Below are 57671 nucleotides of genomic sequence, written 5' to 3'. Positions count from 1 at the left end.
ATTTAATTTCCGATGATGATTTAAAACCACTACATAAATTTGAAGAGTTTCATAGAATGGTTCAATTATGTAAAGAAAGAGAAGAATTAGCAAAGAAATCGGAACAAGCAGACGTGAAATATAAATACAGCAAACAAACTGAAAATCTACTAATAACACTGCATGGGGATCAAGAAAATATACAAATAATAGAACCATATTGGAACTCTGTAATGGAACAAGGTTTTATGCTAGCATTGCCTCAATCTTCCCAAATTCAATTTTCAGATGGATATGTTTGGGATAATATCGAAAGAGGAAGAGAAGAGTTAAAAGGACATTACAATAAGATTAAAGTGAATAAAACATTTGGGAATATTATTATTGGTGGCTTTTCTGCTGGGGCAAGAGTAGCGTTACATTCCATGTTACAAGGTGAAATAGAAGTGAACGGTTTTATTTTTGTGGCACCGTGGCTTCCAGAAATGGAAGAATGGGAAGAGATGATTGGAATATTGCATGATAAAAGCATAAAAGGATATATAATATGTGGGGATCAAGATGAAGATTGTTTTGAAGGTACACAGCAATTTGTAACGTTATTAAAGGATAAAAATATAGAACATAAGTATAAAGTTGTGCCTAACTTAAATCATGATTATCCTCATAATTTTGATGAGTTATTAAAAGAAGCTATTGAATATATAGGAAGCAAAAACAATTGATTGGTAGTAAGAAAAGGAGATGCATCATATGTGATGCATCTCCTTTTCGTTATTATAAATTAAAAGCATCTGCCAATAGGCGATAAGAGTTTAATTTATGTTCAAATTGATGAGTAATCGTGACAATCATAAATTCGTCAGTATTATACGCTTTGCTTAAGTTTAATATTTTTTCTTTCACAGAAGACGGATCACCGACAATCATACGTTGACGATTTTCTTTTATGCGGAATAGATCATAAGCACTATACGAATAATTTTGAGCAGTTTCAATAGAAGGAGTACCAGTAGTCCGTTTTCCTTGTTCTAATAGTAAAATCGATAAATCAAGGCTTGATGCAATCTTCTCCGCTTCTTCATTTGTTTCTCCGCAAATAACAAAAATAGATACGATTGATTTTGGTTTATCACCTAAATAGGAAGGTTGGAATTGTTCTTGGTAAGCCTTCATTACTTCAGGGCCACCGTATCCGTTAATGAACTGTGCAAATGCAAAAGAAGCGCCTTGCTTTGCGGCAATCATTGCACTTTCTCCGCTAGAACCGAGCATCCACATTTCAGGAGATGTTGGGATAACTGGAGTAGCCTTTAAGTTTGCATAATGATGGTTTTCTGGTACTTGATCATGTAAGTACATAGCAACATCTGCAATTTGTTCTGGATATTGATCAAGTGAGACCATTTTACCTTCTTGAAGTGCGCGAGTTGCTATCGGCATACCACCAGGCGCTCTCCCGACACCAAGGTCGATGCGGCCCTTATAAAGTGCTTCTAAAACGCGGAAATTCTCGGCAACTTTATATGGACTATAATGTGGCAGCATAACACCACCAGAACCAACTCTAATACGGTCAGTTTTCGCGGCAATATGTGAAATGAGTATTTCTGGACTTGAACCAGCTAAGCTAACTGAATTATGGTGCTCGGATACCCAAAAACGTGTGAATCCGAGTTTCTCAACTTCTTGTGCAAGCGTAACTGTATGCGAAATAGCTTGGGCTGCTGTGCTACCATCTGAAATAGGTGATTGGTCTAATACACTTAATTTGATCATAGAATATACCTCTCAATCTTAATGTACATCCTATTATATATTTACTTACGAAAAATGCGTAATGAAATGCTCAAAAGGAAAAGTGAATAATTTTTTATCCGCTTTTAATGAGAAAACCCTCGTTCATAATGATTCATTTCGACTAAGTTTAATATATATTCGTAGTTATCAATTTCTAAATGTATTTGCTTGCGTTCTTCTTCAGTTAGTTTAACGCTAGTGAGTTTTTTACATAACTGCTGTTTCTTTAATTCTAAATGTTTTTTTGTAGCCTGATAATCGTAAGTACGTTTCATGTGTATCCACCCTTTCCATACAGTTACTATCTGTATGTTTATCATATGAAGCATGTGGAAGGGGGAGAGCTGCACCTTATGTATTTTTAGTGAATTTTCAAATTGTGGTGGTGTTATGTTTAAGTGAATTTATGAATAAAATGCACTAAACCACTAATTTGTATTTCATGAAGTAAGGGGTGGGATTGTGCAGAAAGATATAATGTTTAACAATGAGATGGATGAAACGTTAAAAGTTATAAATAAGGGATTAAAGAAGACGACACGTCCGAAACAAATCATTGTAGTAGGGGCTGGTATGGCTGGATTAGTTTCGGCATCTTTATTAAAAGCAGCAGGGCATGAAGTGAAGGTTTTTGAAGCGAACAACCGTGTAGGTGGCCGCATAGAGACAGTTAGGATGGAAGATACCGGATTATATTTAGATGTTGGAGCGATGAGAATTCCGTATTCGCATACATTAACGATGGCATATATAAGAAAGTTTGGGCTACAGGTGAGCCCTTTTATTAATAGGAATGAGACAGATATTATATACGTAAATGGTCGGGAAACGACATTAAAACAATACGAAAAAGATCCAAGTATTTTAAGATATCCTGTGGAAATGAATGAAGTTGGGAAAACGTCTGAGGAACTATTAATGTTAGCGGTACAGCCCATTATAAATTTTATAAAAAAGAACCCAGAGAAAAATTGGGATATTGTAGTAAAGGATTTTGGGAAATATTCTACAGGTCAATTTTTAAAATATCATCCTTATCAATATAATACGTATTTTTCGCCAGTAACGATTGAGATGATAGGTGTTCTATTAGATTTAGAAGGTTTTTTAGAAAGGTCATTCGTTGAGACGTTACGTTTTTTATATATTATGCAAGAGGAGAGCGGATTTTGCGAAATAATAGGTGGGAATGATAGATTACCAAAGTCTTTTTTACCACAATTAGAAGGAAATATTATATATAATCAAAAATTAATGAAGCTTCATCAACAAGCCAATAGTGTAACAGCCTATTACCGGAACGAGGAAACTTTTGAATATAGTAGTATTACAGGGGATTTAGTTATTGTTACAATTCCTTTTTCAACAATGCGATTTGTAGAAGTAGATCCATTTGATTCGATATCTCATGCGAAGTGGAAAACAATTCGCGAATTGCATTATATGCCAGCTACAAAAATAGGAATTCAATTTAAAAGTCGTTTTTGGGAGGAACAAGGGCAATTAGGTGGGAGAATTATAACAGATCTTCCTATACGTTATGCGTATTATCCAAGCCATGGAATCGGAGAGAAAGGGCCTGCTATGATGTTAGGAAGCTATACATGGTCTTATGATGCGTTGTTATGGGATGGGTTATCAAAGGGGGATCGTATCTATTACACACTACAAAATTTAGCAACAATATTAGGTGGTCAAGTATATGATGAGTTCATGTCTGGAATATCAAAGAGTTGGACATTAGATCCATATGCGCTTGGAGGGTTTGCACTATTTCAAGCTGGCCAAGAATCAGAATTACAGCCAGTCATTGTAAAACCTGAGGGGAGAATATATTTTGCTGGTGATCATACAACGCTGTATCACGGATGGATTCAAGGTGCGATTGAATCTGGAGTTCGTGTAGCGATGGAAGTGAATGATCAAAAAGTTTAAAATTCAGAAATTTCTTTACTGTATAACTTGAGATGGATATTATTATATATAAAAGAATTATAGGGAGTGTTTACAGTGAATCCGTTATTATTCGATTTTCCTTCTGAATTTTATACTGACAGGCTTTTTATTCGAATGCCAAAACCAGGTGATGGTAAAGTTGTATATGACGCAATTCAAGCTTCAATACAAGAATTAAAACCTTGGATGGTCTTTGCACAAAAAGAGCAAACAGAGGAAGAAATAGAAGAGAGTATTAGAAAATCGCATATTCAATTTTTGCAGCGTGAGGATTTGAGATTACTAGTTTTTTCGAACGAAACAGGTGAATTTATTGCATCTGCCGGATTACATCGTATTAATTGGGATATACCTCAATTTGAAATCGGGTATTGGATTGATTCAAGGTTTAGTGGAAAGGGCTATATGGTAGAGGCTGCAAAAGGTATAACAGATTATGCTTTCACTGAATTGAAAGCAAACCGCGTAGAAATTCGTTGTGATTCTCTAAATAAGAAGAGTAGAGCGATACCAGAGAAATTAGGCTTTAAATTAGAGGGTACTTTAGAAAGCGCGAGTGTTACGGTGGATGGAAATGGATTAAGGGATATGTGTGTATTTGCAATGACGAGAAATACATATGAAAAAGAAGAGCTGTAAAGAAACAGCTCTTCTTTTTGTTTATTATGGTACAGGATGTCCATTAGAGCTTTCGAAAATTGTAAACCATTGTTGGCGGTCTAAGTTAACTTTTGTAGCAAGAGCGGCTGTTTTCACACGATCTAATTTACCAGAGCCAACGATTGGCATCATGTTAGCTGGATGAGCGAGTAACCATGCATACATAACAGTATCGATGCTAGTAACACCTAGTTCAGTAGCAACTTTTTGTAAAGTTTCACGTACACGTATGGCACGTTCTGATTGACCAGTAAAGATTTCACCACCAGCAAGAGGTGACCAAATCATTGGATTAATTCGTTTTTCTTGGCATAAATCAATCGTACCTTTTTCAAAATGCTCAAGCTGCATCGCAGATACTTCAATTTGATTTGTAATGAGCGGGAAATCTAAATACGAACTTAACATATTAAATTGTGAAGGTAAAAAGTTAGATACACCGAAGTGACGAACCTTTCCTTCTTGCTTTAAGCGTGAGAACGCTTCTGCCACTTCATTTGGGTCCGTGAATGGATCAGGACGATGAATGAGCAATACATCAATATAATCTGTATGTAAGTTTTGTAATGAATCCTCCGCGCTTTTTATTATATGTTCAGCACTCGTATTGTAGTGAGCAACATATCGCTCTGGAAATTTAGGGGATGGGGGAGCGATTCCACATTTAGTGATGATTTGCATATTTTCGCGTAAGGAAGGCTTTAGTTGTAACGCTTCTCCAAACAATCCTTCACATGTATATCCGCCATAAATATCAGCGTGATCGAAAGTAGTAATCCCCAAATCCATACAGTCTTCAATAAAAGAAAGTAACTCTTGCTTTGTCATATTCCATTCTGCTAAACGCCAGAACCCTTGAATAATACGAGAAAATTCTAGTGTTTCGGCCATTTGAACTCGTTCCATTATAAGTACCCCCTTGATGAATGATAATATTTTTGAAAAGGCTTTCTTGCTACATATTATTATATAGTTACCCGGTTGTACATACAATAAATATGTTTTGCTACAAAAACGTTTTTCTCTATATGCTATAATGTAGAAACATATAGCTATAAGGAGATGTAAGGAATGATTCCAGTAACAATACTAACTGGTTTTCTTGGATCAGGGAAAACGACATTATTAAATCGAATTTTATCAGAGGATCACGGCAAGAAATTAGCAGTGATTGTAAATGAAATAGGGCAAATTGGTATCGATAATCAATTAATTATGAACGTTGAAGAAGAAATTATGGAAATGACAAACGGTTGTTTATGCTGTACTGTGCGTGAAGATTTACTTGTTGCTTTAAAACAATTACTGGATGTGAAAGCAGAAGGGAAAATGGACTTTGATGGATTAGTAATTGAAACAACAGGTCTTGCAAATCCAGGTCCGATTATTCAAACTTTCTTTTTAGATCCAGTTATTCAATTTGCATACCAAATTAACGGTGTTGTAACAGTTGTAGATAGCTATCATATACATAAACATTTTGAAAAGGGACTAGAAGCAAAAGAACAAATTGCCTTTGCTGATGTTGTGTTAGTAAATAAATTAGATTTAATTGAAGAAAATGAGAAAGAAAGTCTCGTACATGAACTGCAAGGAATTAATCCAACTGCAAAATTAATCGAGACGACTAACTGTGAGGTAGATATTCCATCGTTATTACAAATTCAAACGTTTAAAACGAAAGATACGCTGCAAATTTACCCTCATACAGAACATAACCATCTAGAAGGTGTAAAATCGTTTGTACTACGTGAAGAACGTCCGTTAGATTTACAAAAATTGAATGAATGGATGTCAGCTGTCGTTCAGGAACTAGGGGAGCATTTATATCGCTACAAAGGAATTTTATCTATTGATGGGGTAGATAAACGTATTGTTTTCCAAGGTGTGCATACGTTATTTGCTGCTTCGTATGATAGAGAGTGGCAAGAGGGCGAAGAGCGAGTAAGTGAAGTAGTTTTCATCGGAAGAGATATTAATAAAGAATGGTTCCAAGAACATTTTGAAGAATGTGTGAAATAAGTCTGCGTAAATCGCAGGCTTATTTTTTATGAGCATTTTAATGAGATAATACTAGATTACAAAAATGAAGTAATAAGGGAACGAAACTAAAAATAGAAAACATAACATTGATAAATGCATAATAAAAAGCCTGTTTTCACAGACTTGTATTTTCATCTATTAGTAATTCCATTACAACACCTACAACTGGGCCTTCGTCATCAATATCACCATTTAAACGGAAGCCAAATGATTCATATAGTCCCATTGCGAGTTTGTTGTCAGGATGTAAACTTAAATAAATTATTTTACATTCAAATTTTTCTTGTAAGAATTGAATGAGTATGCGAAGGAAACGTTTTGCGTATCCTTTTCCTTGAAATTGTTGGTCAATCATAAAACGATCTAACCATACACTTTCATGTTTTTGGGAATACCAACCGTACATTGCGTATCCAACGAGTGTTTCTTTGTCATATAAGCCTACTGACGTTCCGTTTTCTTCATATAATGATTCCGCTAAAGAAAACGCATTGCTTTCAATAAACTGCTGCTGGTCTTTTGCTACGTCTAAAGCAGCAACTGAACGCCAATTATTTGCTGTTACTTCACAAATGTGAAGATTCATAGTTCCAACTCACCTTCTAAATTAGTATAGCTTACAAGCTAATATGGATAATTCTACTTGTTATTTCGATCAAGTCAAGGATAAATACATAAAAAGGCAGCTGAATGACATATTCAGCTGCCTAGAAAATATAGTTGATTAGTTTGTTGCTTCTTTTAAAGTATTTACGTTTTCTTCCATTAATGTGAAGTAATCTTTATTGTTCTTTGCATCATCCTCAGAAATAGTAGCAAGGTGATTTAAGCGTAAAATTTTTGTACCTGTTTCTTTTTGAATAACTGATGCTACTTTTGGAGTAGAGAATGTTTCAAATAAAATATATTGTAGACCGTGCTCTTTTACTGTTTTTGTAATGTCAGCAAGCTGTTTTTGAGATGGTTCATCAGATGCTGAAATTCCAGCGATTGGAATTTGTTTCAAACCGTATCGTTGTTCCCAGTAGCCGTAAGCTGCGTGTGAAACTAATATTTCTTTCGTTTTTGCATTTGCAACAACTGCTTTAAATTGATCATCTAAATCAGTGAATTTTGTTTGTAGTGCTGCAAAGTTTTTTTCGAACTCTTTTTTATGTTCAGGCTGTAATTCTACAAGTGCATTTTTAATTTTTTCTGCTTGTTTCATCGCAAGAGTAGGATCTATCCAAACGTGTGGGTCTTTATCGTGATGATGTTCATCTTCTTTATGACCGTCTCCATGATCGTGCTGCTCTTCTTCAGATGAAGCACGAAGTTCGATATCTTTAGATGCATTTACAATTTTTACGTTTTCTTTTTTTAATGATTTTTCCATTTTTTCGGCAAATGGTTCTAATTCTGCGCCGTTATAAACAAATAAATCGGCTTTCGCCACTTGTACAGTCTGCTTTTGACTTGGTTCAAATGTATGAGAATCCGCACCAGGTGGGTAAATTGTTTCTACATTTACATAATCACCACCGATTTTTTTTGCAAAGTCAGCGAGTGGGAAAATGGTTGTATAAACAGAAAGTTTCCCATCTTTTTTCGCTGCACCTTCTTTGTTGTTAGAACATCCAGCAAAGATGAGTGTGAAAATAAGTATAAATGAAAATAGAGCTAATTTTTTAGGCATATAATTCTCCTCTTTTCTTTTTTACAATTATATTTTCTCCAAATATAAGAAGAAAATATCGTTTTAATACAAAACGGAATAATTACGTTTTAGTTTGCGAACCTAGTATAATACATCTTTATGAAAGTTGCAATAAATAATAATCATTACGATTTGATTTTGTAATAAATCTGTCAAAAAGAAAGGTATTAATTTTTATGATTGGTGCATATGTGACAATGTTACTTTCATATATTGGGAGGGAGCAGAAAAAAGGGGATGAGCGCTTGGGTTACTTCATGGAAGCTATCTTATTAATACTTGCGGTTGTTTTGCCATTATCTTTTGTTTTAATTTTTTTAAGAAGACTAATAAGTAATTTAGGGGATGCTACAACAATTACAAAATTGCCAGCGGAAGAAAAAGAAGAGAAAAAAGAGTAAGTAAAGCACTATGCATACGCATAGTGCTTTACTTATGGTAAAATGGGAGAACGGAAACTCCTGTTAGCGACGATTAGCTATAGGAGAGAATAGTAAATAAAGAGGTATACACATATATGAATAAGCGAACAGCGTTAGTACTTGGCGCAAGTGGGTTAGTTGGACAAGAAATAACGCGACTATTACTTGACTCAGATTACTACGATTCGGTTACTATTTTTGTAAGGGAACCATTACAATTACAGCATGAGAAATTGCAACAGAAACAGGTGGATTTTTCAGTATTAGAGGAATACAAAGAATTTTTTGCAGTAGATGATGTTTTTAGTTGCTTAGGAACAACGATAAAAAAAGCGAAGTCGAAGTCGAATTTTAAAAAAGTAGATTATGAATATACATTACGAGCTGCCTGCTTAGCTGAAAAACAAGGCGTGCAAAATTTTCTTGTTATTTCATCAATGGGAGCAAAACCTAAATCATTTTTCTTTTACTCGCAAGTGAAGGGGAAAATGGAAGAGGAGCTGAAAAAGCTAGTTATTGGTGGCATACATATTTTCAGGCCGTCATTATTAGTTGGAAATCGACAAGAATATCGTTTTGGGGAAAGAATGGCTGAGAAATTATCTCGTATTCTTCCGTTTATATTTAAAGGGGCTTTTAAAAAGTATAAACCAATTTCAGCTAAAGATGTGGCGAAAGGAATGTATATAACAGCGCTACGTGAAGAATCGGGTATTCATATTTATAATTCAAATGAAATTACAACGATAGAATAAATAAAACCGAGAAGAATGACTTTTACTGAAAGACAAAGGAAATAGAGTTTTAGGCTTGGATTAACAGTAAATACACGTTGTTTAACACTTATACTAAAATGAAAGAGGAGTGGGGAATCCACTCCTTTTATCACGACAATTTTATTCCACTTTTATCCCTCATACGTCTCAAATAACCTTTTCAAATACGCCTGATTTCCTTTCGTGATATACTGCTCAGTTTCTATTAAACGCGTTGCTAATTCGGACTTCGTTAGACGCATATACTGTCTGTAAACATTCTTTAAATTCCTGTCAGACTTTAATTGTTCAAACTCGTGAAAAGCATGTTTTTCATTTTGTCGATAGGGAAGGTGCTTTTCGATCTCTTTTTGTTTTTTCTTATAACTCTTACTCTTTTCTTTATAATACGCATAGATTTTTTCATGATTTCTTATAGTATTAAAATGAATCCCTTGGCCTTGTTCATCGAGTTCTTTTGTCTTTTTAGATACATTGTGCAAGGTAACTTCTTTGCCCTCCGCAAGAAGGGCGTCTATTGCTTTTTTACCTAGTTCGAAGGAGGTAATCCTTCGTTTTTCGTAATCACACTCTAAACCATTTTTATGGTTTTTTTTATTTTCATTACTTCCAAATTAAAACCTTTTTCCCCGTAAAATCCCTTCGTTTTTTCTGCCCATTCTAGATAGTTTAGTAATTCATGCTTTTGTTCTGGTTCGGGTATTTTAGTGCTACGGGTAAAGAAGGCTTGGATTCCACAGTAGTTATTGTTAGTTTAATTGCAGGGGTTTTAGGAATTGCAGCTTTTGTCATTCGTCAAAACTTCTTAGAAAAACCAATTTTAAACTTTAAGATCTTCCTAAACCCTAAATATACATTATCTATTTTCGTGCTAATTACAACTATCTTTGCAATGTATTCGGTGATGATTTCTGTACCGTTATTTTTGCAGAACATTCAAGGCATGACAGCATTAAAATCAGGATTAATTATGCTTCCAGGTGCGATGATTATGGGATTATTAGCACCAATTAACGGTAAGTTATTTGATTGTTTTGGAATTCGTCCAATTATCCTAATCGGTTTTCCTTTAATGATTGTGGCATCTGTAATTTTAGGGAATCTAGGACTAGAAACCGCTTCGTGGGTTATTTGTTTAACGTATGCTATTCGTTTAATTGGCGTGGGGATGGTTCAAATGTCTCTTCAAACAAATGCACTCAATGCATTAAAGCAAGAAGAAGTATCACATGGTACTGCGATGAACAGTACGTTAGGGCAAACAGTTGGAGCAATAACTTCAAGTCTTATTGTCACGTTGATATCGAATCGTACACAGTTTCATGGTACAGAAATGTTAAAAGAACATAAATCTGAGATGATCGGAATGTCAGCTGATGCGATTCAAAAGCTGAAAAAAACAATTTCAATAGATGCCTTTATTGCTGGGAACAATGACACTTTCTTATAATCAATTGTGGTTGCGGTAATTGGTTTAGGATTGGGATTATGCTTAAAAAGCAAAAAAAGATGGGGGTTTCTAAATAAAATTTGAACTTTAAGATTAGGTTAGATTAGAAATGGATAATTGGTCCTTTGATCTAAAATGTTTTTTTGGGAGAAAATTAATGATATTTTATTATTAGTAAAGTTCTTTCTCTAATATGTTTGCCAAACGTAGATAAAGTATGTTTAATCAATATTTGGAATGAAAACTCTAGATTTTCTATGTAACATAGAAAATTTAGAGTTTTTTATTACCTATAATTACATAAGTCTTATCGTTTTTGCACCAGAACCGATACCCCTACATTTATCTGCCTCTTTGGTAAGGCATCGAATAATCCTTACTTATACCATCGTGATTTCTGATAACTTACATGTAGAGGTATCACTCAATATAACAAAAATGTAATGTTAATGAAATGTAATTCCATCGATACTATAAATGAAATTATATAAAATGAATTACATAAATGAATGAGAGTTAAAGAATTTTTATAATGAAAAAGGAGAAGTATTAATGCGAAATATATTAAATGTAGAAAAAATTGAAAAATATTATGGTAATAAAGATAATGTAACAAAGGCTATAGATAATATTAGTTTTAAGGTAGATGAGGGAGAATTTGTTGGGATAATGGGGCCTTCAGGAAGTGGCAAAACTACATTACTTAACTGTATATCAACTATTGATAATGTTACTACGGGAAAAATAATGATAAATAATAGTGACATTACTCGGTTAAAATCAAAGTCACTAGATAAGTTTAGAAAAAATGAATTAGGGTTTATATTTCAGGACTTTAATTTATTAGATACCCTTACTGCTTATGAAAATATTGCCCTAGCGTTAACAATAAAAGGTGAGAAAAGTTCAAAAATTGATGGGAAAATACAAGCAGTTGCAAAATATTTAGACATTGAACAAGTATTAAGCAAATACCCTTATCAAATGTCAGGCGGACAAAAACAAAGGGTTGGTTCGGCAAGAGCTATCGTAACAGATCCATCTTTAGTACTTGCAGATGAACCAACAGGATCGTTAGATTCTAAATCAGCTAGATTATTACTCGAAAGATTTGAAAGTCTAAATAAGGATTTAAAAGCTACAATACTTATGGTTACTCATGATGCATTTACAGCAAGCTATGCTCGTAGAATTCTTTTTATTAAAGATGGAAAAATATTTATCGAGTTGGTAAGAGGGAATGATTCCAGAAAAGAATTCTTTACTAAAATTATCGAAGTTATAACCCTTCTTGGAGGTGACGATAATAATGTACTCTAAGATTGCTATTGGGAATGTAAAGAAAAGTTTTAAAGATTATGCAATATATTTCTTAACACTAACACTGGCTGTTTGTATATTTTATAGCTTTAACTCAATAGAATCACAAAAGGCACTTATGGAAATTAACGCTTCAGATAGAAAGTATGTGCCTACAGTAATGAACGCTATCTCAAATGTGTCAGTATTTGTATCCGTAATATTAGGTGGTTTAATATTGTATGCAAATAATTTCTTAATTAAAAAACGTAAAAAAGAATTAGGAATATACATGACTTTAGGTATGGGAAGAAGAAACATATCCAGAATATTAGTAACAGAGACATTTCTAGTTGGCGTTATATCTTTAGTGAGTGGACTTATAATAGGTATTGGAGTATCGCAGGGGTTATCTACATTTGCATTAAAGCTATTTGACTTGCCCATCAATAAATATAAATTTGCAATTTCAACAGGTGCTATAGGTAAAAGCGTATTATACTTTGGAATCATGTTTTTACTTGTTATGTTATTTAATGTATATGTTGTTTCTAAATACAAAATAATTGATTTGTTAACAGCAGGTAGAAAAAGCGAAGATGTAAAATTTAGAAATCCTCTTATCTATGTAATCACATTTATTATGTGTGTAGCATCACTTGGATATGCATATGTGACTGTACTAAAAATCGGATTGAATTTTACTAATCCTATGCTCGTGGTATCAATCATTCTTGGCATATTAGGTACATTGCTGTTTTTCTTTAGTTTATCTGGATTTATATTATATGTTGTAAAGAAGAATAAAAAAGTCTATTTTAAAGGTTTAAATATATTTATCATCAAACAAATAAATAGTAAGGTTAATACAAATTTTATATCCATGTCTGTAATCTGTTTAATGTTATTCCTTACAATGGTGGCTTTATCTACAGGAATCAGCTTTAACAGAATGATGGACGCCACAACGAAAGAAATAACACCATTTGATGCCAGTATTACGTTGGAGAATAAGGATGAAAGTTACACTATAGAAGAAGTATTAAATAAAGCTAATTTTAAAATAAGTAATAACGAAAAATATGTATCTTATAATGTATATCGAACAGGGATGGAAGTGGTGGACTTTGTACCAGAAGGTAAAGATTATAATAACGATATAGATTTCATTAAAGTATCTGATTATAATAAAATTTTAAATCTTAAAGGTGAAAAGGAAATCACTTTAAATAACAATGAAATTTTACTTTTATCAAATGAAAGCCGGTTGGCTAATTCGACAAATGAAAGATTAAAAAATAGCAATAAGGTGAATATTAAAGAAAAAGAATATTTGGTAAAAAACGCTAAAGTTATACAAGAGAATCTTTACACTTATGATGTGCGAACTAATTACTTCACAATCGTTATAAATGATGAGTTTTTATCAGGCTACAAAATTACTGAATCCGTACTTAATGTAAATTATTTAGATGGAAATAGAGAAGAATATAATAAAAAATATGATAACGTTGCACGGGGCTTTTATGACGAAAATGGCCCGAAATTAAATATTAATCGTATAGCAGGCAAATCAAAGGATGAAGTTTGTGCAGGAAGTAAGGGATTGAAAACTATCGTACTGTTTATTGGGATATATATAGGTATTGTATTTTTAATAACGAGTATGGCTGTATTAGCTCTTCAACAATTATCAGAAGCCAGTGATAGCATAGATCGATATAAATCTTTGAAGAGAATTGGTTCAAACGGAACAATGATCGACAAAACGATTTTCATTCAAACTTTCGTATACTTTAGTCTTCCAGTTTTTCTTGCCATAATTCATTCTATAGTTGGAATTTATGTAGTCAATTATTATATTAACAGATTTCAACAAACAGACATTATTTTACCAGCATTGATGACGGGCTTAGTATTTCTTGTAGTTTATGTAGTATATTTCTACACGACATATGTCGGTTATAAAAATATTGTAAAAAGTAATACTTGATTTTATAATGCTTATTAGGGCTATTACACTTTGTTTCTCAAGATGTAATAGCCTTATATTCTGTATAGGAGGGAAAAGTCATGAAAAAAATCATTCTGATTGAAGATGATGAAATCATCAGAGAAGAATTACAACATTTTTTTATAAAGTATGGATATGAAGTAAAGGCTCCCACAGATTTTAATCATATTATCAAACATATAGAAAGTGAGAATGTAGACCTTATATTACTAGACATAAATCTTCCTGTGTTCGATGGCTATTATATATGCAGAGAAATACGTAAAACTTCAGATGTTCCAATCATCATGGTTACAAGCAGAGATAGTGATGTAGATGAACTAATAAGTATGAATTTAGGAGCAGATGATTTTATAACAAAGCCTTATAATACAGAAATACTATTAGCAAGAGTAACAAACATTTTAAGAAGGACATCTGGAGATTTAAAGACGAATCATATCTTAATTTATAGAGATTTTAATTTAAATCTCTCAAATGCAACAGTTACTTATCAAGACAAGTCTGTAGAGTTAACTAAAAATGAAGTTAAAATACTCTCATGCTTAATAAATAATCGCGGATATATTGTAAAAAGAGATTCACTCATAGAAACCTTATGGAAATCTGATTATTTTGTGGATGATAGCACCTTAACTGTTAATATAAATAGATTAAGAAAAAAGCTTGAAGAGATAGGTATAGAAAATCCAATTGCAACAAGAAGAAGCTTAGGGTATATAATGCCATGAATATAGGTGAATTTATTAAAGATAAAATGGTAGTAATACTATCTAATGTACTGGTATTTATTATACTAGCAGGTATATTGCTGACTGTGAATGTTCAGTTCATTATAATATTTTTTGTCTTTTGTATTTGGTTTTTTCCATTGATTATATATATGGCTATAGAATTTATAAAATGTAAAAATTATTATAATGAGATTAATGGCATATTAGAAAACTTGGAGAAAAAATACCTACTTCCAGAGGTAGTAAAGGAATCAAACTTTATACATGGGGAAAAGCTTAACGCTATACTGAAAGAAGTAAGTAGAGATATGCATGAAAATGTAAAATATTATAGCGATATGCAATCGGATTATAGGGAATATATAGAAACATGGGTACATGAAATTAAGACGCCGATAGCTTCTACAAAGCTAATAATTGAAAATAATCAAAATGAAGTAACTAATAAAATAGACTCACAATTGGATCGAATCGAAGGGTTTGTAGAACAGGTGCTGTATTATTCTCGAAGCAATAATGCCGGTAAGGACTATATTATAAAACCAATCAACCTTGATGATGTAGTAAGAACTGTAATTAAAAGAAATTATAGAGATTTTATTCATAAGAGAATAAAATTAGATATGAAAAATATTAATGAAATCGTATATAGTGATAAAAAATGGGTTGAATTTATTGTTAATCAAATATTAGGAAATTCCATAAAGTACTCAAATAACAAGGAACAAATGATACGTATATACTCAATTAAGAAAGCTAACTCAGTAATACTAACTATAGAGGATAATGGAGTAGGGATAATAACTAAAGATATAAATAGAGTTTTTGAAAAAGGATTTACTGGAGAGAATGGAAGGAGATTTAGCAAAAGTACAGGAATGGGTTTGTACCTATGCGAAAAACTGTGCTCAAAATTAGGAATGAAAATTGGCATTGAATCTGAAGTGAATAAAGGAACTAGAGTTACATTAATATTTCCGTTGTCAGGTATGGTAACTTTTGAGCCTTGTTTATAAAAGCGATGCTGCCATCTTTCCACGAATTTAGTATGAAACTTATAAATAAATTTAAAACGGTATGAAAAGAGTAGAAATTCTCTTCATACCGTTTGTATTATTTAGCCATTTAACATATTGGTATATTTAATTGTGAATCGGATGGATGTTAATCTGGATTAGTCATTACTATTTTTGATGTCCACTAATACTTAACGTAAGATTTGGTTCGGTTGCTACACAGACCTCGTAAGCGAGAAATTGTACACTATATAAAACAGTAAAATAAATATCCGATCCCTTAGCGTACAAGGAATTGGATATTTTGTGTCTAAATTGTGTCCAAACGTATATTGCAATTAAAGCAAGTATGAATAATTTCAAGTGTTGTTTTATTATGTATTAATTTCAATTTTTTAAGGGCTAATTTAATCAAACTTTATTTTTAAGCTACAACGGTTGCGTTACTTGAAGGGAAATAACCTAAGTTGTTTCTATTTCTCTATTTTATTATTCCACTATAAAGCGCTTTTCTTTAATAAGGTGGCATCTTTTTACATGGATAACACTTTTAAGAGATTGAATTTATTTAGGTGAAAAAAATTGTGAAGTATTGTACTTAAAGTAAAGAGGGCAGTTTTAAAAGAAAGGATATAACATATTTATTGACTTAATGAATGTAGTGATAAATGAGTGATAAAAAACATAAAAAATAGGTGTATCAAGCAAAGTGTTGATACACCTTAAAACTACATTGTTAAACAACATGTGTTGTCGTGTAGTATATCTTATATATCTTTAATTATTTTAGATTCAGTATTACATATTCTTCTCGGTTTTATTTATTAGTTTTAATTTCCCGGGTGCTCGCCCGTATTGATATGGTTCTTTTAATTCAAAGCCAAGTTCATTGGCGGCTATTCTTGGGAAGTATGGATTACGAAGTAACTCGCGTCCGATAAAAATTAAATCTGCTTCGCTATTATTTAAAATTTGCTCCGCTTGTAATCCAGTCGTAATTAATCCAACTGCACCTGTTGCAATGTTAGCATTCTCTTTAATGTGTTTGGCATATTGCACTTGATAACCTGGATATACATCAATATGAGCTGGGACAACTGCACCAGAGCTACAATCGATTAAATCTACCCCTTGTTCTTTCATCCATCCTGTATACTGCACATAATCTTGAACTGTTAACCCGTCAGGATGATAATCATTTGCTGAAATACGAACAAATAACGGTCCGTTCCAAACTTCATTTACAGAGTCAATGATTTCGCGTAAGAAACGATAGCGATTTTCAGGTGAACCCCCGTATTCATCAGTCCGCTTATTTGCAAGCGGAGAAAGAAATTCATTAATAAGATAACCGTGAGCACCATGTAATTCAATAACGTCAAATCCCGCTTGTTTTGAACGTAACGCAGCTTTTTGAAAAGCTAATACGGTGTCTTTAATTTGTTGCTTACTCATTTCCACGGGTATTTTCATTCCATCGTTAAACGGAATTGCTGAAGGAGCTAAAGCGTCCGTTTCTAATTCAGCCTTTCTTCCGGCATGAGCGAGTTGAATGGCAGCTTTTGCGCCGTTATCATGTATAAATGCTGTCGTCTTATGTAAGCCTTCAATTAGATTATCATCCCAAATGCCTAAGTCTTTGTTAGAAATACGTCCTTCAGGTAACACAGCTGTTGCTTCAATCATAACTAAGCCTACTTGGCCAGCAGCCCTGGTTCCATAATGAATGAGATGAAAATTGGTTACTCGGCCATCCTCATTCTCTGATGAATACATACACATAGGCGACATAACGATACGGTTTTTTAGCGTAACGTCCTTAATTGTATAAGGTGAAAAAAGTTGAAGCTCCATCAAATATCCCCCTTGATTGAATTTTCTTACATTGTATCATCCTCTTTTTTGTTTCCCTAATAAAACGCTTATACGAAAAATTTCGTCTATTCGTGTTACAATGGCTAATATGAATTGAATTGGAGGATGACATATGTATCAGGCTTATTATGAAAGTGAATTAGGTTTGCTGGAAATTACAGCGAATACGAAAGGGATTACGTCTGTTATATTTGTTGAAGAAAGAAAAGAAGAACATAAAAATGAACTTGTTGAACAATGTATAAATGAATTAGATGAATACTTTGAAGGAAAAAGAAAAGAGTTTACAGTTCCATTGTCTGCTGAAGGAACACCATTCCAAAAGAATGTATGGGAAGCACTTTACACCGTACCATATGGCGTAAGTGCTTCATATTTAGATATTGCAGATAAGGTTGGGAATACGAAAGCTGTACGAGCGATAGGAGGGGCAAATAGCCGGAATCCAATTTCAATTATCGTTCCATGTCATCGTGTAATAGGAAAGAGTGGAAAACTTGTTGGGTATGCAGGTGGTTTATGGAGGAAAGAGTGGTTATTGAAGCATGAAGGCATATTAAAATGAAGTATGGATGGAAAGAGGGATTGTTTTGAAATGTATAAATTGTGGGCGACCTTGTATTAATGATCAGTTGAATTGTGCAAATTGTCAACGGAACTTGCATAATAAACAAGGTGAAGAAAGCTCGCTAATAGACAAAGAATTAGAAGTATATGTAGGGAGACAATATCCATATTACAAAAGAAAATGGGAGCTTGAGAATAAGCGAATTGCTAGGTGGAGCTGGAATGGTTTGGCTGCTATTTTCAATGTAGGTTGGCTTGGATATCGTAAGTATTATTTACCTGCTGCTTTATTTATACTTTTATTAGTAGCATGTGATGCATTTTCTTATTATATGGGGTTCAACGTAGCGTTGCCAATCATTAATATGGTGCCTCTTACGTTTTTATTACTCATTTTCATTCTATTTGGGATGGGGATTTTTGCAAATGGATTATATTATCAATTTGCAGAAAGGCGTATATATCGAATAAAAGCACGGGGAATTAAAGATGAATCGGTTGAAAATTATCTGATTCATGATAGTGGTGGAACGAGTAAAATGGGAGCAACAATCGTTACTATTTTAGCAGTTGCTAGTATTTTTTTCAGTCATTTCTTTTTTCCGACTGATCGAGATATTATACAAAAAGTACGTACAAGTTCGCTTTATGAATATCCGTTCTTTTCGATTGGTGAATCGTTTGAAAGCTATTTTCAAAATTCAGGGTGGATATATTATCGTGGTTCGGAAGGTATGGAATTAGTAGAATTTCAAGGATACAGCCCAGGGATGCCAAGACAAAAAGTTACAATTCAATTTATTGTTGATTATAAATTGAGTGAAATTGAGCCATATTCCCTTACGATTAACGGTGAATCTAAAAATGAAGAAGAGTTTTTGAAGATAATGGAGGAAATATTTAAAGTTCAAAATCCATTTGATATAGAGGATGGCTTACAAGTAAATGCTATTCAACAAAGCGGAGGGAAAGCAATTTCTGACCGCTTTTTTTCTTTTTATGAAAATAAATATTTAAAATAATCAGAATTTTTTGTATAATAAAATATATTATACAAGTTTTAACTTATACATATAGATTGGGGGAAGGAAGAATGAAGAGAAAGACAACAACAATTGCTGCACTTGCGTTATCGACTAGTGTACTGGTTGCGGGATGTGGGAATGGGGAGAAGGCTTCGACAACGAAGAAAGAATCAAGTAAGGGAATGGCAGATAAACAAGTTTTAAATTTGCTAGAAACAGCTGAAATTCCGTCAATGGATACATCTAAATCAACAGATTCTGTATCTTTCCGTGTATTTGTAAATGCAATGGAAGGATTATATCGTCTAGATAAAGATAATAAACCAACTCCAGGTATGGCCAAAGACGTGAAGATTAGTGAAGATAAAAAGACATATACATTTGAATTACGTGATGCAAAATGGTCAAATGGTGATCCAGTTCGAGCACAAGATTTTGTATATGCATGGCAACGTACATTAGATAAAGCAATAGCAGCAGAATATGCATTTATTTTATTTGATGTGAAAAATGCACAGAAAGTAAATAAAGGAGAAGTACCGTCGGATCAATTAGGTGTTAAAGCGAAGGATGATAAAACGTTGGTAGTAGAATTAGAGCAACCAGCACCTTATTTCCTTGAGCTTACTTCGTTCCCTACATTCTTCCCATTAAATGAAAAGTATGTAAAAGGACAAGGGGATAAATACGGATTAGAAGCAGATAAATTATTGTACAATGGACCATTTACAATGAGTGAATGGAAACATGAACAAAGTTACCAGTTAAAGAAAAACCCAAATTATTGGGATAAAGATGCTGTAAAATTACAAGAAATTAATGTGGGTATAGTAAAAGAGACAAGTACTGGGGTAAATTTATATGATAGTGATCAAGCAGACCGTGTCATTTTAAGTTCTGAGTTTGTAGACAAATATAAAAAGAATAAACCAGATGAATTTAAAACGAAGCTAGACCCACGTATGTATTTCCTACGTTTTAATCAAAAAAATGCAACGTTTAAAAATCAAAAGGTTCGTGAGGCGATTGATTTAGCGTACGATAAAAAAGGAATTGCGGATGTAATTTTGAATGATGGATCATTGCCAGCGTATTTCTTAGTACCTGAAAAGTTTACGACAGGACCAGATGGAAAAGACTTCCGTACTGTAAATAAAAATTTCCGTGACAGTAAAGATAATGCTGCGAAAGCAAAAAAACTGTGGGAAGAAGCGAAGAAAGAACTTGGTCAAGATACAATTACAGTAGAATTACTAAATGATGATAACGGTAGTCGTAAAAAAGTGGGCGACTTTATTAAAGAAGAATTAGAGAAAAACTTACCTGGTATTAAAGTGAATTTGAAGCAACAACCATATAAGCAGAAGTTAGATTTAGAAAAGAAATTTGAATATGAATTCTCATTATCTGCATGGAGTCCAGATTATCCAGACCCAATGACATATATTGATATGTTCGTTACTGGAAGCTCATTTAATGAAATGGATTATTCAAATCCGAAGTACGATGATTTAGTAGCAAAATCAAAAGGAGAACTACTAAAAGATGACGCAGCACGCTGGAAAGCACTTGCAGAAGCTGAAAAAATCTTAATTGGTCAAGATACTGCAATCTCTCCTACGTACCAACAAAGTACGGCTTACTTAGAGAAGACGTATGTAAATGGTATCGCTAACCATACGTTTGGTGGAGACTTCAGTTATAAATGGGCATATATTACAAAGAAATAGTATAATAAAAGATGAGTGAATTTTCGCTCATCTTTTATTTGTATAGGAGGAATTAGAGTTGTTAAAGGGAATCAATCATCTTTGTTTTTCAGTGTCCAATTTAGAAAACTCTATTACATTTTACGAGAAAGTATTGGAAGGAGAATTATTAGTCAAGGGGAGAAAACTTGCATATTTTAATATATGTGGAGTATGGATAGCGCTTAATGAAGAAACACATATTCCGAGAAAGGAGATTCATCAATCTTATACGCACCTCGCATTTTCTGTTGAACAAAAAGATTTTGAATGCCTGTTACATCGGTTAGAAGAAAATAATGTTCATATTTTACAAGGAAGAGAACGTAATGTGAGAGATTGTAGGTCTATATATTTTGTTGATCCTGACGGTCACAAGTTCGAGTTTCATTCAGGGACACTGCAAGACCGTCTAAATTATTATAGGGAAGAAAAACCTCATATGACATTTTACTAAGGGGGGAAGAAGTTGCATGCACTTGTAATTGGTGGAACAGGAATGTTAAAGAAAGTTTCTATGTGGCTTTGTGATCAAGGATTTCGTGTGTCTGTTATTGGACGAGATGAAGTGAAATTAGAAAATGTTAAGCAAGCTAGTTCGGCACCAGAAAATATTACATGTCTTCCTTTAGATTATCAAAATGACGATGGTCTAAAGCGATCTATTACAAATACAATTGAACAGAATGGTCCAATTACATTAGTAGTTGCATGGGTACATTCGAGTGCTAAGCATGCATTACGACTCATTTGTAATGAAGTTGAATTGTCATCGGAAAAGTATAGTTTATTTCATATATTAGGTAGTAGTGCATCGCGTACGAAGTCACAAAAAATAGGTGGGACATTATGTAGTTATTATAGAATTATATTAGGGTTTATTTTAGAAGATACATATGCAAGATGGCTTACTCATGAAGAGATTGCTGACGGAGTTATAAAAGGAATTGAAAGTAAATGCACAGAATGGATTGTAGGGAGAGTAGAGCCGTGGGAATCGCGGCCAAAATGGTAAGGGGGCATGTGAAATGAAGACAACGGTATATGTAACAAGGCACGGTGAAACAGAATGGAATGTAGCAGGGCGGATGCAAGGACGGAAAAATTCAGCATTAACAGAGAATGGTATGATACAAGCGAAACAATTAGGGGAGCGTATGAAGGATTTACCACTCCATGCCATATATAGTAGTCCAAGCGAAAGAACGCTTCATACTGCTGAATTGATTAAAGGGGAACGCGATCTTCCAATTATAGAAGATGAACGTTTCTATGAAATAAACATGGGGATATGGGAAGGGCAAACAATTGCTGACTTGGAAATGCAATATCCAGAAGAAGTACATTTATTTTGGAATGAACCACATCTTTTTCAGTCAACATCAGGGGAAAACTTTGCGGCCGTTCATAAAAGAGTAATTGAAGGGATACACTTTCTTTTAGAAAAGCATAAAGGAGAAAATATTTTAATAGTTACTCATGCTGCAGCAGCGAAATTACTCGTAGGGCATTTTGCAGGTTTTGAAATTGAACATGTATGGGAAGAGCCATTTATGCATAGCGCGAGTCTTAGTGTGATTGAATTTGATGAAAACCGTGGTAAAGTAAAACAATTTGCAGATATAAGTCATTTTCAGTAAACGTAAAAAAGGTCGCAAAGCGACCTTTTTTGGTGGACATAAAAAACTAGCAATTACGTTTTTTATACCAGAAGTGATCGAATTTCTTATTTTTGCAAGATGGGAATTTATGTCCGCCTTTGCAATCATTCCATTTGTGCCCGTCATCGTGACAGTCTTTACCATGATCACAATCATCATCGCAAGAGCTACCGTGTCCGTGAGGGAAGAATTCGCATTTTTTACAGAAACTTCGTTTTGTCCAGAAAAATTTCTTTTCAAAGCGTATGCATTTTGTAACGAACGTACAATGTTTTCTGCGAGTACGTTTTGTAACTAAAACGCATTCTTTTCTACGAGTAACTTTTGTAACGAACGTCCATTTTTGAACGCGCACACGAGTGCATTTCGTAACAAACGTCCATTTTTTAACATGAGTACATTTTGTAACGAAAGTACAATGTTTTACGCGAGTACATCTTGTTCTTGGACATTTACGCCCTGTTGTACATTTACGCCCTGTTGTACATTTACGCCCTGTTGTACATTTACGCCCTGTTGTACATTTACACCCTGTTGTACATTTATGGTGAGAGAATTTATCATCATCGCACTCAAAAGTACTTGGATCTTGGTGTAAGAAATCCTCCATACCAGCACTTTTGATTTCTTCAACAGCTTTTCTAATATCACGTTTCATAGAAATCCTCCTTATCGAGTGTTAAATTGAAAAGGTATTCTTTTTCCTTAACATGATATGAGATTCGACTTCTTTCTGAACAGGACAAGAGTGTAATTTTATATAAATAGATGATAGCGGATGTATGGACAAGACAAGGCGCATACATTGAATGAAGAGAACTGAGAAGGGATGAGAAAATATGCTGCCTTCATATGATTTTTTTGTTCATCCAATGTACTTAGTGGAATTGAAAAAGGACATTTGGTCAGATAGTCCAGTGCCAGCAAAATTAACTTATGGAAAAAAGAAGTATGACATTGATATCGTATACCGAGGGGCTCATATTCGCGAATTTGAGAAAAAATCTTATCATGTTATGTTTTATAAACCGAAAAAATTTCAAGGCGCGAAAGAGTTTCATTTGAATTCTGAGTTTATGGATCCGTCTCTCATACGAAATAAATTATCTTTAGATTTTTTTCATGATATTGGTGTACTTTCGCCAAAATCACAACATGTATTTATAAAAATTAATGGTCAAATTCAAGGTGTGTATTTACAGTTAGAATCAGTTGATGAAAACTTTTTGAAAAATAGAGGGCTACCGAGTGGTTCTATTTATTATGCGATAGATGATGATGCGAATTTTTCGTTAATGAGTGAGCGAGATAAAGATGTTAAGACAGAGCTCTTTGCGGGTTATGAATTTAAATATTCGAATAAAAATAGTGAAGAACAACTGAGTGAATTTGTATTTCAAGCGAATACTTTGTCGAGGGAAGATTATGAAAAAGAAATCGGGAAGTTTCTACATGTAGATAAATATTTACGATGGTTAGCTGGAGTTATTTTTACGCAAAACTTTGATGGCTTCGTTCATAACTATGCACTATATCATAACGATGAGACAAATTTATTTGAAGTGATACCATGGGATTATGATGCGACTTGGGGGCGAGATGTACAAGGGAGACCACTTAATCATGAATATATTCGTATTCAAGGTTATAATACGTTAAGTGCAAGATTGTTAGATATACCTGTATTTAGAAAACAATACCGAAGTATTTTAGAAGAAATATTAGAAGAACAATTTACCGTTTCGTTTATGATGCCGAAAGTAGAAGGTTTGTGTGAATCGATTCGTCCATATTTACTACAAGATCTATATATGAAAGGAAAATTAGAAACATTTGATCAAGAAGCTGATATGATTGATGAATATATAAATAAAAGAAGGAAGTATATACAAGACCACTTACATGAATTGGATTAATTTTGAAAGAGATTGGAACATTATCAATCTCTTTTTTTGTATAATAAAGATGTATCGATTTAATTGACGTAATATTTACTTAATAAAGAATGGAGATGTGGAAACATGACGGTCAAGTGGATTGATTGGGTAAAACAAATACAATCTATAGCTCAAGCGGGTTTAACGTATTCTAAGGATGTATATGATATAGAGCGTTTCCAACAATTACGGGACATTTCAGTTTCAATGATGTCACATTACACAAAGACAGATTGGGAAGTAGTAGAGAATTTATTTGCAAGTGAGACAGGCTATCAAACACCTAAAGTTGATATACGGGCAGTTATTTTTCAAAATGAAAAACTATTATTTGTGAAAGAAAAAAGTGATAGGAAATGGGCATTGCCAGGTGGATGGGCTGATGTTGGTTATACGCCAACAGAAGTAGCAGCAAAAGAAGTTTTAGAGGAGACGGGCTATGAAGTAGATGATTTTAAGCTACTCGCTATATTTGATAAAGAAAAACATCAACCATCGCCTTCAGCAACACATGTATATAAAATTTTTATTGGCTGTAAGATTATTGGTGGCGAAAAGAAAACTAGTATTGAAACAGAAGATGTGGAGTTTTTTGATGAGAATGAATTGCCTAATTTATCGATTGCTAGAAATACAGAAGAGCAAATTAAAGAAATGTTTGCCTACATGAAAGAACCTCAAAAAGAAATATTAATAGATTAATAATGCTTATGCCGATGATATTGTTGAAATGAAGATATTGGCAGAATGCAACCTTTATGTAATAATGGGATGGTATGTGAAGAAAAAAGGAGATAGAAAAGAAAATGTTAGCAAACATAATAGATCAGTTATTGCAATTCTTTGCAAGTCTAGGTTACTTTGGAGTAGCACTAGCTTTAATGATTGAAATTATCCCGAGTGAAATTGTACTTTCGTATGCTGGCTTTTTAGTCGCAGATGGTAAAATTAGCTTTTTCGGTGCAGTTATTGCTGGAACAATCGGTGGTACTTTAGCGCAAATCTTTTTATATTGGCTTGGATACTATGGAGGACGTCCAGTTGTAGAGAAATATGGAAAATATCTACTTATTAATAAACACCATTTAGACATAGCAGAAAATTGGTTTAAGCGTTACGGAGCTGGAGTAATATTTTCGGCACGTTTTATCCCAATTGTACGTCATGCAATCTCTATTCCGGCAGGACTAGCTAAGATGCCATTAAAACTTTTCACACTGTATACAGTTGTAGCGATTATTCCATGGTCAATACTATTTATATACTTAGGTGAAAAGCTTGGTGGAAATTGGCGACATATTAAAGAGTATGCATCTGATTACACACATTACATAATTATAGGGGCTGTTCTCTTTGTTGCTCTATACTTCGGTTTAAAGTATTTAAAAAAGAAAAAAGTAGCGCGTTAAAGTCAATGATTTTTCATTGGCTTTTTTTATTGTTTCAGTTCTAAAAAAAAGGAGTTGTCCATAATGTGTAATAATAAAGCGTAGCGGGGGAATGTGATGAAAGGATCACCGTTTTTACGTGGAACGATATTTTTAACGATGGCAACGATGATATCTAAAATGTTAGGGTTTATATATGTTATACCATTTACAGCAATGGTGGGTACGAGTGGGTACGTATTATATACGTATGCATACCGTCCTTATACAATTATGCTTAGTATTGCAACGATGGGATTGCCACTTGCCGTTTCAAAAATGGTTTCAAAATATGATCAACTCAATGATTATCACACTGTTAAGAGAGTGCTAAAGAGTGGTATCGTTTTTATGGTCATTATGGGCGTTATTTCTTGTTTAGCATTATATATGTTAGCACCACATTTAGCTAAACTTGTGATTGATGGAAATGATCAGTCGGGTAATAGTGTGGTAGCTGTCACACACAATATTCAAATTGTAAGTTTTGCGTTAATACTCGTTCCTGTAATGAGCTTGTTACGTGGTTTCTTTCAAGGTTTTCAATCTATGGGACCTTCTGCACTCAGTGTAGTTGTAGAGCAATTTTTTCGGGTCTTAACTATTTTGATAGGAAGCTTTGTCGTTTTATATGTTATAAAAGCTTCTGTTTCGTTGGCAGTTGGTATTTCAACGTTTGGAGCATTTATGGGAGCACTAGGTGGATTAAGTGTTTTAAGTGCGTATTATATAAGAAGGAGAAAACATTTAAAGAAAAAAGAGATTGCCAGTATACCACAAACGACGAAAACTTTTTTTTCGTTGTATAGAGAACTGTTTACATATTCTATTCCTTTCGTTGTAGTAGGATTAGCGATTCCGTTATATCAGACGATTGATACATTTACAATTAATAAGCTACTTATACAAGTAGGATATATGCAAGGAGAAGCAGAAAAGATTAATGCGATTATTGGCCTTGTTCAGATGGTTGTACTTATCCCGGTTTCTGTTGCAACAGCTTTTAGTATGTCCCTTGTACCTGAGATGACGAAAGCTTATACAGCGGGAAATGAGAAGCTACTGTATAAACACTTTACAAGGACAAATTTATTAGTGGTAGGAATTACCGTACCGGCGGCGATTGGAATGATGATTTTAGCAAAACCAGTGTATACTCTTTTATTTGGTGCTGGAAATGATCCGGAGATGGGCAGTATTATTTTGCAGTACTATGCTCCTGCTTGTATACTATTCTCACTATTTACAGTAACCGCTGCCATGTTACAAGGAATTAATCAACAACAGAAAACAGTGCTAGGATTAGTAATCGGAATAACTGTGAAGATCGTTTTAAATATTGTATTGCTACCGTATTTTGATTATGTAAGTTTTATCATTTCAACATACGCTGGCTATACGATTTCAGTCGGCTTTAACTTGTGGATGCTTTCTAAATATGTTATAAAGGCAACATAAGCTTTTTTAAAGGCAGAGAACACTCTGTCTTTTTCTATGTTTACAAGATTTTTCTTAAAAAAACGTTTTCAAAATAATTTTTCTATTGAAATTTAATCGTTTGTTTCATATGCTGAAAATAGCGGTTCAAAAACTGTTGTTTAAGTGAGGTAGATTCCCACATGTAAAAAGAATCGGGGTGATAGTATGTTAAATATTTATTTAACAGACCGAAACGGAAAACTACAAGAGATTGAGGAAATGCAAAAGGGCTGCTGGATTAATGTACTTCATCCAACAGAAGAAGAAATTCAGTATCTAGTACAAACTTTAAATGTAGACTTAGATTTCATTAAAGACCCTTTGGATGATGAAGAACGCTCTCGTATTGAAAAGGAAGACAATAATACTTTAATTATCGTGGATATTCCGACAGTCAGACATGATGAAGAAGGAAATTCAATTTATGACACGATTCCAATAGGTATGATTGTAATGCCAGATTGTTTTGTTACTATTTGCTTAGAAGAAAATCCAATTTTTGAACGCTTTATTAATCAACGTATTAAAGAATTTTATACGTTTAAAAAGACGCGCTTCGCACTTCAGCTCTTATATACAATTTCTACTTATTATTTAAGATACTTAAAGCAAATTAATCGAAAAACAATCGATTTAGAGCACCAATTAAATAAGTCGATGAAAAATAAAGAAATTTTCACATTGCTCGGCCTTGAAAAAAGTTTAGTTTATTTTACAACATCATTAAAGGCAAATAAAATTGTAATTCAAAAATTAATGCGAAACAGTACATTTTTGAAAATGTATGAAGACGATCAAGATTTACTAGAAGATGTATTAATTGAAAATAAGCAGGCTATTGAAATGGCGGAAATATATAGTCACATTTTAAGTGGAATGATGAATACATTTAGTTCGGTTATTTCTAACAATTTAAATAGTGTTATGAAACTGTTGACTTCTATTACAATCATTTTATCATTACCAACGATGGTTTCTAGTTTCTTTGGAATGAATGTAAAGGTTCCGTTTGAAGGGGAAGCACATGGTTTTGTAATTGTACTTATAATATGTGTAACATTATCTTTCACTTTAGCATTTGTTTTTTGGAAGAAACGTTACTTTTAATGATAGGAAAGCTGCGCTAGCATAGTTATAAAACTGTGCTAGCGCAGCTTTTTTTGCTATGAAATCTCAATTTTGGAACAGAATATAACTTGTGAAATGTAATGTGTATGAAGGTTATGAATTCCATATAACTCTTGTTCAAATAATGAAATGGGGTTAAAATTACATATTGTTAATGAAAAGTTGGAGGAAATACATCATGGAATTGTTTCAATTACCGAAAGCATTCCTGCAAATGAATACAATCTTTATCTCAATATTAATCGAAGCACTTCCTTTTGTGCTAATTGGTGTATTTATTTCAGGATTCATTCAAATGTTTGTGACAGAAGATATGGTGGCAAAATGGATGCCTAAAAACCGATTTCTGTCTGTTTTATTAGCTACTTTTTTAGGTATGATGTTTCCTGGATGTGAATGTGGAATTGTTCCGATTGTAAGACGATTAATCGGAAAAGGGGTTCCACCCTATGCAGGAATTGCATTTATGTTAACTGGACCGATTATTAATCCAGTTGTATTATTTGCAACATATGTTGCTTTTGGAAGTAGTATGCACATGGTATGGTATCGTTCTATTGTAGCGATTATCGTAGCAATTATCGTTGGAATTATATTATCATTTATGTTTAAAGAACATCAATTAAGAGATGATCACTTCCCAGAAGTGAACCATAAGCGTCCGTTACGTACAAAAATGTGGGATGTATGTACACATGCTGTTGAGGAATTTTTCTCAATGGGAAAATACTTAGTGTTAGGAGCGTTAATTGCTGCTGCAGTTCAAACGTTTGTACAAACTTCAACATTGCTTGCTATTGGACAAGGTCCGTTTTCTTCATCAGCTGTAATGATGGGACTTGCTTTCATTTTATCACTTTGTTCAGAGGCGGATGCATTTATTGCTTCTTCGTTCCAAAGTACATTTTCAACAGCGTCACTTGTCGCGTTTCTCGTATATGGACCGATGGTGGATATTAAAAATATGTTTATGATGCTTGCGACATTTAAAACAAAATTTGTAATTGTTGTGACGGTTACAGTTACCCTTGTTGTTTATGCAAGCTCACTACTCATTTATGCGATGGGGTGGTAGGTTATGTTTCGAGCATATATATTATTAGGCTTTACAATTTTAATTGGACAGCTTCATATTTCCGGTAACATTACGAAGTATATAAATATGAAGTACGCCTATTTATCAAAAACTGCTGCTATTATTTTAGGTTTCTTAACGATTGTACAAATTATTATCGTTTTCCAAAAAGAGCACCAAAAGGAAAAAGAGAAACATGATTGTAGTTGTGATCATAGTCATTGTGGGCATGATCATTCGAAAGATGAGAATACATGGTGGAAAAAAGTGTTTTCTTACACGTTATTCTGTTTTCCAATCATTACAGGATTGTTTTTCCCAATTGCAACATTAGATTCCGATATTGTTAAGGCGAAGGGATTCCATTTTCCGGTAGCGCAAGCAGAAAGTAAAGATCCATTTATGACAAGACAATTTCTAAGACCTGACACGAGTATTTATTACGGGAAAGAAGGATATCGTGGTGTAATGGAAAAAGGGAAGAAAGAGTTTGTTACGAAAGATAATATCACTTTAAAAGATGAAGATTTCTTAAAGGGTATGGAGACAATTTATAATTATCCTGGTGAATTTACTGGTAAAACCCTGTCTTATAAAGGATTTGTTTTCCGAGATGATTCTTCTAAAAAGGAACAATATTTCTTATTCCGTTTCGGCATTATACATTGTGTTGCGGATTCGGGTGTATATGGTATGTTAGTTAAAAAACCAGAAGGGGTAGAGTGGAAAAATGATGATTGGATTCAGATAGAGGGAGAAATTTCAACTGAATTTTATCAGCCGTTTCATGCGAATATTCCAGTGTTAGAGGTAACGAAATGGAATAAAGTTGAACAGCCGAAAGAACAATATGTGTTTAGAGGAGCCGATTGATAAAATCGGTTCTTTTTTGTGGACTAAAAGTTCTAAAAATTGTTAATATTAAACGTGTAGTTCATGAGGTGTAGTGTATATTGGGATATTAGGGATAAATAATTAAAGGGGTGATAACAATGACTGAAGTAAAGGGTAAAACAGCTAATGAATCAAGGGTGTTTAAAACGAGTCGAGTATTTCCAACGGATTTAAATGATCATAACACGCTATTTGGTGGAAAGATATTGGCGGAGATGGATATGGTTGCTTCAATTTCAGCAACGAGACACTCGAGAATGGAATGTGTCACAGCGTCTATGGATTGGGTAGATTTCTTACATCCAGTACGTTCTTCAGATTGTGTTAGTTATGAATCTTTCGTAATTTGGACGGGAAGAACTTCTATGGAGATATTTGTGAAAGTAGTAGCAGAAGATTTAATTTCAGGTAAAAAACGTGTAGCAGCAACTTCATTCGTTACTTTTGTTGCGCTTAGTAAGGAGAATAATCCAGTTCCTGTACCGCGTGTTATCCCTGAGACAGAAGAGGAGAAAGAATTGCATCGAATTGCTGTGTTACGTGCAGAACAGCGCCATATTCGTAAGGCAGAGAGTAAGAAGGTAGCTACACTGCTAACTTTTTGATATAAAATACTTTCCTAGTGGTACTATTTTGTAATAGGTTAGGAGATTTTTGAAATGAAAAGCGGACACCTAAAAATAGGTGTCCGCTTTTATATTTTTTTCATCCCCATATCGTACTACAATAACTGCTTAGCAGAAGCAAGCAGCACCGACGATAATTAAGAGGATAAATAATACGACTAGTAGCGCAAATCCATTACCATGTGCGAAGCCCATTGTTATTTCCTCCTTTTATTTTAAGATACAACATACAATATGCAGATGAGCTCCTGTTTGATATGGACGTATATCATGCAATGACATATTTTTTGTATGATAATGTTTTAAAAAAGGAAAGATATAGGAATAACAGTAGTTAGAGAAAGGAACGTATCCATGAAGCGCTTTTTAATTGTAATAATTTGTTTTATAGGTGTATTCATATGGATGAACGTTGATGTGGAAATGGGGAAGAAAATGGCTAGTGGATATGAATTAGAAAAAATCCGATCAGGGGATTTTCAAGTATATACGAACGGTGATGAGTTATATAAAAGTTTATTTGAGGATATAAATCGTGCAGAAAAGAATGTGTATATTCATTTTTATATTGTAGGAAAAGATGAAATAAGCCAAAAGTTCTTACAGTTATTAGAGAAAAAAGCATCTAGCGGAGTAGATGTGAAATTGTCAGTAGACCGCATTGGCGGATATAAGCTTAAGAAAAAGATAATTGATCAATTAAAAGAAAAAGGCGTGAAGTTTACATTTAGTAAAAAACCTAAATTAAAAAACTTATTTTATTCTTTGCATCAACGTAATCATAGACGCATTGTTACTATAGATGGGAAAGTTTCGTACATTGGTGGCTTCAATATCGGAAAGGAATATCTTGGACAGGATCCTAAATTTGGTCCGTGGCGTGATTATCATGTACGCATCGAAGGGAATGGAGCTACTGATATGGAACGGAAGTTTGCGGAAGACTGGCAAGAAGATACGGGAGAAAAGTTTCCTATACACCAAGAGTTACCTGTACAAGGAAATGTAAAATATCAATACGTATTTTCGAATGGAAAAGGTTTATGGAAGGAGTATGGAGCGTTTTTAAAGAAGGCAAAACATTCTTTAATTATCGCTACACCATATTTTGTACCGAGTAAAGAAATGGTGAAGGGGCTGAAAGATGCATTAAATCGTGGTGTCCATGTAAAAATCCTCGTCCCATTTAAAAGTGATGCAGTATTGCTAAAACAGGCTGCCTATCCTTATTTGAAAGACATGTTAGATGCTGGAGCGGAGATTTATCAATATCGAAATGGATTTTTTCATGGGAAAGTAACAATCATCGATGAGGAAATGGTTGATATTGGTACAGCAAATTTTGATAATAGAAGTTTTTACTTAAATAACGAATCTAACTGTTTCATATATGATAAGACAGTCGTTGCTGACGTATGGAGTCGATTAAAAGAAGACTTTCATAAATCAAAACGATTTTCTGAAGAAGATTTTGAGAAAATTAGTAGATGGGATTGGTTTCTAGCAAGAATATCAAATGTTATCGCATCATATTTATAGTATAGAGATGAAATAGGAAGGGAGGCGCTTTAATGGATTGTATGAAAGAATTGATGACATATAGTTACACACTTATATATAAAGTTGGAGAATACACGAGCAAGGTTCGAGATGAAGAATTAAAGGATATATTACAGCATCATTTGCCGTATATGTTACAAGCATATAATGAACAAGTGAATTTTCAAGAAGGAGAAAATATACAACATATAACTTGTAAACAAATGTGGCCGGAATTTACTGAAATGGATAGGGAAACAGATAATGAATATACAGGGGATATTGGGATTGCTATTTGTTATATTTCACATTTGAAGCGATTAGCATTAAAGTTTGCTCAAGTTGCAGTGGAAGTTGCGAACCCAGAGTTTCGTTCTTTCTTGGAAAATTGTTTTGTGAAAATGAATCGTTATGCTTATAGTGTTTGGCAATATGTTGTGAAGAAGGAATATAAAATTAAACATGTATATGAAAGTGAAAAATTCGCGTGAAAAGCTAAGGTGGAATGAAAGGCGCCTTAGTTTTTTTATGTCTAATTAGAATGGGAGGATTAAAGATTGGTTATGTTATCCGAAAATTTACAAAAGTTTACTGTATCTTTACTATTTTTAAATCTTCCCTTTAAAAAAAAAGAGTAATATGGGATTGTACATATTCTATCAAAGGGAGGAAACGCAAATGAACAAATGGGTTAAGTCATTAACTGCTATGGCACTTGCAAGTTCTTTATTAATGGTAGGTTGTAGTAAAGATGGGGATAAAAAGAAAGAGGATGACACAACTTCGCAGCAAGATGAAAAGAAAGATAAAGAAACAAGTGGAACAGAAAAATCTTCTGATTCGAAAGAAAAGAAATAAAGTGAAACTTTAATCAGTGGGGATTTTGTCCATCCCCACTGATTATTAGCCCACACCAATCGGGCATTAACGGGCAGTTATCTCCCGCCTAATTTCCTCGCATTCGCCGAATTTACTGCCCGTTAATGCGGGATAAATGGATAATAGAGCTTCCTCACATATATGAGGGAGCTTTTTTGTTGCGTATTTGTAAGTTTTGCGGAAAAATAGAGAGAAAGAATGGAAGAGGGGATAATATATGAAAGTATGTATATTAGGAGCGACAGGTAGAGTAGGATCACACATTATGAAATTGGCATTACATGATTCATATGAAGTGATGGTATTAGTTCGTGATTTGAGTAGAGTGGAAACAGAGCATGAAAGGTTACATATTATAGAGGGAAATGTGTTAAACGGAAATGATATAAAGGAAGCGATTAAAGGATGTGATATTGTAATTAGTGCTCTTGGAACTGATCGGAATGGGACGTTAGAGAAGAGTTTACCGATTATTATAAAGCAAATGGAAGAAGAGGGCATAAAGAAAATTGTTACAATAGGAACTGCTGGTATTTTACAAGCACGAACAAACCCAAGTATATATCGTTTCCAATCAAAAGAATCGAAAAGAAAAATGACAACAGCTGCGGAAGATCATTTAGCTGCTTATGAAGCGCTGAATAATAGTAAACTATGTTGGACTGTTGTTTGTCCGACGCATTTAATAGATGGTGATGTAACCGGTGTATATCGAACTGAACAAGATATGTTGCCAACAGATGGATCGAAAATCACAGTTGGTGATACAGCTCAGTTTACATGGAGTTTACGTAATAAAAGCTTATACGAGAAAAGCCGAGTAGGTATTTCATATTAAAAAACCATCCCAAAATAGGGATGGCTAAAAAATGATATAGCATACAAAGATGATAATCATAATGATTTGGAGAATTGCTTTCGCTACTGTACTACTTAAAAAACCGACAACAGTTGCAATTCCGACTAAAAGGGCGTCTTTTGGCGCCTTTTTATGCATTAGTTCCGTAATAAATACAGATAAGAACGGTATGATAATAAGCCCGAATGGTGGGAAGAAGAACGATCCGACAATGATAGAAACCATACCAACACGTTCGCCCGATTTTGTACTTCCGTATTTTTTTAGGAAGTATCCATTTGCAATAAAGTCAGCAACGAAAATGAAGAGTGTAAAAATGACTTGAATAATCCAAAAAGATGTCGTTAACTCTCCGCCGTTTATTCCAAAATGATAAATGAAATAGCCAGCCCATACGGCAAGGATGCCAGGGATAATGGGGTATATAAAGGCAAGAAATGAAACAATGAAACAAGCAATGATACAAATTGTTAGTAAAACAGTCACTTTATAACTCCTTTGTAGTATCTAATTTATGTACAGCAATCTTTTTAATTTGATGCCCATCAAGTTCTAATGCTTTAAATTGAAAACCATCATATTCAACTGAATAGCCAGCCTCAATATTTAAATCAATTGATTGAGAGAGAAGCCAACCACCAATTGTATCTAAATCACTTTCATCGATATGTAGGCCAAACATATCATTTACTTCAGAAATGAGTACTTTCCCATCTAAAACAGTAAGCCTAGGAGTACGCTTTTCAATCATTGGTGATTCGTCTGCGTCAAATTCATCTTGAATTTCTCCGATAATTTCTTCAAGAATATCCTCCATCGTTAAAAGGCCAGCAGTTCCGCCGTATTCATCCATAACAATCGCCATTTGTACGCGGTTCTTTTGGAGGTGTATTAACGTTTTACGAATGGGAACTGTTTCAAATACAGTTAAAACAGGATGTATGTAGGCATCAAGTGGTTTGTAAATGCCTTTTGTTTGATTATGAAAAATCTCTTTCGTATTTATCATTCCAATAATATCATCTTTATCCTTTTCAATAATAGGATAACGTGTATACTTTTCAGTTGCAACGATTTTCATATTTTCTTCTAACGTATTTTCAGTAGATAAACAAACCATTTCAGTTCTAGGTACCATAATTTCTTTAGCAACACGATCATCAAATTCAAAAATATTATTTACATATTTATATTCGGTTTGATTAATTTCGCCGCTTTTATAGCTTTCACCTAAAATGAGTCGTAGTTCTTCTTCGGAATGGGCAAGTTCATTTTCTTTCGCAGGCTCTAAACCGAGTAATTTTGTGAAAAATATAGCTGCACTATTGAGAAGCCAAATGAACGGATACATAATTTTATCAAATAAAATAAGCGGTTTTGCAAATTTTAATGTGATTGATTCAGCTTTTTGGATTGCGAAAGACTTAGGAACTAACTCGCCTAATACAACATGGAAAAAAGTAATCACACTAAAAGCAATAATAAAGGATAACGTGTTAGCCATTGTTCCAGTAATATTGATTTTTTCAAATAGTGGTCGCAGTAAATGTTCCACAGTTGGTTCACCAAGCCAACCAAGTCCTAAAGAGGTGATAGTAATGCCAAGCTGACAAGCGGATAAATAAACGTCTAAGTTAGATAAAACGCTTCTTGCAGCTAATGCTTGTTTATTACCTTCATTAGCAAGCTGGTCAATTCGACTTTTTCGTACTTTTACGACAGCGAATTCTGAAGCAACGAAAAAACCAGAAATAAGGATAAGTATAAAGATGAGAAAAATATTTAATATGTCCAAGTGTGTTCTTTATTCCTAATTTGGAATAAAGATGTCACCTCCTGTAATTATGTTATACTTTTATAATAAATCCAAATGAAAAGATTAGTCAAAGAAAATGGGTAAATAATGGTAGGTTTCTATAGTAGTTTTTTAATTTGCTGTTATTTTGTCCTCTATATAATAGGAATAACCGTCTACTTTTAATTTAAAGTAGACGGTTATTCTACGTTATGGTTTTGAAATACTTCTTGTTAAAGTGTATGTTTGCTGTTTATTGTAGTTTGTTGTCCATAGTGTTTGGAGAAAAGATAATACGCTGTATGGGATGTAAAGAAGTAATAAACCAATTGCGACAACTATAGGTGCATTTCCACCAAATTGAACGATAAATTGTAAGAGTCCGTTTACGTGAAAAACACATTCCATAAAAACAAATGAAAGAATAATGGAACTTAGAATAGATTTATGATTGGAAGTAAGCGCCATAAATAACGTATCAACAAGGAAGGCTGAATTTTTTATTTCGTATTCATTTGTATTATTTAAGAAAGGAAGCCATTTTTTTATTGCTTGCAGAACGATTATCATGGAAGTACTACATACGATGATAAAAGAGGAGAAGAAAGGAACCTTCATGAATTCCGCGATGTAGAGTAGTAGTAATAGTACTGAACATTGTAATATCACAGTACCAAAAGAATATGGTATCCAGCGCAATAAGGAAGTGCACTTTCTTATTGATCTCGGTGCTTTTAAAAATAGATGACCGATCCCTAAACTAATAAAGAAACCGATTACAAGAGTGAATGTGAAACGAACGATTGATAAAAAATATATTTCCCATATGTAGGGGAATAGTGGTGACGAATGGCTAGAAGTATGTATCATATTTTGTGTATTTATAATCTGATTTGCTGAGAAAAGGATAGGTTCATGCATCCAATCGATTCTTGGAATTGAAATAGAAAAAAGTTGTGCAAAGTCATGAAAAATGCTAATAAATCCAGTTGTGTAAGAGTAATTATGTGTAATGAATAATGCTGGAATAGGACTTATGACAAAAATAATAAAAATACCAACTATAAATTTACATATATGTGAGCGCAATAAGGACATACAACCACCTACTCTTAGAATATTCAGAAAATTCTTATTCTTATTTTAGCTTTTTTCAGGGGAAGTTACAATATATTTTTCTTTACGTATTGGTATATGGATAGTTTTAAATTATTTTTAGAAATTTATTTTATGTATGGGATGAATGAAAAGAAATGTAGGTAAATGTCGAAAGGATTAAATTGATTTTTCAAATTGGAAAGTGATACCATAAAGTTAAACAATGTTTAAATCATTGTTTAATCGATAAATTCTAGAGGGGGAGATAAGTTGGGGGAAAATGAAAACATATCAACGAAAGAAAAGATTTTAAATACAACCTTGGAGTTAATTAAAAACGAAGGTTTTGAAAGGGTAACGATAAGGAAAATTGCATCATTGTCAGATGTAAATATTGCGCTTGTAAATTACCATTTTGGTTCAAAAGAAAAGTTGATTAGTGAGGCGATTAAAGTTTTGTTAATTAGCTTCCAAGGCACTTTTTCTATTTTAGATGATATTACAGTACCAGCGAAAGAAAGATTAAAAATATTTTTATTTGATTATGTACTAGTAATTCGGCAATATCCTGAGTTAGTCAGGAAGATTATTGCAATGGGAACTACGGTATTTACATCTCAATACGAATATGGAGATTTTTTGAAGAGGCTAGGTTTTAGTAAAGTGAAGAATATTTTGAGCGAAATAACAAATGAAGCGGATCAGGAAATTTTAATGATGATGACAGTGCAAATATTTGGATCCATTTTTCTTCCAGCATTAATGATGCCAATTCTTGAATCAGGGGCAGATATAAGAGTACTACCTATAGAAAAACAGATTGATTTCCTATTTGAACGCTATTTTTATAAAAATTGAGATAGTGGGTGATAGAGATGGTTAGTTTCTTTAGAAAGCATTGGTATGATATAGGGTTAGTTGTGGCTATTGTTGTCGTTGTTTGTTTAGTCGCGAATTTGGGAGAAATAAGTGAAATAAAAGTACTGTTAGCGTTAAGTTTTGTAGCCATTTTAGTGCATCAATTTGAAGAGTATCGTTGGCCAGGTTATTTCGCTGGTCTGTTTAATGTAGTTATATTTAAAAGTGATATACCAGATCGCTATCCATTAAATACGCAATCTGCTATGGTAATAAATATTTTGATTGCGTATGTTTTTTATTTACTTCCGGTTTTCTTTCAAAATATAATATGGCTTGGGATGGCACCTATTTTAATGGGTTTTTTTCAATTCATATGGCATGGTATTTTTGCGAATATAAAAGCTAAAACAATATACAATCCGGGATTAGGTGCGGTTGTATTACTACATGTTCCGATTGGTTATGCATATATGAGATATGTTCTTTTACACAATCTGGCTACAAATTTGGATTGGATATTAGGGCTGATCTATTTTCTAGTAGCTACCTATTTTTTAATTATAAAAGGAAATATGTTAATGAAAAGTAAGGAGACAAATCATTATTTTTCTAAAAAGCAATTAGGTCCGTACAATGATGCAGTAAAGTGATCCAGAATTCAGAAGGGATTTTTGATGCTGAAGAGAGTACAAGTGAATGATTCATGAATAAATTATGACGAAAAAATGAATAATTTTCAGAAAAATAAAATAATATATTTATTTTTTTCTGAAAATATAATATAGTTATGGCACAGAAAGTATTTTAGCATAAGGAGGCTTTTTTATGAGGATTAAAGGGAATTATGTGCCAAAGAGGGAAGTTTTGTTTTGCTCAAGTTCAATTACGATAGGGGAAACGCTGGAACATTTAAATAAAACGGGGTATCGTTGTGTACCAGTTTTAGATGAAAAAAAAGAGAAGTTTTTAGGGAATGTATACAAAGTAGATATTTTAGAATATAAAGGTTCACTTGAAGATAATGTATTACAATTATTGAACGATAAAAATGGGTACGTGAGAGAAGACTCTTCCTTCTTTAAAGTATTTTTTACAATTAAAAAACTACCGTATTTATCAGTAGTTGATGAAAAAGGGGTCTTCCTTGGTATTTTAACTCATAAAAAAGTTTTTGAATTATTAGAAGATGCATGGGGAGTCCATTCTAGTAAATATTCTGTCATGATTGGAACACAAGATTATAATGGGGCCATTCAAAAATTATCGACAGTGCTAAAGAAATACACTGGTATTCAAAGCTTAATGACTTTTGATAATGATGCTTTATTAGTACGTAGAATAATGTTTACATTGGGAGAAGAGTTTGAAGATAGTGAATTAGAAACATTGCTAAAGGATTTAGAAGATCATGGATTTAGAGTTGTGTATGTTGAAGAGATGAATAATCCACGTGAAGTTGAAACGATAGACTAACAAGTAAAAGCCATCTTATTTTTTGATGGCTTTTACTTTCTTTTGTATAAAAATATTCAAATGTAATAAAATGTAAAAATCGTAAATTTCTAAAAAATTTGTGTAATAGAATAAATAAAGGAGGTATGTGTGGATAATTTTGATTTTCAAAAAATTCTATTTAAAAATATGTTTTTATTTTTCAGCCAAATATGTTACTATATGTGTGATAAAAACAAAGAGGTCTGACAACTAAACTCCACGTTATAACACTCTAATGACTTGAATATTCAAAAAAATCAAAAATCAATAATTAGAGTAAGAATAAGGGGAATGGAGAAATTATGGAGAAAGACATTGCTTTGTAAGGGGCATATTTTATCATCTTGAGCAGAGAGGAGGATGCATAGCATATTGTGAAAAGAGATATAAACAATGAAAAAGTGCTATGCAAATGAAAAGCATGAAGGGACGTTTAAGGCCAGGTGATACGGTAGCGATTGGTTTAATGTTATTTGCACTATTTTTAGGGGCAGGAAATTTAATTTTCCCGCCAGTTTTAGGTCAACAAGCAGGAGAAAATGTTTGGATTGCTACAATTGGATTCCTTGTAACGGGAGTCGGATTACCCCTATTAGCTGTAACAGCTGTCGCGTTTGTAGAGGGGGACTTGAAAGCGCTATCTTCTAGAGTTCACCCTATATTTGCGTTTATTTTCCCATTGATTAGTTATTTAGCGATTGGACCATTTTTCGCGATTCCGCGTACTGGAGCTGTTTCATTTGAAATGGGTATGAAGCCATTTCTATCAGAGACAATGGTTTCTGAGTGGTACATGCTATTTCTTTTCACTATAGTTTTCTTCGGAATAACGTGGTATTTATCATTAAATCCATCTAAATTAGTGGATTGGTTCGGGAAATTTCTTACACCATTGTTAGTATTGATTGTTGCTGTTATTGTCGGAAAAGCAATTATTGATCCAATTGGAGAACCGGCTGCACCTTTAGCTGCTTATAAAGAGAATGCTTTCTTTGGTGGATTTATTCAAGGATATTTAACGATGGATGCGATTAGTGCACTTGTGTTTGGGATTGTTGTTGTACAAGTTATTCGCTCAAAAGGGATAAAAGAGAGCGGACAAATCGCAAAAATAACAGTTGTATCAGGGATTATTGCTGTATTAGGCTTAACGTTAATATATTTATCACTTGCATATCTCGGATCTACAAGTACATCACTTGGTGTGTCGGAGAACGGTGGTCTTATTTTAACGAATGTTGTAAATGAGTTATATGGAACAAGTGGCAAAATTTTATTAGGACTTGTAATTATACTCGCTTGTTTAACAACTTCTGTTGGATTAACATCTGCGTGTGCTGGCTTCTTTACAAACTTATTCCCAAAACTTTCGCATAAAACGATTGTAACTATGGTATGTGTATTTAGTTTAATTGTATCTAACCTAGGGTTAACACAATTAATCACAGTAACATTACCAGTGTTAATGATCATTTATCCAGTTGCAATTGTATTAATCGTTCTTTCATATTTCCATAAATGGATAGGGAAGCGTAATACAATATATATCGGAGCTATTTTAGGTGCGTTGTTAATTAGTTTCTTTAACGGTTTAGAAAGTGCGAACATTAAAATTGATGCGATTTCTAATGTGCTACAAATGTTACCATTATATAAAGAAGGAATAGGATGGCTAATCCCATCATGTATTGGCGGGATTCTCGGTTTCTTCTTCTATAAATCAAATGAATTAAGTGAATTACAAAAGAAAGGTGCTTAGGCGCCTTTCTTTTTTTAAAGGGGATTTTTGTATTTTGTCTAAGTAATAATTGGGAGGAATGATAAAATGGCTAATTTTGAAGATTTTTTAACTTTTGATGTAAGAATTGGAACAGTAACACAGGCAGAGGAATTTAAAGAAGCGAGAGTGCCAGCGATTAAACTAGAAATTGATTTTGGGGAGCTTGGGGTCAAGCAGTCAAGTGCTCAAATTACGAAGAGATATAATCCAGAAGACTTAATCGGTCAGCAAATTGTTGCTGTTGTAAATTTTCCGCCAAAGCGTGTAGCTGGATTTAAATCGGAAGTGCTTGTATTAGGTGGAGTTCCTGAAGCTGGTGATGTTGTGTTGCTTCAGCCTAATATGGAACTGCCAAATGGAACAAAAATTAGTTAGTGTGAAGGTAGGGGCTAATATGGATATCGGACGAGAATATTTACAATGTGCCATTTCTAATTTCAAAACAACAAAGCAACAAGGAGAACGGGTACTTTCTCAATTATCATACGAACAAATACAATGGTCTTCTCATGAAGAAACAAATAGCATAGCGATTATAATGAAACATTTGCATGGTAATATGCGTTCAAGATGGACGGAATTTTTAACGTCTGATGGCGAAAAAATAGATCGTAACCGAGATGGTGAATTTGAAGGTGGCTACAATTCAAAACAAGAAGCGCTTGCTGCGTGGCAAGAAGGGTGGGAGTATGTTTTTAAAACGATGGATACTTTAACAGCAGAGCAGATTTTGCAGAAAGTATACATTCGTGGAGAAGAACACACTGTCATGCAAGCGATCGAAAGGCAAATTTCTCATTATGCTTTACATATTGGACAAATCATTTACATTGGTAAAATGTTAAAAGAAAATGAATGGGAGTGTTTAAGCATTCCCAGAGGTCAATCTACTAGTTATTTACAGAAAAAACGTTCAACGTAATAATATGAAAGAAACCGATATAAAATAGGAAGCAAAAAAATAAGCCAATTGATAGAGGGCTCCGTGAACATTAGAATGCTGCCAGCAATAAGCCCATATGTAATAAGAAAGAAACCAAAGAGTGTATTTATAGGAATAAAACGTGAGACAAATAATTGCTGATTTTTGAAACAAGTGTTGTGAAACAAATAAAAGCGGAAATGCCATGTAGAGGTAATAAGATCTTTTCTTCTCGTTATTCTTTTTTTACATTTATGACAGATGAATGGTGGCTGCATTTCGTTACACTCCATTTTTGGAATTCATTAGTTTCGTAATAATTTGAGATAAAATTAAGTACAAAGTGTATATCCCTATATACGCTCCTGCAAGTAGAAAAAGTGGATTTAGTAAAATTCCATGAATGCTTGTCATGAAAACTAAATTTTGTATTAAAACATCATATATATTAATAGAAATAATTGTCCCGAGTACATACAGTGCTAAGTATGCGGAAATATGTAGCACAATACGAATTTTAGGATGTAAAGCAAACAAATAAAAAATAAATGATAAGACGATTGGTAATGTTCCTATTAGTAGCTTCAATTCATTTCACCTCATTAACAATATAGCCGGAATTTAAGCGGTCTATTCTCTAGAGCTTGTACATAACTTGAAATAGAGAGGGTGATAGTATGAATCGAGGCTTTTTTTACGTGAAATTAACAAGTGTACGCAAGTTAATTATATTTATTATTACTACGGTATTAGCGACTTTCTTTCTTATTAGTGTAATGGTAACTTCCATGAAAGAGACAAAGTCAACGTATTTATATAATTGGTTAAATGAGTTATCAATGAATGGTTACATGTACGTTATTGGGAAAGAGAATCATTATTTTACACAGGAGTACCGGAATTTGAATCAAGACTTTTCTATTTCTTCATTCCTCTTTTCGATGGCTACGAATATTCGTTTTGATGATGTACGTAGTTTTGTCGGGAAAGAACTTCCGGGATTTGGGAAATATGATACAGAAATCGTTATAGCAGGTGAAGGAACAAATTATTCCAACTTACCGATAGAATCGAGTGTTCCTCTTGAAGAAGTAGTGAAGGAACGGACTGGAGAAGCTGGACAAGTTCCTAAGCCTGATCCGAATAAAGAGAAGAAACAACCAGCTCAAACGACTGGAAAAAGACAAGTTGCATTGATTTATCATTCACATAGCTGGGAATCTTATTTGCCGTTACTTAACTTAACGAATGATCCAAATCCAAATAAAGCAACGAGTTCTGTAACGAATATTTCAATAGTTGGCGATCGATTGCGAGAACAGTTAGAAAGTGAAGGGATCGGTGCTACTAACGATAAAACTGATGTTGGTCAAAAATTAATAAGTAAAGGATTAAATAGTAATAGTTCTTATAAACTGTCACGAGAAATTGTACAAGAAGCGATGGCTGGTAATAAAGAACTCCAATATTTTTTCGATTTGCACCGTGATAGTGCACGGAAAAATGTCACGACAAAAACAATTGGAGATAAATCATATGCAAAGCTTGCTTTTGTAATTGGGAAAGGTAACAAAAACTATGAAAAAAACTTACAATTAGCAACTGCGTTACATGAGACGATTAGTAAGAAATATCCGGGAATGAGCCGTGGTGTAATTCAAAAAGGATTCCAAACAGGAAATGGAGTCTACAATCAAGACCTATCAGGACAAGCGATATTAATTGAAGTTGGCGGGGTAGATAATACAGAGGAAGAATTAAATCGATCAATTGATGCACTTGCTAAGGCATTTGGTGAATATTTTTGGCAAGCAGAAAAAGTGAATGGATAAAGTGAAATTTGAATTAGTGGTAGGCATTGCCGATGGTTATCAGCCTACATCAATTGGGGGAAAACGTAAGTGTACAGCTTACGTTTTTTGTTTGTCATGAAATGAGGATGAAAAGATGTCACATTATAGACATAATTTGTAATTGCTATAGTAATATCGAAATTTGTCTATTTATAATAGGAGAATTAGAAAGGGATTTTCGCAAAAATATAGAAAATCTTTTCACAAGGAAAATTTTTAACTAACAGAATGGGTAGGGGATTAAGGTGATACGTGAGATTAGAGTAGAAGATGCAGCATCATTTTTACAATTAAGTAAGCAATTAGATGAAGAAACGAAATTTATGTTATACGAACCAGGAGAACGAAAAACTACAGTAGAGCAACAAGAAAAGATGGTCCACCGTTTTATAGAAAATGAATATGCGACAATATTTGTAGCAGTTGAAGAAGAGAGAATAGTAGGGTTTATTTTAGTTGATGGAAATAATATTCAAAGAAAGAGACATGTGGCAGGCATTGTAATTGGCATTTTGCAAGAGTATAGTGGCCGAGGTATTGGAACGAGTTTGTTTAAAGAAGTAGAGAAGTGGGCAAGATTACATGATGTATGGCGTTTAGAATTAACGGTAATGGCCCACAATACAAGAGCTCAGGCACTATATAGCAAAATTGGATTTGAACAAGAAGGTGTCAAAAAATCTGCTCTTATCATCGATGGAAAAGGTATCGATGAGTATGAAATGGCCAAATTATTAAAATAAGAGGTCGTTATATGAAAAAAAGATGGGCACTACTTGGTATCGTAGCAATGATACTGATCATTGGAGTAGCAGGAATAAATTATAAGATGTACAAGGAGCAAGAGGCGAAGGAAGTAAATGTAAACAATATATTTCCGAAAGCTAAAGAAACGATTGCTAATATGGATGGGGATATCGCAGTCATTAGTAATCCAAGTTCGATGCTTGTACTTGTGAATAAAAATAGGCGTTTACCAGATGGGTATAGACCGCCAGATTTAGTTGTTCCGAAAGTACGTTACTCTAGTGAAGGTGATCAAGAGAAGAAAAAGATGAGGAAAGAGGCAGCGGTGGCACTTGAGGAAATGTTTCAGCAAGCCAATAATGAGCGGATTTTCCTTTTTGCAGTCTCTGGATTTAGATCTTTTGATCGACAAAAAGCATTAAATACAATGTATAAAAGACAAGATGGAGAAGCAAAGACAGCGATGTCTAGTGCAGTCCCTGGTACGAGTGAACATCAAACAGGACTAGCTATGGATATTACATCTCAATCTGCTAAATTTCAGCTAGAAACTGTTTTTGGGGAGACGAAAGAAGGAAAGTGGCTTTCTGAAAATGCCCATAAGTTTGGTTTTGTTATTCGATATACGAAAGAGAAAGAAGGGATTACCGGTTATCGTTATGAACCGTGGCATGTACGTTATGTTGGGAATCCGCAAGCTACATATTTATATGAAAACCAACTAACGATTGAAGAAGTAACGCAGTAATGAATTGAGGGGAGAGGGCTAAGATGACGATGTTATATAAGAAAAAGGTACATGCATATATTACGAGAGAAAAAGAAGGGGTTATGCAACTACTCGTTTTTAAACATCGTGATATACGAGAGGCTGGTATCCAAGTGCCAGGCGGGACGGTAGATGAAGGCGAAACGTTAGAGGCAGCAATTTTACGTGAAGTACAAGAAGAGTCAGGACTACGCCATTTTTGTATCGAGCGCTTCCTTTCTGATTACATTATTTATATGAAAGAAAAAAAGGAATATCAAAAACGTCATTTTTTCCACATTTCATTATTAACAGATGTGAAAGATACGTGGGAACATATAGTAAGTGCTGGTGAGGAAGACAAAGGTTTAGTATTTTGTTATGAATGGGTTGATATTAACAAATGCCCTGAATTAGCAGGTAAACAAGGCGAGTTTTTACATTTGTTAGAAGAGGTATATGTAAAATAATAAAAAGAGTCTGAGGCGATATTGTATTCGTTTCAGACTCTTTTTATTTCTCTGGAAATTAAAGGTTTTTAAACTGGTGAGTTGAATTTCTTTAAAGGGATTGTAGCTGTTTATGCGAGGAGCGGAGAAAATGAAAAAGTAATAGATACATGTTAGCAATAAAAGTCTTTATAGAAGGAGAATGACGATGGAAATTCAGTTCAATACACTATTGCAAAAAGAATTAACAATTCATGATATACAAGCAGCGATGGAAGCTGGGCAATTAACTTCAAAAGAATTAGTTATGTATTACCTCCATAGAATCGCAAAATATGATCAAGATGGACCAAAAATTAATTCTATTTTAGAAATTAATCCAGATGCTATCTTTATTGCAGAAGCGCTAGATCATGAAAGAAAGACAAAAGGTGTAAGAGGCCTATTACATGGTATCCCTGTTTTACTTAAGGATAATATTGAAACGAATGACTCAATGCATACAAGTGCAGGTACGATTGCCCTGGAACAAAATATAAGTAGTGAAGATGCATTTCTCGTTACAAAACTTCGAGAAGCAGGAGCAATTATAATAGGTAAAACAAATATGACAGAACTAGCAAATGCAATGTCTTTTGAAATGTGGGCTGGATATAGCGCTAGAGGCGGTCAAACGATTAATCCTTACGGTACAGGAAAGGATGATATGTTTGTTGGTGGATCGAGTACAGGATCTGCCGTTGCAGTTGCTGCTAACTTTACTGTATTATCCGTTGGAACAGAGACAGATGCTTCTATTTTGAGCCCAGCTGTTCAAAACTCGGTTGTAGGTATTAAGCTGACTGTTGGGTTAATTAGTCGTAGTGGAATTATTCCTTTCACTTATTCACAAGATACAGCTGGGCCATTTGCTAGAACGGTAACGGATGCTGCAATTCTATTAGGGAACTTAACGGGAGTGGATGAGATGGATGTAGCCACTCATAAAAGTGAAGGAATGGCATATCAAGATTATACACCTTATCTCGATGTAAATGGATTAAAGGGAGCAAAGATTGGCGTATTTAACAATGCTCCAAAAGACTATTACGAAAATGGTGAGTACGATGAAAAATTGTTTGAGGAAACGATCCAAGTATTACGTAGTGAGGGAGCGACAGTAGTAGAAGATATTGATATTCCGTCTTTTCATAGGGAATGGAGTTGGGGAGTTCCACTTTATGAGCTGAAGCACAGCTTGGATAACTATCTTTCTAAATTACCTTCTACTATTCCAGTACATTCTATTTCGGAGTTAATGGAGTTTAATAAAAACATAGCAGAAAGAGCTTTGAAATATGGACAAACTAAGTTAGAAAAAAGAAAAGATTTTCCTAATACGTTAAGAAATCCAGAATATTTAAACGCAAGATTAGAAGATATATTTTTTTCGCAAAAACAAGGTATTGATTTTGCGTTGGAAAAATATAACCTGGATGCGATACTGTTCCCTTCTTATATAGGATCTACTATATGTGCGAAAGCAGGTTATCCGTCTATAGCAATGCCTGCGGGATATATGGATAATGGGAGGCCTTTTGGAATTACTCTTGCAAGTGCTGCTTTTAGTGAAGGGGCATTAATTAAACTAGCATATGCTTTTGAACAAGCGACAAAACATAGGAAGATTCCCAACTTGTCATGAATAGAATAAACAAAAAGGACAGGAATTCCTGTCCTTTTTGTTTTAATGATTAAAGTGAAATATCTTTCTGCTCCGTCTTCTGATATTTTAATAAGTTAAAGGATAAACAAGCAGAACATAAAATAAGAAAAGCGGCGATAATATAAATAGTACGAACGCCGAACATATCAGTAATAATTCCAACGCTAAGCATAGAAAGACCAGAAGCTGTCGAGAGAAGTGCACCATGAGCTGTATACATCTTCGATAATAAAGAAGGAGTGACGCTTGATTGTAAAACCGTCGTTTGAGAAATATCTCTAATTTGATAACATGGCCCCATTAGAACACAAAGAAATAGAGCAATAAATCCGCTACTTGTCATACCATATAAAAATGTAAGAATACTAAACATAAGAGAGCCTATCGCCATGGAGCGTATTAAATTTTTTTGAATATATGTACTCATTTTCCACGCTAATATCCCACCAATTAATGTGCCGACGTAATAACTTGTGTTAATATATCCCCACCAATCTTCGCCTTTATGAAGAACAGTCGTTACATATGCCATCGTAATAGCACCGATCCATATCGTCCCTGCGAAAGTTTCAATTAAGTCCATAATTGTAACGATGCGCAGAGACGGGTGTTGAAATAACAGTTTCCATCCTTCTAATAATGCAGTAGTTTTCGAAGAAGTGGGTTCTGCTACTCGTTCAGCTTGTATAGATTGTAATGAAAGGTGTAATGTAATACATCCGAAAATCATCAATATGTTATTAATCATGAGTGTCGAAGTAACGCCAATGAGAAGAACAATTATGCTTGTAAATGAGTATGCAGCGGCTTGTATAATTTGTGTTGAAAAGGAAAAGACACTATTTACTTTTACTAATTTTTCTTGTGGTGTTAAGCGCGGGATAACGGCGTATAGTAGAGGAGCGCTCCAGCCACTACATAATGAAATGAAAATAACAAAAGTTAAAAGAGCAGAAATGTTTGTTGATAGTATAGGAAATAATATCATTAACAATATTAAAAGAGCTGTTTTAATCCATTGTAGAGTATATAGCAATGAATAAGATGGAAACCGATTCATTATAAGTGGTGCAGAGGTGTTCGCGATAAGATTTGTGATAACCTGTAATAATGGAAAAAGAGCAGTAATTGTAGCTGATCTAGTTGTGATATAGATGTGAGTTGTAATAATCATTATGTATACAATGTCAGCGAGAGTAATGCATATTTTGGAGCCCAAATAGTAAGTTAGTGAACGTTTAGGCAATAAGAATACCACCTTTCAAATCAATACTGCTTTTAATTTTAATTATTATAATCTGTAAGTTATATTTTTGAAAGAATTAAATTTTTTGTCATTTTTTGAAAGGGATTTTCGTGTATAATGAAGAATATATTAATATAGCATTTTATTAATGCTTGTTGTAACAGCGAATACATATAATAGCTTGTAGCAAACGCCCCCTCTATGAGAAAGGGCGGATAAACCATTCTTTTCTTCATATACATATAGAAAATGAGAAAGAAAGTGAGGGTTGCATATGGCTGGATGGGTGATTTGGTTTATAATAGCGGGTATTTTATTTATTGCAGAAATGTTGTCGATTACGTTTTACATGCTTTGGCTTGGAATTGGAGCTGTTGTCGGAGGTCTTATTGCTTTGTTTGCTCCTGATGCACTATTTTTACAAGTTGTTGTTGGGGCGATTGTAAGTTTAACATTGACTTTCTTTACGAAAAGAATTTCTAAAAACTTTCGAGAAGCAAAAGGTTTTACTGATACAGTAGATAAACTTGTTGGTAAAAAGGGAATTGTTATGCAAACGATTACAAGCGAAGTGAACGGTATTGTGAAAGTGGATGGAGATACTTGGACAGCTATTTCGGATACTCCTATTGATGCTGGAGAAAAAGTCGTTGTTATACAGAGGCATAGTACTATTTTACAAGTGAAAAAGGAGAGTGAATAAATATGGCAGTAGCATTAACGTTAACGATTATTTTCGCATTGATTGTCGTTGTATTTATTGCATTGACAATTAAAATTATTTCTCAGCAAAAAGTTGGGGTCGTTGAAAGGTTTGGTAAATTTCAACGGATTATGCACCCAGGATTAAATATTCTAATCCCAATTGTAGACCGCGTTCGTGTATATCACGATTTACGTATTCAACAAACGAATGTACCACCACAAAAGGTAATAACGAAAGATAATGTACAAGTAGAAATTGATACAATTATTTTCTATCAAATTGTTGAACCAGAGCTTGCGACATATGGTATTTCAAACTATGAATATGGTGTTCGTAATATTACATCTGCAACAATGCGTCAAATTATTGGTAAAATGGAGCTTGATGAAACATTATCAGGTCGTGAAAAAATTTCAACAGAAATTCGTTTAGCACTTGATGAAGCGACAGAAAAATGGGGCGTTCGTATTGAACGTGTCGAAATAGTCGATATTAATCCACCAAAAGATGTGCAAGTATCAATGGAAAAACAAATGAAAGCAGAACGTAATAAACGTGCGATCATTTTAGAAGCTGAAGCAGCGAAACAAGATAAAGTCCTTCGTGCTGAAGGGGAAAAACAAAGTAAAATTTTAATGGCTGAAGGGGATAAAGAAGCACGTATTCGTGAAGCGGAAGGTATACGAGAAGCGAAAGAATTAGAAGCGCAAGGGGAAGCAAGAGCGATTGAGGAAATTGCAAAAGCAGAACAAAATCGAATTGAGTTACTTCGTGCAGCAGATTTAGATGAGCGCGTACTTGCTTATAAATCATTTGAATCATTGATTGAGGTTGCAAAAGGACCAGCGAATAAAGTCTTTATTCCGTCTAATGCAATTGAAACACTTGGTACTCTTGGGGCAATTGGGGAAATCTTTAAAGAGAAACAAACGAAGAAATTACCTTCGTCAGATACAGAAAAACAATAAGAGTGAGGAAGAGAAATGGGCTGCCATTTCTCTTTTTTTTTTGCGTATATTACGAAAGGCTTGTACATATCCATGTATAAAGAAGGTGATACAGTGAAGAAGTATGCAACCCGTATACATGGGAAGAAACTAATCTCATTACTCTTTCTATATGCACTAGTCACAATTATTATTGCGTCGATTTTGACGTCGCTTTTACATACAATGAAATCGAATTACGCGAATCAATGGTTTGGAAAAGTATCGATGCAAGGTTTTGTTCAAATGCTAGAAAGTGAGAATCGCTATTACGGATTTGATTATTTTAAGCAGAATAAAAGGGAGTCATTTGGAAATTTAATGTTCTCGATTGCGACGGATTTGAAAATTAAAGATTTAAGAACGTTTGTCGGTAAAGAAGTGCCTGGTATGTCAAAGTATTACTCTAACATTATCGTAGCTGGGGAAGGGACAAACTTTACGAATATCCCAAATGAATCTAGTGTACCGATTGAAGAAGTAACGAAAGAGCGAGAAGTAGCAAAAGATAAAGTTACAGAAGCTGAAAAGAATAATCCGGTTCAGAAAAAGAACGGAGCGAAAAAAGGTGAAAGTGCAGTATATATTTATCATACACATAGCTGGGAATCTTTCTTTCCGTTATTACCAGGGGCTACCGATCCATCAAGTCCAGATGTAAATGTGTCCTTACTAGGGAAACGGATGAAAGAACAACTTGAAGGACAAGGAATTCCGGTAGTTCATGATAAAACGAATATGGGGGATTTATTAGCGAGTAAAAAATGGAAATGGCCGCAATCATATAAAGCGTCTCATGAATATGTAAAAGAAACATTAGCACAAAATAATAAAATTGCGTTTCCGATTGATATACACCGTGATGATCAGCGGAAGAAGGTAACAACAAAAGTAATTAACGGGAAATCGTATGCAAGATTATATTTTATAATTGGGATGGAAAATGAAGGGCGTGCTGAAAATGAAAAAATTGCAAGAGCAATCAATAGTTATTTAGATGAAAACTATTACGGATTAAGCAGAGGAATCTTTCCAAAGTATAAAAAAGATGGAAATGGCGTTTATAATCAAGATTTATCTAAAAATGCGATGTTAATTGAAGTTGGTGGTGTTGATAATACATTAGATGAATTATATAACACAATTGATGTGTTGACGGAAGCGTTTAGTAAATATTATTGGAACAATGCGGAGAAAGTGAATGGGTGAGGAACGGGAAACCGTTCCTTTTTGTTAGGAAAGGTAAGAATGTGATATAATGGAATCTTGTGAATATTAAATGAGGAAGTAGGGGGAATATGCAAATAATATTAATACGCCACGGTGAATCAGAAGCTGATATTTTAAATGTACATGAAGGGCGAGCTGACTTTGAATTAACAGAAAAGGGAAGACAGCAAGTGCAAAGACTTGTACAGAAAGTGAAAGCAGATTTCCCGCCAGATTTCATTTGGGCAAGCACATTAAAACGTGCCCGCGAAACTGGTGAAACATTAGCAGGAGGAATTGGGTGCCCAATTCAACTAGAAGAAGAATTAATGGAGTTTAATAATGGGGTACAAGCAGGGTTATCATTTGAAGAAGCGAAAAAATATCCAGAGCCAAAATTTCTTCATGATCGTTTTGAAAACGGGGAATCATTTATTGAATTTAGAATGAGAATAGAAGGAATTTTTTCTAAAATCGTGACAGAGAATACATATGACCGAATTGCAATTGTTGCACACGGTGGTGTAATAAATAGTATTTTACGAGCGTTTTTCCAAATGCCAATTAGCATGGACTATTATTTTAAAATGGGAGATACGGGAATTAGTTTGATTGAACTTACGGATAAACAGAAAACTATTCATTTTATAAATGATACAAATCATTTAGAGGGAATGTAAGAGGATATGTACAAAGTTGTATTTTTCGATGTGGATGGTACTCTTTTAAGTGAGATTGATAGAAGTATGCATGAAAGCACAAAAGAAGCGATACAAAGGTTAATAGATAAAGAAATTCACGTAGTTGTTACAACCGGGAGACCATATAGTTTATGCTCACAATTTAAAGAGCTGGGCATAAATACGTTTATTTCTGCAAATGGTGCACATATAAAATGTGCTGATGAAGTTATACATAAATCGGTACTTTCAAGTGGAATTGTTCATGATATTTCAAATTTCGCTGAATTACATGGTCACAGTGTTTCTTATTTTACAGAGGAATTTGTAATGAATGGTATTGCCTCAAAAGACGAACGTGTAATACGAGCATTAAATGAAACGTTAAATTTAGAGCGGTATCCTGACAAAGTTAGAAACTTATCAGAAGAGATTTATTGTGTATGTCTGTATGCTGATGAAACAGAAGCTCAAAAATTCTTTGAAAGATATCCAGCACTTACGTTTGAACGTTTTCATGGTTACGTTATGAATGTGTTGGAAGATAGTAAAGTATCGAAGCTAACTGCAATTCAAAAGGTATTGGAACATCTGAAAATTTGTAAATCAGAAGCAATTGCTTTTGGTGACGGTGGAAATGATGTTGAGATGTTACAGTATGTAGGACTAGGAATTGCGATGGGGAATGGTGGAGAAGAGTTAAAAACAAGAGCAGATTTCGTTACAAAGAAGGCGAGTGAAGGTGGTATTTTATTTGCCTTAAAAAAGTTTAATGTCGTCTAACATACCTTTATTGAAATAAAGGTATGTTAGGATCTTTAACGTGCTCACATAATAAAATATGAATTTGCCCGCGATGATGATAAAAATGTGCAACGATTTCAAGCAACCATTCGAATCGAGAGTAAGAAATACCCCAATAAGCAGTCATAATTTCCGCTAATTCTTCATTGGAATAGGATAAAAAAGTTTTAGAAAGTAAATCGTACCCTTGTATCATCGTTTGCGCTATTTGAGTAATTGTTTCTGGTGTTTGTTCTATATAAAAGGTATGTAAGTCTTTTTCCGTAATACCATTTAATATGAGTAAATCAGCATGGAAAATAAGGGAAAGATGTGTGCACATTTCAAATAATGACCGCTTTGATTCAATCGGCTTTATTTTCAAATCACTTTCAGTATATTGGTTCAGTATTTGAATGGAAGTATCGATAGAAATTTTAACTTGATTCAATGCAGATGGAACAAACATTGTAATTATTCTCACCTCCGTATATAATAGTTTCTTAAGGGTATTATATCATACTCAAAATTCCGAAAATTCTAGTAGTTTGACTAGCATAGTGAAAAGTATTATATTGTAAAAGGTCATATGAAACGTGAAATAGAATGGAATGTAATTATTGAGTTAGGAGTTAGACCAATGAGCTTGAAATATGGAAGAGATACAATTGTTGAAGTTGACTTAAATGCGGTAAAACATAATGTAAAAGAATTTAAAAAACGTGTGAATGATGAAAATATTGCAATGATGGCTGCTGTAAAAGCGAATGGGTATGGTCATGGGGCAGTTGAAGTTGCGAAATCGGCTATTGAAGCAGGAATAAACCAACTTGCAGTTGCATTTGTAGATGAAGCAATTGAATTAAGAGAAGCTGGAATCACTGTGCCTATTTTAATTTTAGGATATACACCAGTAGCAGCTGTAGAAGATGTAATTCAATATGACGTTATGATGACTGTTTATAGAGTAGAAGATTTACAAGGTATAGATGAAGTTGCAAACCATCTTCAAAAGAAAGTGCGAATTCATGTGAAAATTGATACAGGAATGAGCCGTATTGGTTTACAGGAAGAAGAAGTTAAACCGTTTTTTGAAGAGTTAAAACGTATGCGATATGTAGAAGTAGTAGGGATGTTTACACATTACTCTACCGCCGATGAAATAGATAAAACTTATACAAATATGCAAACAAGATTGTTTGAGAAAGCTGTAAATACAGCGGAAGAATTAGGAATTCATTTTCCATATATTCATAGTTCAAACAGTGCAGGATCAATGGAACTTAGTAACACATTTCAAAATATGGTTCGTGTCGGTATTGGAATTTACGGTATGTATCCTTCAAGAGAAGTGGATCATACAGTTGCTTCCTTACAGCCAGCGTTGTCTTTAAAATCAAAAGTAGCTCATGTTAAACATGCGAAGAAAAATCGTGGTGTTAGCTATGGGAATACTTATGTAACAACGGGCGAAGAATGGATTGCAACTGTACCGATTGGTTATGCTGATGGTTATAATCGTCAGCTATCTAATAAAGGGCATGCACTAATAAACGGAGTACGAGTACCTGTAATTGGCCGTGTTTGTATGGATCAGCTTATGCTAGATGTTACAAATGCAATGCCAGTACAAGTAGGAGACGAAGTTGTATTCTACGGCAAACAAGGTGAAGAAGAGATTGCGGTGGAAGAAATAGCAGATATGTTAGGTACAATTAATTATGAAGTTACATGCATGTTGGATAGAAGAATTCCACGTGTTTATAAAAAAAATGATGAAACGACTGCGGTTGTAAATATACTAAGAAAAAAATAAGAAAAAACTGAATCGATATGATTCAGTTTTTTTATTTTTGACAAATGAAAAATGTTCTATTTATACCGTGTAGTTGTATATTGTTACATCCTACAGATTTTAAAGAGGTAATAATTTCGTCTCTAAAATAACATGATTCCTCGGTAGAAAAGTCACTCCTATTCCAACAATCTATAATAATCATACTTTGTCATAATTTCAAAACCACATTGTGTATATAGTTTTAAAGCATTGTTATTTTTCGTTTCGACGTCTAGTTCAATTGTTGAAACTCCTTCTGTAATAAGTGTATGTACCATATAACTAAGAATATCTTTACCATATCCTTTACCTTGATAAGAAGGATGAACTGCAAATCCTGATAGTGTAGTAGATTGCTCTTGCTCAGTAACTGTAATCGTTCCTATCACTTTTTCATCGATAAGAGCACTGTAAACTTGATGGGAAGATGAATTCATCATCTTTTGTAACCATGTGGATGTATTTGCTGCCGAATCTCCAAAAGCTTCACTAGCGATTTCTATAAGATCAGGAAGTAATTCAGAAGATGCAACAGTAAGATTAATATTATTTTTCATTGTTTTTTGTGCTTCGTTTGTTTTGAACTCCATACCGTATTCACTGTATAAATAAGGAAAGTTCATTTGTTTTGCAAATGATTTCCCTGAAATAGAGTCACCATTAATTATAAGAAGGGCTTCATCTGCCTCTCTTTTTTGTATTTCTTTCATTGCGGTTTGTAAAAGAGTAGTGCCTATATGTTGTTTCCTATAGTTCGGATGAACAAACCCTATTAACTCCAGTTTTGTTGGTCTCTCAAAGTCATACATACTTAATGCACCGATTAATTGAGTATCATCATAAAATAGAAAATCATTTACCACTTCTATATTACGGGCAGTTAAAAAGTTTATATGTAAATCTGACGAGTAATCAATTTGATCGTGTAGTCCGCAAATATGAGATAAATCTTTCATTTGCTGAATTTCGTTTGCTGTTAAAGATTTCTTTTGTTCAATATTCATTTCATAATCCCTCTCATTCGTATTTAAAAATAGGATGGATGACGCAACCACTTGTCTAACTCCACACTGCCCTGAACAGATAATAAATGGTACAAATATCGATAGGGATGTCTACATTCTTCAAGACGAGGAATGGGCATAATGGTTTCGTAACCTTGTTTAAAAGCATGAGCCTCTTTTTCTGTAAGTACATATTCTAATCCAATAAAATCAAACTCTCGTGGAGCAATTGCATAAGCTTCTGTATCTACTAAACCAGTAATAGATTGATCATCTGATAAAAACTGGGTAGGATCCATATCAATTAAAACGAGTGTAGATTCCTTCGGTGACGGCAAGGAAGATAGCTGTGACTCAAAAGTATGAAATGTGTTTTGGATGCTCGCGTTATCGGAATAGAACCTATTTACAAGATCTTTACTGACTTTTAATATGTGAGATTTAAATTCTTCTAGTGGAATGTGGAAAGTATTTGATGGGTTTCCTATAAACTCTGCTTGAAACGAATGAATTTCTGCTAGTCCTTTTCCAAGGCTGAATAAAATAGAATCAGGTTGTCCGAAAAATGATTGCAGCGTATTTCCGGTTAGTTTTTCGACGATTACATACTCTCGCTCATTTAAAACATGTTTTTGCAAAATAGTCGGGATGGGCAAGGTAGTATGCTTTTTCAATAATGCGTGTATTGTTTCTAAATGATGTACATGCCTTGGATCAATTCCAAAAAGGTTTTTACATCCCCACCAAAAATCATTGTTGGGCTCTTCAGTCATTTTTGAGGAACGAACAATAACTTCTTCAGTTTCTGTTTTAACAAGAAACACGTCGCTTGCATGGTCTTCATAGCCCGGATGTAGTGCTTGAACAGATATAATAGGTGAAATGAATAGTTGTTGTAGCATGAAAGGACTCCTTATTCTGTAAATTCTATAAATTCATTATATAACAGAATATGTACCAAGTGGATAATGATGGGGACAACATAGAACTTAAATAAATTTATGGTGAGAAATCAGTGTGAAAATTATATTTTTCTAGTTTTGTATGAATTATCAAAATAATGTTTCTGATGATAAATCTGAAAAATGCCTGAATGTAAATCCCGTATTTTTCAATAAATGAAAGGTTAAGTCTACTTTTATAAGAGTTATAATGTAGGTTATGAACAATATTTCTCAATATTATAATGAGGAGAAAAATATGA

General features: G+C 33.7%; 64 protein-coding genes and 1 pseudogene (1 of these 65 running past the window's edge). 46 read left to right on the top strand and 19 right to left on the bottom strand.

Features of this window, described 5'->3' with window-relative positions:
* Positions 1 to 704, top strand: the 3' portion of a protein-coding gene (locus tag DN408_RS25720; RefSeq protein WP_033730285.1) for an alpha/beta hydrolase. The gene continues 238 nt to the left of window position 1, outside the view; only the last 704 of its 942 coding nucleotides appear in the window; its start codon lies off the left edge, out of view; its stop codon occupies positions 702 to 704.
* A gap of 52 nt (positions 705 to 756) precedes the next feature.
* Here DN408_RS25720 and DN408_RS25715 read toward each other — a convergent pair whose 3' ends face one another.
* Positions 757 to 1758 carry an LLM class flavin-dependent oxidoreductase gene (locus tag DN408_RS25715; protein ID WP_002012419.1) on the bottom strand — a complete coding sequence of 334 codons (1002 nt, stop codon included), beginning with the start codon at positions 1756 to 1758 and terminating at the stop codon, positions 757 to 759.
* A gap of 104 nt (positions 1759 to 1862) precedes the next feature.
* Entirely contained in the window at positions 1863 to 2054 is a 192-nt protein-coding gene (locus DN408_RS25710) for a DUF3896 family protein (protein ID WP_002012420.1), read from the bottom strand.
* A 187-nt stretch (positions 2055 to 2241) separates the two neighbouring features.
* Here DN408_RS25710 and DN408_RS25705 point away from each other — a divergent pair, with 187 nt between their 5' ends.
* A complete protein-coding gene (locus tag DN408_RS25705; RefSeq protein ID WP_033730283.1) occupies positions 2242 to 3714 on the top strand; it encodes a flavin monoamine oxidase family protein in 1473 nt (490 codons plus the stop codon).
* A 75-nt stretch (positions 3715 to 3789) separates the two neighbouring features.
* The gene (locus DN408_RS25700) at positions 3790 to 4374 is read left to right on the top strand and encodes a GNAT family N-acetyltransferase (RefSeq protein WP_147740435.1); all 585 of its coding nucleotides are present in this window, start codon (positions 3790 to 3792) and stop codon (positions 4372 to 4374) included.
* A 24-nt stretch (positions 4375 to 4398) separates the two neighbouring features.
* On the opposite strand, the gene DN408_RS25695 is transcribed toward DN408_RS25700, so the two are convergent.
* The gene (locus DN408_RS25695) at positions 4399 to 5301 is read right to left on the bottom strand and encodes an aldo/keto reductase (RefSeq protein ID WP_002064972.1); all 903 of its coding nucleotides are present in this window, start codon (positions 5299 to 5301) and stop codon (positions 4399 to 4401) included.
* 165 nt (positions 5302 to 5466) lie between these two features.
* Between DN408_RS25695 and DN408_RS25690 the strand changes: the two genes are divergently transcribed.
* Positions 5467 to 6417, top strand: coding sequence for a CobW family GTP-binding protein (locus DN408_RS25690; RefSeq protein ID WP_078179217.1), 951 nt, complete (start codon positions 5467 to 5469; stop codon positions 6415 to 6417).
* A 136-nt stretch (positions 6418 to 6553) separates the two neighbouring features.
* Here DN408_RS25690 and DN408_RS25685 read toward each other — a convergent pair whose 3' ends face one another.
* Together DN408_RS25685 and DN408_RS25680 are read right to left on the bottom strand one after the other, a co-directional pair.
* The gene (locus DN408_RS25685) at positions 6554 to 7024 is read right to left on the bottom strand and encodes a GNAT family N-acetyltransferase (RefSeq protein WP_078179218.1); all 471 of its coding nucleotides are present in this window, start codon (positions 7022 to 7024) and stop codon (positions 6554 to 6556) included.
* A gap of 138 nt (positions 7025 to 7162) precedes the next feature.
* A complete protein-coding gene (locus DN408_RS25680; RefSeq protein WP_002126988.1) occupies positions 7163 to 8113 on the bottom strand; it encodes a metal ABC transporter substrate-binding protein in 951 nt (316 codons plus the stop codon).
* Positions 8114 to 8310: 197 nt separating this feature from the next.
* Between DN408_RS25680 and DN408_RS25675 the strand changes: the two genes are divergently transcribed.
* Positions 8311 to 8535: a hypothetical protein gene (locus DN408_RS25675; RefSeq protein WP_002012427.1), complete on the top strand. Its 225-nt coding sequence runs from the start codon at positions 8311 to 8313 to the stop codon at positions 8533 to 8535.
* 116 nt (positions 8536 to 8651) lie between these two features.
* Positions 8652 to 9311 (top strand): oxidoreductase, encoded by a 660-nt coding sequence (locus DN408_RS25670; protein WP_003188777.1) that lies wholly within the window; start codon positions 8652 to 8654, stop codon positions 9309 to 9311.
* Positions 9312 to 9463: 152 nt separating this feature from the next.
* On the opposite strand, the gene DN408_RS25665 is transcribed toward DN408_RS25670, so the two are convergent.
* Positions 9464 to 9814: a hypothetical protein gene (locus tag DN408_RS25665; protein WP_003188779.1), complete on the bottom strand. Its 351-nt coding sequence runs from the start codon at positions 9812 to 9814 to the stop codon at positions 9464 to 9466.
* 245 nt (positions 9815 to 10059) lie between these two features.
* On the opposite strand from DN408_RS25665, the gene DN408_RS25660 reads away from it, so the two are divergent.
* The 5 genes from DN408_RS25660 to DN408_RS25640 all read left to right on the top strand — a co-directional run bounded on the left by DN408_RS25660 (position 10060) and on the right by DN408_RS25640 (position 15845).
* Positions 10060 to 10782 (top strand): MFS transporter, encoded by a 723-nt coding sequence (locus DN408_RS25660; protein ID WP_235712300.1) that lies wholly within the window; start codon positions 10060 to 10062, stop codon positions 10780 to 10782.
* Positions 10783 to 11334: 552 nt separating this feature from the next.
* Positions 11335 to 12102: an ABC transporter ATP-binding protein gene (locus tag DN408_RS25655; RefSeq protein ID WP_001244390.1), complete on the top strand. Its 768-nt coding sequence runs from the start codon at positions 11335 to 11337 to the stop codon at positions 12100 to 12102.
* Complete coding sequence (locus DN408_RS25650) at positions 12092 to 14074, top strand: FtsX-like permease family protein (protein ID WP_033730279.1); 1983 nt, start codon at positions 12092 to 12094, stop codon at positions 14072 to 14074. Before DN408_RS25655 ends, DN408_RS25650 begins: the two co-directional genes overlap by 11 nt.
* A gap of 80 nt (positions 14075 to 14154) precedes the next feature.
* Positions 14155 to 14826, top strand: a complete 672-nt coding sequence (locus tag DN408_RS25645) for a response regulator transcription factor (protein ID WP_000720526.1) — start codon at positions 14155 to 14157, stop codon at positions 14824 to 14826.
* Positions 14823 to 15845, top strand: a complete 1023-nt coding sequence (locus tag DN408_RS25640) for a sensor histidine kinase (protein ID WP_078178633.1) — start codon at positions 14823 to 14825, stop codon at positions 15843 to 15845. The genes DN408_RS25645 and DN408_RS25640 overlap by 4 nt, the downstream gene beginning before the upstream one ends.
* Positions 15846 to 16643: 798 nt before the next feature.
* On the opposite strand, the gene namA is transcribed toward DN408_RS25640, so the two are convergent.
* Positions 16644 to 17699: an NADPH dehydrogenase NamA gene (namA, locus tag DN408_RS25635; RefSeq protein ID WP_078178632.1), complete on the bottom strand. Its 1056-nt coding sequence runs from the start codon at positions 17697 to 17699 to the stop codon at positions 16644 to 16646.
* Between the two features lie 133 nt (positions 17700 to 17832).
* Here namA and DN408_RS25630 point away from each other — a divergent pair, with 133 nt between their 5' ends.
* From DN408_RS25630 to DN408_RS25605, 6 genes are all read left to right on the top strand, one after another.
* Positions 17833 to 18285, top strand: a complete 453-nt coding sequence (locus tag DN408_RS25630) for a methylated-DNA--[protein]-cysteine S-methyltransferase (protein ID WP_002031467.1) — start codon at positions 17833 to 17835, stop codon at positions 18283 to 18285.
* Positions 18286 to 18310: 25 nt separating this feature from the next.
* Positions 18311 to 19309, top strand: a complete 999-nt coding sequence (locus tag DN408_RS25625; RefSeq protein WP_078178631.1) for a DUF2628 domain-containing protein — start codon at positions 18311 to 18313, stop codon at positions 19307 to 19309.
* Between the two features lie 71 nt (positions 19310 to 19380).
* Positions 19381 to 21042 (top strand): peptide ABC transporter substrate-binding protein, encoded by a 1662-nt coding sequence (locus tag DN408_RS25620; protein ID WP_078178630.1) that lies wholly within the window; start codon positions 19381 to 19383, stop codon positions 21040 to 21042.
* A 58-nt stretch (positions 21043 to 21100) separates the two neighbouring features.
* The gene (gene fosB / locus DN408_RS25615) at positions 21101 to 21517 is read left to right on the top strand and encodes a FosBx1 family fosfomycin resistance bacillithiol transferase (protein WP_078178629.1); all 417 of its coding nucleotides are present in this window, start codon (positions 21101 to 21103) and stop codon (positions 21515 to 21517) included.
* Between the two features lie 12 nt (positions 21518 to 21529).
* Positions 21530 to 22075: a short-chain dehydrogenase gene (locus tag DN408_RS25610; RefSeq protein ID WP_002031473.1), complete on the top strand. Its 546-nt coding sequence runs from the start codon at positions 21530 to 21532 to the stop codon at positions 22073 to 22075.
* Positions 22076 to 22088: 13 nt separating this feature from the next.
* Positions 22089 to 22700, top strand: a complete 612-nt coding sequence (locus tag DN408_RS25605; RefSeq protein ID WP_002012438.1) for a phosphoserine phosphatase 1 — start codon at positions 22089 to 22091, stop codon at positions 22698 to 22700.
* 46 nt (positions 22701 to 22746) lie between these two features.
* On the opposite strand, the gene exsB is transcribed toward DN408_RS25605, so the two are convergent.
* On the bottom strand, positions 22747 to 23379 hold the full coding sequence (exsB, locus tag DN408_RS25600) for an exosporium protein ExsB (protein WP_147740433.1): 633 nt from the start codon (positions 23377 to 23379) through the stop codon (positions 22747 to 22749).
* A gap of 181 nt (positions 23380 to 23560) precedes the next feature.
* On the opposite strand from exsB, the gene cotH reads away from it, so the two are divergent.
* The 8 genes from cotH to DN408_RS25560 all read left to right on the top strand — a co-directional run bounded on the left by cotH (position 23561) and on the right by DN408_RS25560 (position 31266).
* On the top strand, positions 23561 to 24637 hold the full coding sequence (cotH, locus tag DN408_RS25595) for a spore coat protein CotH (RefSeq protein WP_016126799.1): 1077 nt from the start codon (positions 23561 to 23563) through the stop codon (positions 24635 to 24637).
* 105 nt (positions 24638 to 24742) lie between these two features.
* Entirely contained in the window at positions 24743 to 25360 is a 618-nt protein-coding gene (locus tag DN408_RS25590; protein WP_002031477.1) for an NUDIX hydrolase N-terminal domain-containing protein, read from the top strand.
* Positions 25361 to 25464: 104 nt separating this feature from the next.
* Positions 25465 to 26067 carry an undecaprenyl phosphate transporter UptA gene (gene uptA, locus DN408_RS25585; RefSeq protein WP_078178627.1) on the top strand — a complete coding sequence of 201 codons (603 nt, stop codon included), beginning with the start codon at positions 25465 to 25467 and terminating at the stop codon, positions 26065 to 26067.
* A gap of 96 nt (positions 26068 to 26163) precedes the next feature.
* On the top strand, positions 26164 to 27543 hold the full coding sequence (locus tag DN408_RS25580; RefSeq protein WP_002031482.1) for a putative polysaccharide biosynthesis protein: 1380 nt from the start codon (positions 26164 to 26166) through the stop codon (positions 27541 to 27543).
* Positions 27544 to 27729: 186 nt separating this feature from the next.
* Positions 27730 to 28671, top strand: a complete 942-nt coding sequence (locus DN408_RS25575) for a magnesium transporter CorA family protein (RefSeq protein WP_000932386.1) — start codon at positions 27730 to 27732, stop codon at positions 28669 to 28671.
* Positions 28672 to 28870: 199 nt separating this feature from the next.
* Positions 28871 to 29767, top strand: a complete 897-nt coding sequence (locus DN408_RS25570; protein WP_000418719.1) for a permease — start codon at positions 28871 to 28873, stop codon at positions 29765 to 29767.
* 3 nt (positions 29768 to 29770) lie between these two features.
* Positions 29771 to 30640 carry a TIGR03943 family putative permease subunit gene (locus DN408_RS25565; RefSeq protein WP_002012447.1) on the top strand — a complete coding sequence of 290 codons (870 nt, stop codon included), beginning with the start codon at positions 29771 to 29773 and terminating at the stop codon, positions 30638 to 30640.
* A 119-nt stretch (positions 30641 to 30759) separates the two neighbouring features.
* Entirely contained in the window at positions 30760 to 31266 is a 507-nt protein-coding gene (locus DN408_RS25560) for an acyl-CoA thioesterase (RefSeq protein ID WP_002012448.1), read from the top strand.
* Positions 31267 to 31395: 129 nt separating this feature from the next.
* Here DN408_RS25560 and DN408_RS25555 read toward each other — a convergent pair whose 3' ends face one another.
* The gene (locus DN408_RS25555; protein ID WP_000505094.1) at positions 31396 to 31482 is read right to left on the bottom strand and encodes a YjcZ family sporulation protein; all 87 of its coding nucleotides are present in this window, start codon (positions 31480 to 31482) and stop codon (positions 31396 to 31398) included.
* Between the two features lie 159 nt (positions 31483 to 31641).
* Between DN408_RS25555 and cls the strand changes: the two genes are divergently transcribed.
* The 4 genes from cls to DN408_RS25530 all read left to right on the top strand — a co-directional run bounded on the left by cls (position 31642) and on the right by DN408_RS25530 (position 34543).
* A complete protein-coding gene (gene cls / locus DN408_RS25550) occupies positions 31642 to 32826 on the top strand; it encodes a cardiolipin synthase (protein WP_002127002.1) in 1185 nt (394 codons plus the stop codon).
* 32 nt (positions 32827 to 32858) lie between these two features.
* The gene (locus DN408_RS25545) at positions 32859 to 33317 is read left to right on the top strand and encodes a spore coat protein (RefSeq protein ID WP_002135854.1); all 459 of its coding nucleotides are present in this window, start codon (positions 32859 to 32861) and stop codon (positions 33315 to 33317) included.
* A gap of 187 nt (positions 33318 to 33504) precedes the next feature.
* A complete protein-coding gene (locus DN408_RS25540; protein WP_016120072.1) occupies positions 33505 to 33684 on the top strand; it encodes a hypothetical protein in 180 nt (59 codons plus the stop codon).
* A 238-nt stretch (positions 33685 to 33922) separates the two neighbouring features.
* A complete protein-coding gene (locus DN408_RS25530) occupies positions 33923 to 34543 on the top strand; it encodes an NAD(P)-dependent oxidoreductase (protein WP_147740432.1) in 621 nt (206 codons plus the stop codon).
* A 24-nt stretch (positions 34544 to 34567) separates the two neighbouring features.
* On the opposite strand, the gene DN408_RS25525 is transcribed toward DN408_RS25530, so the two are convergent.
* From DN408_RS25525 to DN408_RS25515, 3 genes are all read right to left on the bottom strand, one after another.
* The gene (locus DN408_RS25525; protein WP_000217328.1) at positions 34568 to 35050 is read right to left on the bottom strand and encodes a DUF456 domain-containing protein; all 483 of its coding nucleotides are present in this window, start codon (positions 35048 to 35050) and stop codon (positions 34568 to 34570) included.
* A 1-nt stretch (position 35051) separates the two neighbouring features.
* Positions 35052 to 36359 carry a hemolysin family protein gene (locus tag DN408_RS25520; RefSeq protein ID WP_147740431.1) on the bottom strand — a complete coding sequence of 436 codons (1308 nt, stop codon included), beginning with the start codon at positions 36357 to 36359 and terminating at the stop codon, positions 35052 to 35054.
* 210 nt (positions 36360 to 36569) lie between these two features.
* Positions 36570 to 37457: a hypothetical protein gene (locus DN408_RS25515; protein WP_078178623.1), complete on the bottom strand. Its 888-nt coding sequence runs from the start codon at positions 37455 to 37457 to the stop codon at positions 36570 to 36572.
* Between the two features lie 270 nt (positions 37458 to 37727).
* On the opposite strand from DN408_RS25515, the gene DN408_RS25510 reads away from it, so the two are divergent.
* From DN408_RS25510 to DN408_RS25485, 6 genes are all read left to right on the top strand, one after another.
* Entirely contained in the window at positions 37728 to 38315 is a 588-nt protein-coding gene (locus DN408_RS25510) for a TetR/AcrR family transcriptional regulator (protein WP_002086042.1), read from the top strand.
* An 8-nt stretch (positions 38316 to 38323) separates the two neighbouring features.
* Positions 38324 to 38968, top strand: a complete 645-nt coding sequence (locus tag DN408_RS25505) for an HXXEE domain-containing protein (RefSeq protein WP_002148541.1) — start codon at positions 38324 to 38326, stop codon at positions 38966 to 38968.
* Between the two features lie 175 nt (positions 38969 to 39143).
* Positions 39144 to 39791, top strand: coding sequence for a cyclic di-AMP binding protein CbpA (cbpA, locus tag DN408_RS25500; protein WP_002186059.1), 648 nt, complete (start codon positions 39144 to 39146; stop codon positions 39789 to 39791).
* A gap of 442 nt (positions 39792 to 40233) precedes the next feature.
* Positions 40234 to 41571, top strand: coding sequence for a branched-chain amino acid transport system II carrier protein BrnQ4 (gene brnQ4 / locus DN408_RS25495; RefSeq protein ID WP_396022273.1), 1338 nt, complete (start codon positions 40234 to 40236; stop codon positions 41569 to 41571).
* 66 nt (positions 41572 to 41637) lie between these two features.
* Positions 41638 to 41967 carry a chaperone CsaA gene (csaA, locus tag DN408_RS25490; RefSeq protein WP_001263027.1) on the top strand — a complete coding sequence of 110 codons (330 nt, stop codon included), beginning with the start codon at positions 41638 to 41640 and terminating at the stop codon, positions 41965 to 41967.
* Complete coding sequence (locus DN408_RS25485) at positions 41948 to 42514, top strand: DUF1572 domain-containing protein (protein ID WP_002168571.1); 567 nt, start codon at positions 41948 to 41950, stop codon at positions 42512 to 42514. Before csaA ends, DN408_RS25485 begins: the two co-directional genes overlap by 20 nt.
* Here DN408_RS25485 and DN408_RS32225 read toward each other — a convergent pair.
* Both DN408_RS32225 and DN408_RS25475 read right to left on the bottom strand, forming a co-directional pair.
* Positions 42487 to 42792, bottom strand: a complete 306-nt coding sequence (locus tag DN408_RS32225) for a permease (protein WP_078178819.1) — start codon at positions 42790 to 42792, stop codon at positions 42487 to 42489. The genes DN408_RS25485 and DN408_RS32225 overlap by 28 nt on opposite strands.
* A gap of 4 nt (positions 42793 to 42796) precedes the next feature.
* Positions 42797 to 43102: a hypothetical protein gene (locus DN408_RS25475; RefSeq protein ID WP_002127010.1), complete on the bottom strand. Its 306-nt coding sequence runs from the start codon at positions 43100 to 43102 to the stop codon at positions 42797 to 42799.
* A gap of 89 nt (positions 43103 to 43191) precedes the next feature.
* On the opposite strand from DN408_RS25475, the gene spoIIP (DN408_RS25470) reads away from it, so the two are divergent.
* From spoIIP (DN408_RS25470) to DN408_RS25445, 5 genes are all read left to right on the top strand, one after another.
* Positions 43192 to 44346 (top strand): stage II sporulation protein SpoIIP, encoded by a 1155-nt coding sequence (gene spoIIP, locus DN408_RS25470; protein WP_002127011.1) that lies wholly within the window; start codon positions 43192 to 43194, stop codon positions 44344 to 44346.
* Between the two features lie 266 nt (positions 44347 to 44612).
* On the top strand, positions 44613 to 45110 hold the full coding sequence (locus DN408_RS25460; RefSeq protein WP_002127012.1) for a GNAT family N-acetyltransferase: 498 nt from the start codon (positions 44613 to 44615) through the stop codon (positions 45108 to 45110).
* A gap of 11 nt (positions 45111 to 45121) precedes the next feature.
* Positions 45122 to 45862, top strand: a complete 741-nt coding sequence (locus tag DN408_RS25455) for a M15 family metallopeptidase (protein WP_002031537.1) — start codon at positions 45122 to 45124, stop codon at positions 45860 to 45862.
* A gap of 23 nt (positions 45863 to 45885) precedes the next feature.
* Entirely contained in the window at positions 45886 to 46332 is a 447-nt protein-coding gene (locus DN408_RS25450; RefSeq protein ID WP_002127013.1) for an NUDIX hydrolase, read from the top strand.
* A gap of 187 nt (positions 46333 to 46519) precedes the next feature.
* Complete coding sequence (locus DN408_RS25445) at positions 46520 to 47995, top strand: amidase family protein (protein ID WP_147740430.1); 1476 nt, start codon at positions 46520 to 46522, stop codon at positions 47993 to 47995.
* Between the two features lie 49 nt (positions 47996 to 48044).
* Here the strand turns inward: DN408_RS25445 and DN408_RS25440 are convergent, their stop codons facing one another.
* Positions 48045 to 49262 carry an MFS transporter gene (locus DN408_RS25440; RefSeq protein WP_002168568.1) on the bottom strand — a complete coding sequence of 406 codons (1218 nt, stop codon included), beginning with the start codon at positions 49260 to 49262 and terminating at the stop codon, positions 48045 to 48047.
* A 274-nt stretch (positions 49263 to 49536) separates the two neighbouring features.
* Between DN408_RS25440 and DN408_RS25435 the strand changes: the two genes are divergently transcribed.
* The 5 genes from DN408_RS25435 to DN408_RS25415 all read left to right on the top strand — a co-directional run bounded on the left by DN408_RS25435 (position 49537) and on the right by DN408_RS25415 (position 53626).
* Positions 49537 to 49965, top strand: coding sequence for an NfeD family protein (locus tag DN408_RS25435; protein WP_002012470.1), 429 nt, complete (start codon positions 49537 to 49539; stop codon positions 49963 to 49965).
* Positions 49966 to 49967: 2 nt separating this feature from the next.
* Positions 49968 to 50936, top strand: coding sequence for an SPFH domain-containing protein (locus DN408_RS25430; protein ID WP_078178814.1), 969 nt, complete (start codon positions 49968 to 49970; stop codon positions 50934 to 50936).
* Positions 50937 to 50951: 15 nt separating this feature from the next.
* The gene (gene spoIIP / locus DN408_RS25425) at positions 50952 to 52163 is read left to right on the top strand and encodes a stage II sporulation protein P (RefSeq protein ID WP_307840645.1); all 1212 of its coding nucleotides are present in this window, start codon (positions 50952 to 50954) and stop codon (positions 52161 to 52163) included.
* 89 nt (positions 52164 to 52252) lie between these two features.
* Entirely contained in the window at positions 52253 to 52843 is a 591-nt protein-coding gene (locus DN408_RS25420; protein WP_002127021.1) for a histidine phosphatase family protein, read from the top strand.
* A gap of 6 nt (positions 52844 to 52849) precedes the next feature.
* The gene (locus DN408_RS25415; RefSeq protein ID WP_002086022.1) at positions 52850 to 53626 is read left to right on the top strand and encodes a Cof-type HAD-IIB family hydrolase; all 777 of its coding nucleotides are present in this window, start codon (positions 52850 to 52852) and stop codon (positions 53624 to 53626) included.
* Between the two features lie 7 nt (positions 53627 to 53633).
* Here DN408_RS25415 and DN408_RS25410 read toward each other — a convergent pair whose 3' ends face one another.
* Positions 53634 to 54095: a DinB family protein gene (locus DN408_RS25410; RefSeq protein WP_078178813.1), complete on the bottom strand. Its 462-nt coding sequence runs from the start codon at positions 54093 to 54095 to the stop codon at positions 53634 to 53636.
* A gap of 171 nt (positions 54096 to 54266) precedes the next feature.
* Between DN408_RS25410 and alr the strand changes: the two genes are divergently transcribed.
* Entirely contained in the window at positions 54267 to 55442 is a 1176-nt protein-coding gene (alr, locus tag DN408_RS25405) for an alanine racemase (RefSeq protein WP_078178821.1), read from the top strand.
* 31 nt (positions 55443 to 55473) lie between these two features.
* Here the strand turns inward: alr and DN408_RS32565 are convergent.
* The 3 genes and pseudogenes from DN408_RS32565 to DN408_RS25390 all read right to left on the bottom strand — a co-directional run.
* Positions 55474 to 55608, bottom strand: a pseudogene (locus DN408_RS32565) (class I SAM-dependent methyltransferase); the annotation flags it as partial.
* Entirely contained in the window at positions 55601 to 56467 is an 867-nt protein-coding gene (locus DN408_RS25395; protein ID WP_078178812.1) for a GNAT family N-acetyltransferase, read from the bottom strand. The pseudogene DN408_RS32565 and the gene DN408_RS25395, both read right to left, overlap by 8 nt.
* A 23-nt stretch (positions 56468 to 56490) precedes the next feature.
* A complete protein-coding gene (locus DN408_RS25390; protein WP_078178811.1) occupies positions 56491 to 57369 on the bottom strand; it encodes a phosphotransferase in 879 nt (292 codons plus the stop codon).
* Positions 57370 to 57671: the final 302 nt, after the last annotated feature.

The organism is Bacillus sp. AR13-1 (genome assembly GCF_008042285.1).
GTDB lineage: Bacteria > Bacillota > Bacilli > Bacillales > Bacillaceae_G > Bacillus_A > Bacillus_A mycoides.
Note: the sequence above shows the minus strand (reverse complement) of the source record. Positions and strands in the feature narration are given on the sequence as shown.

Coding starts and splice junctions, on each gene's coding strand:
- DN408_RS25575 (WP_000932386.1), top strand. CDS start 27,730: ATGTTAAATATTTATTTAACAGACCGAAACGGAAAACTACAAGAGATT.
- DN408_RS25620 (WP_078178630.1), top strand. CDS start 19,381: ATGAAGAGAAAGACAACAACAATTGCTGCACTTGCGTTATCGACTAGT.
- DN408_RS25570 (WP_000418719.1), top strand. CDS start 28,871: ATGGAATTGTTTCAATTACCGAAAGCATTCCTGCAAATGAATACAATC.
- namA (WP_078178632.1), bottom strand. CDS start 17,699: ATGGAGCTTCAACTTTTTTCACCTTATACAATTAAGGACGTTACGCTA.
- DN408_RS25680 (WP_002126988.1), bottom strand. CDS start 8,113: ATGCCTAAAAAATTAGCTCTATTTTCATTTATACTTATTTTCACACTC.
- DN408_RS25390 (WP_078178811.1), bottom strand. CDS start 57,369: ATGCTACAACAACTATTCATTTCACCTATTATATCTGTTCAAGCACTA.
- DN408_RS25695 (WP_002064972.1), bottom strand. CDS start 5,301: ATGGAACGAGTTCAAATGGCCGAAACACTAGAATTTTCTCGTATTATT.
- DN408_RS25410 (WP_078178813.1), bottom strand. CDS start 54,095: ATGTTTGTTCCATCTGCATTGAATCAAGTTAAAATTTCTATCGATACT.
- DN408_RS25540 (WP_016120072.1), top strand. CDS start 33,505: ATGAACAAATGGGTTAAGTCATTAACTGCTATGGCACTTGCAAGTTCT.
- DN408_RS32225 (WP_078178819.1), bottom strand. CDS start 42,792: ATGCAGCCACCATTCATCTGTCATAAATGTAAAAAAAGAATAACGAGA.
- DN408_RS25670 (WP_003188777.1), top strand. CDS start 8,652: ATGAATAAGCGAACAGCGTTAGTACTTGGCGCAAGTGGGTTAGTTGGA.
- DN408_RS25690 (WP_078179217.1), top strand. CDS start 5,467: ATGATTCCAGTAACAATACTAACTGGTTTTCTTGGATCAGGGAAAACG.
- DN408_RS25565 (WP_002012447.1), top strand. CDS start 29,771: ATGTTTCGAGCATATATATTATTAGGCTTTACAATTTTAATTGGACAG.
- DN408_RS25485 (WP_002168571.1), top strand. CDS start 41,948: ATGGAACAAAAATTAGTTAGTGTGAAGGTAGGGGCTAATATGGATATC.
- DN408_RS25645 (WP_000720526.1), top strand. CDS start 14,155: ATGAAAAAAATCATTCTGATTGAAGATGATGAAATCATCAGAGAAGAA.
- DN408_RS25530 (WP_147740432.1), top strand. CDS start 33,923: ATGAAAGTATGTATATTAGGAGCGACAGGTAGAGTAGGATCACACATT.
- alr (WP_078178821.1), top strand. CDS start 54,267: ATGAGCTTGAAATATGGAAGAGATACAATTGTTGAAGTTGACTTAAAT.
- cbpA (WP_002186059.1), top strand. CDS start 39,144: ATGAGGATTAAAGGGAATTATGTGCCAAAGAGGGAAGTTTTGTTTTGC.
- exsB (WP_147740433.1), bottom strand. CDS start 23,379: ATGAAACGTGATATTAGAAAAGCTGTTGAAGAAATCAAAAGTGCTGGT.
- cotH (WP_016126799.1), top strand. CDS start 23,561: ATGCTGCCTTCATATGATTTTTTTGTTCATCCAATGTACTTAGTGGAA.
- DN408_RS25590 (WP_002031477.1), top strand. CDS start 24,743: ATGACGGTCAAGTGGATTGATTGGGTAAAACAAATACAATCTATAGCT.
- uptA (WP_078178627.1), top strand. CDS start 25,465: ATGTTAGCAAACATAATAGATCAGTTATTGCAATTCTTTGCAAGTCTA.
- DN408_RS25675 (WP_002012427.1), top strand. CDS start 8,311: ATGATTGGTGCATATGTGACAATGTTACTTTCATATATTGGGAGGGAG.
- DN408_RS25445 (WP_147740430.1), top strand. CDS start 46,520: ATGGAAATTCAGTTCAATACACTATTGCAAAAAGAATTAACAATTCAT.
- DN408_RS25640 (WP_078178633.1), top strand. CDS start 14,823: ATGAATATAGGTGAATTTATTAAAGATAAAATGGTAGTAATACTATCT.
- DN408_RS25545 (WP_002135854.1), top strand. CDS start 32,859: ATGGATTGTATGAAAGAATTGATGACATATAGTTACACACTTATATAT.
- DN408_RS25685 (WP_078179218.1), bottom strand. CDS start 7,024: ATGAATCTTCACATTTGTGAAGTAACAGCAAATAATTGGCGTTCAGTT.
- DN408_RS25650 (WP_033730279.1), top strand. CDS start 12,092: ATGTACTCTAAGATTGCTATTGGGAATGTAAAGAAAAGTTTTAAAGAT.
- DN408_RS25515 (WP_078178623.1), bottom strand. CDS start 37,457: ATGTCCTTATTGCGCTCACATATATGTAAATTTATAGTTGGTATTTTT.
- DN408_RS25435 (WP_002012470.1), top strand. CDS start 49,537: ATGGCTGGATGGGTGATTTGGTTTATAATAGCGGGTATTTTATTTATT.
- DN408_RS25420 (WP_002127021.1), top strand. CDS start 52,253: ATGCAAATAATATTAATACGCCACGGTGAATCAGAAGCTGATATTTTA.
- DN408_RS25655 (WP_001244390.1), top strand. CDS start 11,335: ATGCGAAATATATTAAATGTAGAAAAAATTGAAAAATATTATGGTAAT.
- spoIIP (WP_307840645.1), top strand. CDS start 50,952: ATGGGCTGCCATTTCTCTTTTTTTTTTGCGTATATTACGAAAGGCTTG.
- DN408_RS25555 (WP_000505094.1), bottom strand. CDS start 31,482: ATGGGCTTCGCACATGGTAATGGATTTGCGCTACTAGTCGTATTATTT.
- DN408_RS25630 (WP_002031467.1), top strand. CDS start 17,833: ATGTATCAGGCTTATTATGAAAGTGAATTAGGTTTGCTGGAAATTACA.
- DN408_RS25415 (WP_002086022.1), top strand. CDS start 52,850: ATGTACAAAGTTGTATTTTTCGATGTGGATGGTACTCTTTTAAGTGAG.
- spoIIP (WP_002127011.1), top strand. CDS start 43,192: ATGAATCGAGGCTTTTTTTACGTGAAATTAACAAGTGTACGCAAGTTA.
- DN408_RS25450 (WP_002127013.1), top strand. CDS start 45,886: ATGACGATGTTATATAAGAAAAAGGTACATGCATATATTACGAGAGAA.
- brnQ4 (WP_396022273.1), top strand. CDS start 40,234: ATGAAGGGACGTTTAAGGCCAGGTGATACGGTAGCGATTGGTTTAATG.
- csaA (WP_001263027.1), top strand. CDS start 41,638: ATGGCTAATTTTGAAGATTTTTTAACTTTTGATGTAAGAATTGGAACA.
- DN408_RS25430 (WP_078178814.1), top strand. CDS start 49,968: ATGGCAGTAGCATTAACGTTAACGATTATTTTCGCATTGATTGTCGTT.
- DN408_RS25560 (WP_002012448.1), top strand. CDS start 30,760: ATGACTGAAGTAAAGGGTAAAACAGCTAATGAATCAAGGGTGTTTAAA.
- DN408_RS25715 (WP_002012419.1), bottom strand. CDS start 1,758: ATGATCAAATTAAGTGTATTAGACCAATCACCTATTTCAGATGGTAGC.
- DN408_RS25580 (WP_002031482.1), top strand. CDS start 26,164: ATGAAAGGATCACCGTTTTTACGTGGAACGATATTTTTAACGATGGCA.
- DN408_RS25605 (WP_002012438.1), top strand. CDS start 22,089: ATGAAGACAACGGTATATGTAACAAGGCACGGTGAAACAGAATGGAAT.
- DN408_RS25395 (WP_078178812.1), bottom strand. CDS start 56,467: ATGAATATTGAACAAAAGAAATCTTTAACAGCAAACGAAATTCAGCAA.
- DN408_RS25455 (WP_002031537.1), top strand. CDS start 45,122: ATGAAAAAAAGATGGGCACTACTTGGTATCGTAGCAATGATACTGATC.
- cls (WP_002127002.1), top strand. CDS start 31,642: ATGAAGCGCTTTTTAATTGTAATAATTTGTTTTATAGGTGTATTCATA.
- DN408_RS25710 (WP_002012420.1), bottom strand. CDS start 2,054: ATGAAACGTACTTACGATTATCAGGCTACAAAAAAACATTTAGAATTA.